The organism is Kribbella sp. NPDC050459 (genome assembly GCF_040655315.1).
Taxonomy (GTDB): domain Bacteria; phylum Actinomycetota; class Actinomycetes; order Propionibacteriales; family Kribbellaceae; genus Kribbella.
This window is the reverse complement of the sequence record NZ_JBFAJQ010000001.1, coordinates 792,645-850,315: the sequence shown is the minus strand read 5'-3', so window position 1 is coordinate 850,315 and position 57,671 is coordinate 792,645. Positions and strand designations below refer to the sequence as shown.

The following is a 57,671-nucleotide window of genomic DNA, read 5'->3' as shown; positions in this document are numbered from 1 at the left end:
AGGCAGGGCGTCCGGCGGTGCCGTGCATCCAGGCAGGGCGTCCGGCGGTGCCGTGCATCCAGGCAGGGCGTCCGGCGGTGCCGTGCATCCAGGCAGGGCGTCCGGCGGTGCCGTGCATCCAGGCAGGGCATCCGGGGGTGCCGTAGGTCGTGGCTGAGTGTCCGGTGGCGCCGTACTGAGTGGCTGGGCGTCCGGCGGTCCCGATCGTCGTGCGGCGGCGGCCGGTGGGGCCGTGGCCCAGCTCGGGCGGGTGACGTGGACGACGCCGCTGGTGATGCGGATATGCCAGTGACCGCGGTGGACGTCGGTGTGGTGACGACGGCATAGCAGAGCCAGGTTCGAGACTTTGGTGTCGCCGCCGTCGATCCAGGAGATCAGGTGGTGGGCGTCGCACATGACCGGCGGGGCGCCGCAGACCACGCAGCCGCGGTCGCGGGCCTCCAGGGCGCGGCGCATCGCCTTGGTGACCAGGCGTTCGAGGCGGCCGACGTCGAGCGGTTCGGAGTTCGAGCCGAGCACCAGCGGGATGATGTTCGCGTCGCACGCCAGCCGCCGGATCGTGGCCGCTGACAGCCCGCCGCTGTAGACGGTACGCCCGATCGCGTCCGCGGTCGCGGCCTTCAAGTCTTCGAAGTCGATCGTGACCGTGATGGTCGCCTTCGCGCCATACCCGGCCACCCGACGATCCTTCCCCACCCTCCCAGCACCCCCCGCGATGCCCGCGATGCCAGCACTGCCCGCACTGCCCGCACTGCCAGCACTGCCCGCGTTGCCGGCGCTGCTCGCGTTGCCGGCGCTGCCCGCGGCGGCCGTGGTCGCCGCTGCAGGTCCGGTAGGTCCGGTGGGCGCGGTGGGTCCCGCGGTGTCCCACGCGGCGGCGGCGATGCCCAGGGCGCCGGACAAGGCGTCGGCCTGGCGCTTGTCACGGGGGCGCGGGTCGTGTTCGCCGTCGACGGTCTTGTGCGGGCGGGCCCCGGCATGCACGACCGCGCGCAGGAGTTCGGCGTTCTCGTTGGCCAAGAACCCCTTGAACTTCACGCCATTGTCCGCGGCCGACAGCGTCAGGGACTCGCGTTCATACGCCTTCAGCTCCTCGGGCTCGGGGCCGTCGGAGTCCAGCAGGTCGGCGATCTCCTTCGCGGCGGTGCGCAGCTCGCCGGGCGACAGGTGACCGGCCAGCCCGACCAGCTGCTCCGCGGCCGCGTCCAAGTGCTCCACCGGCACCCGCGACCGGACCCGCTCGAGCGGGGACACGATCGCGGCCGCCTGCGCCGGCCGCAGCAGCCAGCCGTCACCACCACCGTCCCCGGATCCGCTGTCGTCGGACCCGCTCTCGTCGGGTGCGTCGGTGGGTGCGGAGGAGGCGGTGCGGTCGAGGGCGGCCGACACGGCCGGGTAGTGCGGGGCGGTCTGGGCGAGGCGGAGGGTGCGGCGGGCGGCCGGTGGGTCCAGGCGGTACCGGAAACGCAGCAGCTCTGCGGTGTCGCGGGCGCCGAGCTCCTGCGCGTACCCGGTGGACTCGATCGCGGCGACCACGCTCAGCCGGTAGGCCTCCAGGCGGGCGAGCTCGGCTTCCAGCGTGTCGAGGGTGGACAGCAGTTCGCTGCCACTCATCGACCACGCCGGTCGCTCGCCTAGAAGTTCCATGCCACTGACTCTAGACGGTCCCACCGACAGTTTCCGAGCCGGAATCCCCTTATTTTGTGGGCAATTCGGGGGCCCACACCAGCAAACACCCCCGCGCCCTGGGAGCCGGGCGTCATCCTCCGTGGGCACCAGCACCTGCTCCGTACGCTGCACGGTTCACACCATCGGCACAGCTCCACACCTGCGCCTAGTCCAAGCCGCTCGCCGCTGGCCACCGGGCCGCAGGGTTGAGTGGCAGGATGATTCGGCAGCTGACGACATCCCTCAGGGTCACCCGGTCTGGAGCCGCCTCAATGGAGGTGGCACCCGGAGGCGGTCCAAACGGCGGTGGACGCGCGGTTTCGGCTGGCATGCCAGGATATGAAGGCATCCGGACGATCAACTCGGCGATCTTCGCGCGATCCAGTACAACAGGAATCGAGACTGCGTCGACCCAGACGACCGAGGTGCTGGTCTGCAGATAGCAGGCACCGGTCAGGCCGCGCCTGACCGGTTGAGCCGGCAGACCGCGGTGGGATTTGGTACCCAAAGAGCCGACGCGTCAGAAGTCGCGTCGGCCCACATTTCACGACAGCGAGCACCAAACGGTGCTTCAAGCCGAGTTAATGCTCCTGGCATGCTTCTTCAGGTGAGTGGTTGGCTCGCCTGCAGCCCGCGGTGGGATGAGTGCCAATAGCCGAGGTGTCAGGGGTCGTGTCGGCTCACGCTTTGTGAGGGCGAGCACGAGGCAGGTGCTTCAAGGCGAGCTCACGCTCCCGCATGCTGTTTCGAACCCAGCCAGGCGAGTGATTCACACCTCGAACTGGGTGCCTGACGCACCGGCTGATCAGCTGAGGTGTGGTCGGCCCGTACGCAGAAAGCAGATGGGTCGTCGCCCTCGGACCTCCGGGTGGTGCAGCATGCCGACATCTGAGTCCGCGAGCGTCAGCGGGTTGTGCTGGTCCGGCAGGGCAGGCCCGAACCAGATGGTTCCTCGAAGGTCGCCAGCCTGCTTCCGTAGTCCTGGAGCACCGCCGACTGCAGCCGACCCCAGGCAGGCACCCCAACGTCCGCTCTGTCGCCCTTGCTTTGGTGCCTGTCGAAGAGTCACCAGACCGCCAGCCAAGTTCCTAGTGCTGGAGCGTCAGCGGTAGGCGCGGGCCTGGAGTTCGAAGAGTTCGGCGTAGCGGGCGTTGGCGGCCAGGAGGTCCTCGTGGGTGCCGAACTCTTCGATGCGGCCGTTGTGCATGACAACGATCAGGTCGGCCATGCGGACGGTGGAGAAGCGGTGGGAGACGAGGACGGTGATGCCGCCGGTTTCGGCGGCGGCTATCTTGGCGGCTGCGGCGTACTGCTCGTAGAGGCGGTGCTCGGCTTCAGGGTCGAGGGCCGCGGTGGGCTCGTCCAGCAGGAGCAGCAGCGGGCGTTCACGCATGAACGCCCGCGCCAGCGCCAGCCGCTGCCACTGCCCGCCGGAGAGTTCGACGCCGTCGGTGAACTTCTTGCCCAGCTGGGAATCCAGCCCGCGCGGCAGCCCGGCGACCACAGACGCCGCGTCGCCGCGGAGCACGGCGGCCCGGACGGCGTCGTCGTCGCCGGCCCGCTGTACGTCGCCGATGCCGACGACCTCGCGCGCGGTGAGCTCGAACTTCACGAAGTCCTGGAACCCGGCCGACAGCTGCGACCGCCACGCGTCCGGCTGGATCGTCGCGAGGTCCGCGCCGTCGACCAGGATCCGCCCGGTCGTCGGGTCGTACATCCGGGCGAGCAGCTTGACCAGTGTCGTCTTGCCGGCGCCGTTCTCCCCCACCAGCGCGACCGCCGACCCGGCCGGCACACTCAGGTTGATCCCGCTCAGCACGGCGGATTCCGAACCGGGATAGGAGAATCCGACGTCCCGCAACTCGATTCCGCTGGTCAGCCGCTCGGGCGCGGGGGTCGTGCTCGAGCGCCATGAGTTCTGCTTCGCGTACTCACGCAGCCAGTCGTAGCGGCTGAAGCTCCGCACGACCTCGCCGACCCAGTACACGTTCTGCGCGATGCCGCCGGTCATCTGGTCGACCTGCGGCGCGAGCAGCAGCACAAGGGTGACGTCACCCGCGTCGGACTGCCCGTTCCGCGCGCGGACGACCACCCAGACGATCGCCGCGGCGTACGCGAGCCCGAAGACCAACCGCACCGAGCCGTCGACCTTCCCACCCCACCGGGCGGCCGCGACGCGGCGCTCGAAACGCTCGGTCTGCAGCGCGAAGATCCTGTCCAGCAGCACCTTCCCGAGGCCGAACACCCGCAGCTCCAGCGCGGTCCGCGGATCCTTCGCGACCTCGATCAGCTTGTCCACCAGGCGCTCCTGCGGCAGCGAATCCTCCCACGCCTTCTGCTGCCGCGTGCTGCTCAGGTACGCCGACCAGATCCGCGCGCCGCCCAGCAACGGGAGCACGAGCAACAGCGGATGCACCGACCCGAGCAGCGTGAGCACGGTCGCGGTGTTCGTGACGGTGGCGAACGCCCAGAGCAGCACCTCGGCGCCGACGCCCATCCGCCACGCCCGCTCCCGCACCAGCTCGAGGCGGTCGGCGACGTCCGGCCGCTCGTGATGCGACAGGCCCGGGATGCCCGCGGTCACGTCCAGCAGGTCGGCGTGCACGCGACCGGCCATCCGCTCCTGCGCGGTGTCCTGCAGCGGCCAGCCGAGTCCGTCCGCCAGGAACGACACCGCGAGACCGCCGATGATGATGCCGACGCCGAGCGCGATCGTGCTCGACTGGTCCGACGCGATCCCGTCGACGAGCCGGCTCACGCCGTACGTCTGGGCCGGTGCGGTGATCGCGCGCGCCGCGACCAGGACGGTCGAGATCGCCATCAGCGCCGGCGCTGCCCGGAACGACGTGCTCAGCCACAGCCACAGGATCCGTGCCGTGCGTCCCCGCTCAGACATCGATCGCCTCCGGTCCGGTCACGTAGCGCTCCGCTTGCAGCCGGAACATCCCGGCGTACTCACCGTCGCGGTCGAGCAACTCCTCATGCGTCCCGTCCTCGACGATCCGCCCGTCGGACAGCACGCAGATCCGGTCGGCGTTGCGCACCACCGAGAACCGGTGCGAGATGATCAGCGACGCCACCCCCGAGGTGAGCTCGAGGTACCGCTCGACCAGCTCGGCCTCGGCCCGGACGTCGAGCGCCGCCGCCGGCTCGTCGAGCACCAGCACGCCCGCGCCCGCGTGCACCGCAAACAGCGCCCGGGCCAGCGCGACCCGCTGCCACTCGCCGCCGGACAGGTCGACGCCGCCGTCGAACGTCTTGTCCAGCACGGTGTCCCAGCCCTTCGGCAGACCCCGGACGACCTCGGCGATACCGGACTCGCGCGCGACCCTGACCAGCGTGAGCTCATCGCCCGCGCGCTCCACCCCGCCGAACACCACGTTGTCGGTCACCGGCAACGGGAACCGCAGGAAGTCCTGGACGATCGCGGCCACCCGCCGCTGCCACGCCGCGAGGTCGAGATCGGCGAGATCGACGCCGTCGACCAGGATTCGGCCGCTCGTCGGCTGGTACGCACCGCCGAGGAGTTTGACCAGCGTGGACTTGCCGGCCCCGTTGACGCCGACCAGCGCGAGCGCCTCGTGCGCGCGGATCGTCAGGTCGAGCTCGCGCAGCACGTCGGTCTCCGAGCCCGGATAGCGGAAACTGACCTTCTCGAAGCGGATCTCGCGCGCCGGCATCGTCTCGATCCGGTGCTTCGTCGTGACGGCCGGCTCCGGGTGCCGCTCGGCGATCGTGTCCGGCAGGTCGCGCATCGCCCGGTACGCCGACAGTCCGCGGCGGACCTGCACCACACCGAACCCGTTGTTCGCCTGCCCGATGACGAGGATCGCGGGCAACGTCGTCGCGACCTGGGTGAGCGGCAGCGAACCGTTCATGGCGGCGCGGCCGACCGCGAGGATCGCGACGCCGTTCGCCAGCAGGTGCACGCCGCCGATCAGCATCGACCATTTCGCGTTCTGGCGACGACGGGCCCACACCGGGCGGTAGCCCGCGGTCCAGTCGCGCACATAGCGCTCGACGAGCCAGCGGTGCAGGCCGAAGACCCGCAGCTCCTTCGGGGCGTCGCGCATGCCGAGGTTGAACAGGTACTGCGCCCGGCGCTGTTCCTCGGTGTTGCCCCACCAGACGTCGATCTCACGCTCGACCAGGCGACCGCCGTACCACTCCAGGAGCAGGGTGACCACGACCAGCATCGCGGCCACCCACCACCGGAACATTGCCCCGACGATGACCGCGGACCCGATCAGCGTGACCCGGCTGGCCAGCAGCCATGGCAGCTGGCTCATGCCCTGGGCGAGATGGAACCCGCCCTTGCCCTTCGCCCGCTCCTGCACGTCCAGCACCTCGGCGTCCTCGAGGTGCGCGATCCGGCGCGGCCGGAGCAGCGGCTCGGTGATCCGGTTGCCGATCGCGCGGACCAGGCCGGCGTCCATCGTCAACGAGGCGACGTGCTGGAGCGCCGGCAACAGGCTGTCGATGACGAAGACCGCCAGCAGGGCGCCGAGCAGCAAGCTGAACTCGCCGAGCGGCATCGCGCCGGGGCGTCCCTCGACGACACCCGGCACCGCCCCCACGACCTGGCCGGTCAGCAGCGTGACCGCCATCCCCAGCAACGAGCCGAGAACGGCCAGACCCATCGTCAGAAGGGTGCTTCCAGGCGCAACACGAATCCCGTACCGCAGCAACGTCAGCACTTGACCGACCGTAACCGGCCGCACCGACAAAACGCATCCGAGTTTCCGGCCGGGCCCGGAAAACGTCAGAGGATGCCGCGAGCCGCGAAGGCCTTCTGTACGGCGGAAGCCTGGCTCGGACCGTACAGCGACCGCGCGGTCGCGACCGTCTTCGCGGCAGCGGCGGCGAAACTCGTGTCCGGGTCGAAGCCGAACTGCGCGTCGATGATGATCCGGTCCGCCACCGTCGGCCCCAGGGCCAGACGGATGTCGTAGAGCGCCTGCGACCAGATCTCGCCGTCCGCGTGCACCTCGCCGACGACGTTCTCCGGGTAGTGCTTGCCGGCATCGAGACGGCGCAGGCAGTGCGGGACGGTCGACGTGTAGGAAGTGGAGTCCCAGTCCATCACGCACGCCAGATCCGCCTGGATCGGTACGCCGTACTTCTTCGCCACCCAGTAGCCGACGCTGACCGCGAAGTAGTCGCCGAACGCCTCGCCGATCGACCCGGCCTCGAGCGACGTGCCGAAGCCCGGCACCTGCGCATCGTGCACGGCGTGACCGGTCTCGTGCACGATCACCTCACCGTCCTCGGCGTCGTCCACGCCGCCCTTGCCGAGCGTGATGGTGTCGTGCTTGTCCCACGAGAACGAGTTGTCCACGCCGTACTGGTCGACCTTGTAGTCCTGGCTCTCCGCGTTCACCGCGGGCAGGGTGCTGCCGAAGCCGAGCGACTGCAGGTACTTCTGCGCCTCGGTCCCCCAGAAGTACGACATCACCTGCTCGAACTGGTCGTCGTGCCGGTCGTAGAAGTAGGTGCCGTTCGTGGTGTACGCCGGGGTGCCGGTCGTACTGCGCACGTTCGCCCAGGCGCCGCTCAGGTACCCCGAGCCGTCCAGGTCGGTCAGCGTCACCTCGTAGTAGGCGCCCCGCGGCACGGCCGTCGCCGAGTCCTTCTGGTCGGTGAGCGACTCGTCGCCGCTCGACTGCACCGGGTTCGGGATGAAGACGAGCGCCTTGGCCGTCGTGGCGCCCGTCGGCGGTTTCGCCTCCGCGGCGGGGGCCGCCAGCGCCGCCAGGGTCAGCACGGCGGCAGACGTCAGGGCTACGGATGTTCTCCAGGTCTTCGACCGCATGGCTCGCTCCGGATCGTTCGCAGGGAAATGCCCCCACAAGGTAGATGCCCGGGCCCGGCGGCGGAAGATCTCGTCAGCCGACGATCGGCTCCGCGTGGGCCTCGGGGTAGCCGGCGGCGGCGAGGCGGTCGAGGGTGCGTTGCAGGACGGCCGTGTCCTCGAGGGTGCGGACCTCGGTGATCTTTCCCCACCTGATCCGCAGGAACTGGTGCACGACGTTCTCGTACGTCGACCCGTCCACGACGTTGACGTGGACGGTGACCGCGGTTGCGACCTGCGTGTTCCACGGCCACCCGCTGACGATCACGTCCTGTACGTCGAACTGCGTCCCCGGCAGCAGCCGGAAGCACCGCTCCCACCAGCGTCGCAGCGCCTCGTGGGTCCGCCGCTCGCCGCCGAGCGCATGGTCTCCGTAGAACCGGTACGTGAACGACGGCGCCATCCCGGCCACCATCGCCTCCCAGTTGCCCTCGCTGATCTGTGCGAACGCGTGCCGCACCTGTCGCGCCACTATCCGGTGGTAGATCCCCATGCACCCACCGTAGGGCTAGTGAGTTCAATAACGCAACTGACTACACTCGAGGCATGCGGAACACCAGCTTCGCCTCGATGCACTGCTCGCTCGCCCAGTCCCTGGAGCTGATCGGCGACTGGTGGACGCCGCTCGTCCTGCGCGATCTGTACCTCGGCCTGAACCGCTTCGACCAGTTCGTCGCCGACCTCGGCATCTCCCGCAACCTGCTCACCGACCGCCTCGCCACACTCGTCGACGGCGGCCTGGTCCGACGTACGCCGTACCAGCAGAACCCGGTGCGCTACAGCTACGAGCTGACCGAGGCGGGCCGGGAGCTCGTGCCGATCCTGATGGCCCTCACCGCCTGGGGCGACCGCTGGGCGACTCCCCCGGCGGGTCAGCCGATCCGGTTCACGCACTCGACCTGCGGCAAGCTGACGACCCCGACGGTCTGCTGCTCGGAGTGCGGCGAGGCGCTGGACATGGGCGATGTCGAGCCGTCGCCGGGACCGGGCGGCCGGACAGCGCCCGGCACGGCGTTGATCGCGAGCGTGCTAGGTACCAGACAGGACCTAAGACTCGAGCCGGAGGCGTAGCAGCTCGGCGAGCGGCATCGACTCGCCGTCGCGGGCGCCCTGACCGACGACGAGCGGCGGGTCGGACGGCCGGACCCGCACCCCGGCGACGCGGGCCTTCAGGCTGGCGGGTACGCCGAGGATGTAGAAGTTGCCGTCGACGTCCACGGCGAGCGAGCGGTTGCGGCGCAGATACCACCCGGTCAGATCCGTGCGGTAGCTGGCGTTCGACCCGACGACCTGGGCCCGCAGCGGCTCGGGCGGCACGCCGCGCTCGTTCATCGTCGCGACGAAGCCGGCCAGCAGCTCACGCGCCTGCGCGGCCTCGGCGGCCCGCTTGCGTTCCAGCGCGGCGCCGTGCTCGGCGGCCGCCTGCCGTCGTTCCTCCCGCCAGCTCGTCACCCTCTCAATCTATACAGAGGCAGAACGGATGACCGGCCGGGTCCAGGAAGACGCGGAACGACGTGCCGGGCTGGTGGTCGGGCTTGGTGGCGCCGATTGCGAGGACTTCCGGTTCGGCCTCGTCGAGGTCGCGGACCATGACGTCGAGGTGCAGCTGCTGCGGGACGTCCTGCGTCGGCCAGGTCGGCGGTTTGAAGTCCGCCACCTGCTGGAAGGAGATGCAGTTGCTGCCGTCCTCCGGGCGGATCTCCGCCCAGCCCTCGCGGGACTCGACCTTCCAGCCGAGCAGCTCGCCGTAGAACTGCGCGAGCCGCGCCGAGTCAGGACAATCCAGGACGAACGCTGGATACATTGCGATAGCCATGGCTCGCACCCTAGCCGCGGTTCCGGACGGTCTGCGTCCGGTTAGGCGGCCGAGTTTCCGACCAGCGTCTGCCACGCCCGGTCGACGCCGGCAGCGAGACAGCCCGCCACCACGGTCTCGGTGCCGAGCACGCTCGCCTTCACCTCGGGCATCACCGGCGCGAGCTGGCGCAACTGCTTGGTGACAGCCTCCAGGAACCCTGGCGCCTGCCCGATACCGCCGCCGAGCACGACCAGGTCCGGATCGACGACGGTGATCACCGTGCAGACCGCCTTCGCGACCAGCAAGGCCTCCTCCGCGACGACCGCAGCGGCCAGTACGTCGCCCCGCGCGGCGGCCGCGAACACCTTCTCCGCCGTCGCGGCGCCGCGGACACCGGCCCGGCGCGCTGCGCGGACGACGGCTGCCGCCGACGCGGAGGCGTCGAACCCGCCCCGCTTGCGCGCATCGCGGGGGTCGCTGCCGCTTCCTTCGATGAACGGCAGGTACCCGATCTCCCCTGCCACTCCGTGCGACCCGTGCCGGAGCTTGCCGTCGAGCACCAGGCCCATGCCGATACCGGTGCCGACGCTCACGAACGCGAAACTCTCGACGTCCCTGCCGTGGCCGTGCACCCGTTCCGCGATCGCGGCCGCGTCGACGTCGTTCTCGACCATCAGCGAGGGACCGAAGCGTTCGCGCAGCGCGGCCAGCGTCGCCGGCGAATCCCAGCCCGACAGCCTGCCGGTCAGGGTCAACGCGTCGAGCCGCGGGTCGTAGACACCGGGACTGCCGAGCACGGTCTGCGTGAGTTGCCCGACCTCGATCCCCGCCTCGGCAGCCAGCGTCGCGGTCAGATCGACGAGCTCCTGAATGCGCGCCATCGCGTCGCCGGCCTTCGTCCGCACGCTCAGCCTGCTGCGCACGGTGCCGGCGAGATCCGCGATGCCGCCGCGCAGGTACTCGCGCCCGACATCGAGTCCGAGCACGAACCCGGCCTCGGGCCGCACCTCGTACAGACTGGCGGCCGGCCCGGGCACGCCGGTGCGCTGGCCGGTGACGTGCACGAGACCGGTCCGTTCCAGCGAACCCAGCGCGGCGGACACCGTCGGTTTCGAGAGACCGGTGAGCCCGGCGAGCTCGGTGCGCGAGATCGGGCCGGACCGCCTGATGTGGTCGAGCAGCACCTGCTCGTTGATCTCGCGAATCAGCTGTGGTCGCGCCCCGCCGGCGACAACTGTCACGTCGACCCCCTCGCTCGCTAACAACTCGGCCACCAAGTCGGAGTTAAGGCTTGTGGTCCGCTGGTTGTTAAGTTAGTTTCCTATCGATTCTATTGGTCGGCGCGAGGAGGTGCCACCCTGTGGTTTCGACACCGGTCGTCCTCGGGCTGGACTTCGGCGGGACGAAGATCGCACTCGCCGTCGGCGACCTCACCGGCCGCCGGCTGAGCGGGACGGTCATCGACAGCCGGGACGGATCCGGTGACGCCGCCGAGGCGCTCACCCGAAGCCTCGCCGCGGCGCACGAGCTGCTCACCCCCGGCCAGCAACTGGCGGGGGTCGGCGCCGCCACGCTGGGCATCCCGTACGACGACCGCGTCGAGCTGGCTCCCACCTTCCCGGGCTGGGGCGAGCTGCCCTTCGGGCGGCTGGTGCGGAACGCGTTTCCCGGCGTACCGGTCCGGCTGGCCACCGATGTGAAGGCAGCCGCGGAGGCCGAGCTGCGGTGGGGCGCGCTGGCGGGTTGCGACCCCGCGCTGTACGTCAATCTCGGCACCGGTCTGGCGGTCGCGATCGTTGCCGGCGGCACCGTGATCACCGGCGCGCACGGCGCGTCCGGCGAGATCGGCTACAACCTGCGCTCCGCCGCGGACGTGTACGCCGGCGGCGACGGGCGCACGATCCTGGAACACGTCGTCAGCGGCCAGGCACTCGAGACCACCGGCAGCGCCCGGCTCGGGCGACCGGTCACGGCCGCCGACGTCTTCACGATGGCGCGCAGCCAGCCGGCGGCCGCCGTCCTCACCGACGAGTTCGTCCGGGAGCTGGCCCTGCATCTGGCCAACCTGGCCATCGCGGTCGACCCGTCCCGGATCGTCGTCGGCGGCGGGCTGGTCCGGTCCTGGGACCAGCTCGAACCCGGCCTGCGTCGCGCCCTCGACGCAGCCGTCCCGTTTCCGCCGGAGCTTTCGGTGGCACGGTTCCCGACGGAGGCGCCGCTGATCGGGGCGCTCGCCCTGGGCGTCGAGGCAGCAGGCGCCGTCCTCGGCGCGGAAGCATTCGCATGAGCAGGATTCCAGTAGCGAAAGGCAGAAGACGATGAGGGGCATCACACGCATCGCCGTCGCCGCCGTGGCGGTCGGCGCACTGACCGCCGGATGCGGCGGCGGCGACAAGCCGATCGGGAACGCGGCGTCGTCCAACCCGTCGTCGTCGAGCAGCAGCGGCGGCGGGTCCACCGGCGAGCACAAGAAGGGCGGCACCGTCACGATCGCGAACGTCGGCGGGCAGACCTGGCCGTGCCAGTTCAACCCGTTCAACCCGGCGGTCAACCAGGTCGCGCTCGGCTTCGTCTACGAGCCGTTGACGTTCGTCAACGTGCTGAAGGCCGGCGCCACCACGCCGATGCTGGCCACCGCGTTCACCTGGTCGCCGAAGAAGGACTCGATCGACTTCACGATCCGCGACGGCGTGAAGTGGAGCGACGGCCAGCCGTTCAGCGCCGATGACGTCGTCTACACCTTCAACCGGATGAAGGAGCAGCCCGCGCTCGACCTCTACTCGCTGTGGACCGGCGCCGGCCTGACCAGCGTCACCGCCGCCGGCAACAAGGTCACGCTGAAGTTCAAGTCCGCGGCCGAGCCGTACTTCTTCAACTTCGCCGGCCAGGTCGGCATCGTGCCGAAGCACATCTGGTCGACCGGCGAGGCCGCCTCGAAGCCGGCCACCTGGACGAACACCAAGCCGATCGGCACCGGGCCGTTCACCGTCGAGTCGTGCAGCCCCAACAACATCTCGTACGTCGCCAACGGCAGCTACTGGCAGCCGGGCAAGCCGTACGTCGAGAAGGTGCAGTACCCGGCGTACCTGGACAACAACCCGGCCAACCTCGACCTGGCCAGCGGCAAGGCCCAGTGGGGCGGCCAGTACATCCCGAACATCGACAACTTCTACAAGGCGAAGTCGCCGGAGAACAACTACTGGTTCCCGCCGACCGCGAACGTCGCGCTCGTCCCGAACAACGACCCGTCCCGGCCGGCGACCAGCAAGCTCGAGGTCCGGCAGGCGATCGCGTACGCGCTCGACCGCGAGCAGATCTCGAAGATCGGTGAGAGCGGGTACCAGCCGGCCGCGAACCAGACCGGCGTGGTGACGCCGACGTTCGACAAGTACTTCGACAAGGACGCGCTGGCCGCGGCCGGGTACGACAAGCCGAACCCGGACAAGGCGAAGCAGCTGCTGCAGACCGCCGGGTACTCGGAGTCGAACCCGCTGAAGCTGAGCGTCATCACGGTCACCGGCTACACCGACTGGGACGCGTCGCTGGCGGTCGTGAAGCAGCAGCTCGCGAAGGTCGGGATCGAGCTGACGATCCAGGACCTGCAGCAGCAGTCGTACAACCAGAAGCTGTACACCGGTGACTACGACCTCGCGTACTCCAGCCTGTCCGGCGGCCCGACGCCGTACTACGAGCTGCGGCAGCTGCTGTACTCGAAGAACTCGGCGCCGATCGGCAAGCAGGCGAACAGCAACTACTCGCGCTACATGAAGCCCGAGGTCGACAAGCTGTTCGACCAGTACGCCGCCGCGGACCCGGACACGCAGGTCAAGCTGATCAAGCAGATCTCGTCGTACATGATCAAGGACGTGCCGCTCATTCCGACGACCGAGTCGGTCGACTGGTACCAGTACAACACCAAGGACCTGGACGGCTGGCCGACCCAGGACAACCCGTACGCGCAGCCCGCGCCGTACAACATCCCCGACGTCGGCCAGGTGCTGACCAACCTGTACTCGAAGTCCGCCCAGAAGTAAGGAACCGGGAAGCGTGAGCACGAGGAGCTGGTGGGAGTGCGATACCTGATACGACGCCTCGGGTTCTTCGTGCTCACGCTGTGGGCGGCGATGACGCTGAACTTCTTCATCCCGCGGATGATGCCGGGCAGCCCCGAGGAAGCACTACGGCAACGGCTGAGCAAGGGCGGCGCGGTGGTGACGCCCGAGCAGTTGCGGACGGTCCTGGCCGAGTTCGGTTTCGACCCGGACAAGAACATCATCTTGCAGTACGGCGAGTACCTGAGGTCGATGGTCACCGGGCATTGGGGCGTGTCGATCGGCAGCAGTCTCGGCGTCCCGGTGACGACGCTGATCGGCGACGCGCTGCCGTGGACGCTCGGCCTGGTCGGTATCGCGACCGTGCTGGCGTTCGTCATCGGCACGCTGATAGGCACCGTGGCCGGCTGGCGGCGCGGCGGCCTGATCGACGGGATCGTCCCGCCGGTGTTCATCGTCACCTCGGCGCTGCCGTACTTCTGGGTCGCGCTGCTGCTGATCTCGCTGTTCGCGATCGGCAGCAACCCGATCCTGCCGAACGACTTCAACTACGACCAGGGCCTGACGCCGGCGTTCACCGGGGAGTTCGCCTGGAGCGTGATCAAGCACGGCATCCTGCCGGCCGCGACGATCCTGATCACCGCGGTCGGCGGCTGGATCCTCACCATGCGGAACAACATGGTGACCACCCTGGCCGAGGACTACGTCCGGATGGCCCGCGCGAAGGGCATCCCGAACCGCAGGATCATGTTCGGGTACGCCGGGCGGAACGCGTTCCTGCCCAACCTGTCCGGGTTCGCGATGTCGCTCGGCTTCGTGATCTCCGGAACGATCCTGGTCGAGTACGTCTTCAACTACCCCGGGCTCGGCTACATGTTCTACAACGCGACGGTGAGCACCGACTACCCGTTGCTGCAGGCCCTTTTCCTCCTGGTCACGCTGGCGGTGCTGATCTGTGTCCTGCTCTGCGACTTCGCGGTCTTCCTGCTCGATCCCCGAGCCCGGACGAAGGGATAGCCGATGAGCGCAGTTGTTGCCGGCGCGTCGGCCCCGGTGTCGGGTGCGGCCCGCCGCCCGCGTGGTGGTCTGTTCCGCGCCATCCTGCACAACCGCAAGGCCATGGTGGGGGCGGGTCTGCTGCTCCTCTTCATCCTGCTCGCCGCCTTCCCGGCGCTGTTCGTGCCGGGGGCGCACCACGATCCACAGGCGATCGGCGACCTGCCGCTGCAGAAGCCGTCCGCCGAGCATTGGCTCGGTACGACGGGACTCGGGCAGGACGTGTACGCCCAACTGATCTACAGCACCCGGGAATCGCTGGTGATCGCAGTGGTCGCCGGCCTCGGCGCCACGATTCTGTCGGTGCTGATCGGCGTCTCCGCGGCATACCTGGGCGGGTTCGCGGACGACGGGCTGTCGATGCTGACCGACATCTTCCTGGTGCTGCCGACGTTCCCGCTGATCATCGTGCTGGCGACCTACGCCGGCAAGGGCAACTTGACCGTCATCATCATCGTGCTGATCCTGACCGGGTGGTCGTACGGCGCCCGGCAGATGCGGGCACAGGCGCTGTCGCTGCGGAACCGGGACTTCCTGGAATCGGCGCGGGTCCGCGGCGAGCGGCGCTCGTACATCATCGTGGTCGAGGTGCTGCCGACGATGATCTCGCTGATCGTCGCGAACTTCCTCGGCGCCGCGCTGTACGCGGTGCTGACCGCCGCCGGCCTGCAGTTCCTCGGGCTCGGCGATCCCAACTCGCTGAGCTGGGGCACGATGCTCTACTGGGCGCAGAACCAGGGCGCCCTGGTGAACGGCCTGCCCGCGTGGGCGCTCTCGCCGGGCCTGGCGGTCGCCCTGCTCGGTGTGTCCTTCGCCCTGCTCAACTACGCGTTCGACGAGATCAGCAACCCCGCGCTGCGGCCGGTTCGGAGGCGACGTGCACGGCAACACTGAGAGCAGGCAGCTTCTTGAGGTCCGGGACCTGACCGTCTCGTACGACACCGGGGACCGCCCGGTCGTCGCGGTCGATCAGGTCGACCTCGACGTCCATGCCGGCGAGTTCGTCGGCATCGTCGGCGAGTCCGGCTGCGGCAAGTCGACGCTGCTGTTCGCGATCGCGCAACTGCTGTCGTCGCCGGCCGCGATCACCGGCGGCAGCGTGACCTTCCAGGGGCAGAACCTGGTGACGATGACCGAGAAGCAGCTGTCCGCGTTGCGGTGGCGCGACTTCTCGGTCGTGATGCAGAGCGCGATGAACGCCCTGAACCCGGTGAAGAGCATCGGGGCGCAGTTCCACGACGCGATCATGGCGCACGACGAGACGGTCGGCGACAACCGCCCGGCCGAGGTCCTGCGGCTCGTCGGCATCGACCCGATCCACCTGCGCAGCTACCCGCATCAGCTGAGCGGCGGGATGCGGCAGCGGGCGATGATCGCGATGGCGCTGCTGTTCACGCCCGATCTGATCATCATGGACGAGCCGACGTCCGCGCTCGACGTGGTCGCGCAGCGGTCGCTGATGGTGCAGATCAAGGAGTTGCAGAAGCAGCTCGGGTTCGCGGTCGTCTTCGTCACGCACGACATGTCGCTGGTCAGCCACTTCTCGGACAAGCTGGTCGTGATGTACGCCGGGCAGGTCGTCGAGTTCGGCGACACGCGCGCGGTGTTCGACGCGCCGCAGCACCCGTACAGCGCCGGGCTGCTCGACGCCTTCCCGTCGATCCGCGGGCCGAAGGTGCCGCTGACAGGCATCCCGGGCAGCCCGCCGAACCTGGCCGATCCGCCGCCGGGCTGCCGCTTCCAGCCGCGCTGCCCGAAGGCGTTCGAGGACTGCCCGAAGATCGCCCCGGAGCTGTACAACGTGGGCGGTGGGCAGGCTCGTTGCCTGTTGCACGTCCCTGATCTCGTTCGGGAGGCGCAGTGACCACCGCCGGCATCTCCCAGGTGGAGACCGAGTCCACGGCCGCCGCACCGCTGCTCGAGGCCAAGGGGTTGACGCGGCACTTCCGCGTCGGCCGTGGGTTCTCGCGGCAGCTGCTGCACGCGGTCGACGACGTGAACTTCTCGATCGGGCGGCAGGAGATCGTCGCGCTCGCCGGCGAGAGCGGGAGCGGCAAGAGCACGATCGCGCGGCTGCTGGCCGGGGTGTACCGGCCGACGGGCGGCGAGATCTTCTACCAGGGGCGGGCGATGTCGACGTACCGCTCCCGGAAGGACCAGCTGTCGTACCGCGGCGACGTACCGATGGTGTTCCAGGACCCGTTCAGCTCGCTGAACCCGGCGTTCCGGGTGTCGCACGGAGTCCTGCGGTCGCTCAAGCTGCATCGTCCGTCGTTGTCGCGGGCGCAGCGGTTCGAGGAGGCGGAGCGGGTCATCGAGGCGGTCGGGTTGTCGCCGGCCGGTGACATCATGCAGCGGTACCCGTACGAGCTGAGTGGTGGCCAACGGCAACGGATCGGGTTCGCGCAGGCGCTGGCGCACAAGCCGAAGCTGATCCTCGCCGATGAGCCGGTGTCGATGCTCGACGTGTCGATCCGGATCGGGCTGCTGAACCTGATGGCGGAACTGCGCAGCTCCGAAGGCGTCTCGTTCCTCTACATCACCCACGACATCGCGAGCGCCCGGTACGTCGCCGACCGGTTGATGATCATGTACGCCGGGCACGTCGTCGAGACCGGCCCGACGGAGTCGGTCCTGCAGAACCCGAAGCACCCGTACACGGATCTCCTGCTGGGCGCCGTACCGGATCCGCGGGCACCGTTGACCACCGGCATCGAGGGCGACACCGGCGAACCTCCCAAGGTCATCGACCCCACCCCCGGCTGCCGCTTCCGCTGGCGCTGTCCGCTGGCCGTCGATCGCTGCCACGTGGAAACCCCGGTCCTCCGCACCCTGGGCAAGAACCACCAAGCCGCCTGCCACGTCGCCACGCCTGACACCTGATGCAGATCCTCTCCTCGCTGCCCCCTCAGCTGACGATCACCTCCAGCGCCTCGCCCGGTGCGACGACCACCGACCGTCCGAGTGTGACGACCGCCCGGTTGCTGTCAGCAACTACCCGCGCGGGCAGCCGGTCGCGCCCCAGCCTGACCTCGACGTGGTGGGCCGGCTTGGTGGTGTCGAAGGAGAGGGTCTTGAGGGTCAGCCGGCCGTAGCGGACCTCGACCGACGCGGAGAGGTTGCCCGGCGTACGGCGTTGGCTGTACGAGCCCCAGCCCTCCGCGGCGGTGAACGCGCAGCGGAAGTTCTCCGGGTGGATGCGTGGTGCGAAGCCGAGGTGGCCGCGGGGGCCGTGGTACTCGTAGCCGCAGGCGGCCAGATAGACGCCGTAGCCCATCATCGCGCGGGCGTAGTGGTCGCTGGCCTCGATCTCGTTGTAGGGATTGCGTTTCCGGGCCGAGTACCGCTCGTACATCGCCCGGGTGACGGCGAGGGCCTCCTCAGTCATGCCCTCGGCGAACAGTTGCGCGGCGAACTGGTACTCCTGCCCGGTCCAGACCTCGTTGAAGTACATCAGCCCGCGCGTCTCGGACGACCCGCCGTGCGGCCAGGTCGCCATGATGACGCCGCTCTCGCCTTCGGTCGTGTAGACCCGCCCGACCCCGATGCCCGGCGGCCGGTACGTCCCCGGATCCGCCCGGAAGTTGGACTCGTACAGGCGCCGCAGCGCCGTCCGCGCCTGCTCGGCCGGGAACACCCGCGGCAGGCCGAGCTGTGCCGCGTACGTCTGCCCGTACATCTGGTCGACGAACAACCCCCGGTTGCTGTTCTCCGCCGTCGGATGCGCCGGGTCGACCTTCTGCACGTAGTACCCGTACTCGTCGTTCCACAGTGTCGTGGCCAGGTACGCCGACCCGCGCTCGGCGATCGCCGTGTACCGGGCAGCGCTCGCCGCGTCACCGACCTCGCCGGCCATCGCGGCGGCCGCCCGGAGCGCGGCGACGTACAGCCCGCTGATCCACGGCACCTCGCCGAACCACTCGGTGTCGAGCGTGTTCCACTGGCTGCCGCGGAAGATGCCGTCCTCGTCCGGCCCGTCCCGGTGCGTCACCAGGAACTCGACCGCCGTCCGCACCCGCGGCCAGACCCGGCGCAGGAACGCCGAGTCCTTGCTCATCTGGTGCTCGCGGTAGATCCGCAGGATCGTCCCGGTCTGCCCGTCCGCGAACGACGTCGACGCGTCGCCGGCCTCGCCGCGGTTGCCGATCTCGCCGGTCGGCCGGAACGCGATCCCGAGGTCGACCCGTTCCCGGGTGTCGCGCTCGAGCGCAGGGAACAGCCGTGCGATCGCCTGCGCGTAGTTCCACACGTGCTCGCACGTCCCGGCGCAGCAGTACGTCCCCTCCCACGCGTAGAAGCGTCCGTCGTCCCAGCGGTAACAGGTGCTCGTCGCGAGCGTGGACGCGGTCGCGAGGGTCCGTTCGAGGAACCAGTGCGGCAGCGTCGAATCGTCGTACCAGGTCTGCACCCAGAGCTTGGTGTCGCGTTCGAGGCGCTCGGCGTGGGCAGCCAGGTACGACAGCACGTCGCGCGCGGAGGTGAACCGGGTCGCGTAGTGCCGGCGGAACGTCGAGGCGCCGACGAGCTCGGCGAACAACTCGCGCTCGGGGTTCGGGAAGAACCACCCGTACGCGAACCGGATCGTCCGCGACTCCCCTGGTTTCAGCGTCACGGTCACGGCAACGGTCCCGGCCTGCGGCCCGTCCGATTCCGCCGGCGCCGCGCCCGAGTCGAAGAGCGCGTCGACGGAGGACCAGTCGGCGATCGACGGCCGGACCACCCCGCCCGGCGTCAGCGCCGCAAGGGCGAACGTGCCGCCGTCGGGACGCTCCGCCACCGGCTGCCGGCGGATCGGTCGGTCGCTGAACAGGATCCGGTCCACGTTCACGTGACCCCAGCCGCCGGTGTTGGCGTCGACGATCTCCAGGTGCGCCGTCTTCCCGGCGTACGCGCCCACATCCATCGACACCGCGGTCAGCGGCTCGATGTCCGTCCCCGCTGTCGAGGCCACGACCTGCCCGTCGACCACGACATTGAGACACGTCTCGCCCTGGTGGTGGCCGCCGCCGACCCAGGCCGTGACGAACCGCCGCTCGATCACGAAGTCGCGGCTGGTGAGCGAGCCCGTGTATCGGTCCGGGTCGCCGGTGCCGCGGAAGTTGTACGACGTGACGAACCGCCCGCTGACGTTCAGCTCGGTCCGCACCCCGAACGGCCGCCGGAAACCGTCGGGCGTCTCGGCCGCGGTCACCGGGCCCGCTCCGAACGCCTCACCGGCCACGGCCCACCCGTCGTACGTCGGCTGGTCCCAGGTCTCGAACACGATGTCCGGCCGGTCCGTGAACACGATCGCGTCACAGCTGAGGTGACCCCACGCGCCAGTCGATGCGTCGACGATCTCGATCCGCGCCGTCCGTCCCGCGTATGCTGCGACGTCCAGCATCTGCGCCACCAACGGCTCGCTCTCGGCACCCGTCGCGGTGGCCACGACCTGCCCGTCGACGACCACGTTCACGCACGTCTCGCCGGGATGACTTCCGCCGCTGACGCCGACCGCGACGTACCGGCGTTCGATCGTGAACTCGCGGCTCGTCAGCTTCCCGACCGGGCCGTCGTATCCGCCGCCGCGGAAGTCGTACGACGTGACGAAGCGCGTCCCCGACACGTTCAGATCGCCGAAGCGCTTCATCAGATTCGGTACGTCGAGGGGCCGCACCGGGCCGGCGCCGAACGCGTCGCCGGTGACGGTCCACCCGTCGTAGGTGTCTTTCTCCCACTCCTCGAAGAGGATGTCGTCCTGCACCGAGTCGTCGTCGACAGCGTCGAACTCGAGACCGCCCCGGAAGCCGCTCGCCCGCAGCCTGGTGGGCTGGCGGAAGCGGCTCTCGATGCAGACCGGGTTCTCGGCATACCCGAGCAGCGTCGCGCGGACCGGATCCGGCGACGTGTTCCGCAGGGTGAACGCCGTGATCGTTGCCGGCAGCGTCGAGTCCGCCGTGGACAGCGGGACGAACGGCGAGAAGGCCTCCAGCCGTACGGACACCGCGCTGTCCGCGTCGCCGTACGCGACCCGGCCGATCGGGTACGAACCGGTGAACTCGACATCGGCGAACCCGGTCGCGTCGACGCGGCGGGTCGTGGTCCGGCCGCGCGTGGTCGTCCGGAGGGCGAACCCCTGGCCGAACCGCTCGGCGCCGGGCTGGTCGGCGGACAGCGGATCGGCGTAGTTGTGCCCGGAGAAGTCCGCGCCGCCGAGCGGGAACGACGTCGGGTTGAAGATGTCCCAAGCCCACAACCGCCCGTCGCCGGCCAGATAGACCTGTCCCGTCGTCCCGCCGCCGACCGGCATCCCGATCCTCGGCAGCGCGGCACCGGTGTACGACGTCGGCGTACCGCGGTCGAACAGCACCGCCGGATCACGGCGCGGCGGCGCGGCCAGGGCGGCGAGCGCCTGACCGGGAACGGCGAGCGCACCGACCGTGCCGGCGCCGAGAGCGATGAACGTCCGGCGACTCAGCTGGGCCCGGGGACAGTCACCGGCACATGATCTGCTGGCACAGCCGGGCGGAAGTTCCTGCGTGGCCATTCGGTTCTCCTTCACGGGCGGAGGCGGGAGAAATCGATTTCCGACACCGTAGCCAGCGGCTTGGTCGAGGTCAACGGGTCCCGGCCGGCGGAATACTGTTCGACGTCTATCGAACAAAGTCGTAGGGTGGCCGTATGCCCCTGGAGCACCGCCGGTCGGTCGTCGCGCTCGCGCTGATCGCCTCGTTCATGGTCTTCGTCGACAGCACGATCGTGAACGTCACCCTCGCCCAGCTCGCCACCCACCTGCACGCGTCCCGCGCCGAGCTCGAGTGGTCGCTGAATGCCTACACCTTGTCGTTCGCGGCGCTGATGCTCGGCGCCGGAGCGATCGCGGACACCCTCGGCGCGAAGCGGGCGTTCCTCGCCGGGCTGCTCGTGTTCACGCTGTCGTCGGCTGTCTGCGCAGCCGCCGGCTCGATGCTGATGCTGAACCTCGCCCGGCTGGTCCAGGGCGCGGGATCCGCGCTGCTGCTGCCGAGCGCGCTGGTCCTCGCGACCGCGTCGGCGACCGACGAGCACGCCCGCCACCGCCTGGTCAGCTGGTGGGCCGCGGCCGGGGGCGCCGGGATGGCGGCCGGGCCGTTGCTCGGCGGCGGCCTGGTCGCACTCGCGGACTGGCGCGCCGTCTTCGCGGTCAACGTCGTGATCGGCATCCCCGCCGCGCTCTGGGCCTGGCGTTCGATGCCGGCCGTCGAGCGGCGGTTCCGGCGGCCGGATGTCGGCGGGATGGCCACCGCGACCGCGTTCATCGGCGGCCTGGTGTTCGCGCTGATCGAAGCTCCCGCGCGCGGCTGGCTGGACCCGGCCGTCATCGGTGCGGTCGCGATCACCCTCGCGGGTCTGGCGGGGTTCGTCTTGGTCGAGCGATCCGTCCGGTCGCCGCTGCTGCCGTTGAAGCTGTACGCCGAGCGCGGCTTCGCGACCGCGGCGCTGCAGGGCACCTTGCTCAACTTCGCCTTCTACGGCGTGCTGTTCACGATGAGCCTGCTGCTCCAGCAAGGGCGGCACCTCAGCGCCCTCGTCACCGGGCTGCTCTTCCTGCCGCTGACCGGCCTGATCTCGATCGCCAACCTGTGCTCCGCGCCGCTCACCCGCCGCCTCGGCAGACCGGCCGTGCTCGCGATCGGCCAAGCGGTGCTCACCGTCGCGCTGCTCGCCCTGGCCTGGGCGAGTACGTCGCCGGCAGTGTGGCCGATGGTGCTCGCACTGGTCCCGATCGGGTTCAGTTCCGGCCTGCTCGTACCGACCATGACCGCACAGTCGATCGCCGCGGTCGAGCCCGGCCTGCACGGCGCCGCGTCGGCTGCGTTCAACACGTCCCGGCAGATCGGCGGGGCGATCGGTGTGGCGACGTTCGGCCCACTGCTGGGCACCGCACACGATCTCGCCCGCGGCTTCGTCACCTGCGCGCTGGTCGCCGCCGCCGCGAGCATCGCCGGCCTGGGCGTCACCGCGTTCGGCCGCCGGACCCCCGTTCTCGTACCCTCGACGGCAGCCGATTCGTGATCGGCGACTCGCTGGAGGAAACTGCTCGCCGGGACACGAATCGGACAGACCGGGGGCCGGGCGCAACCAATCGGCGGGCACCGAGCGTCTAGCAGGTGGAGAGGGGGGCGAGTGGCGCAGCCGAAGAGGCGGTTGGGTACGACCGTCGCGCTGACGCTTGCCTGCGTGCTGGTCTGCGGCGTCGCCTTCGCCGGCGCGGTCTTCGTGCTGATGCCGGGCGCCCGCAACCGCCCCACCGCCGCGTCCGCCGACGGATCGCCGACCCCGGGCAGCCCGCCGCCCAGCCCGACAGCCAGTCCACGGCCGTCCGTCCCCGACACGACCTCGAGCGAGGAGCCGCTGCCCGGTGTCGACACACCGGCCACTCCCCCGCCGTCGACCCCGGTCGCGAACACCGGCACCTACGAGTGCCCGGGTTTCAGCGGGATCCAGTCCGGCGTTCCGCTGCCGATGCTGCTGCAGGACACGTTCGCGTGGGGCGACGACCCGCCGTACAAGGTCGGCAACGGGAGCGGCGACGTCAACTGGCGCTCGAACCCGTACCAGAAGCCGAGCTGGTACATGTGGCTGCATTCGCTGCGCTGGCTGGGCAACGGCATCGAGGCCGGGCAGCGCGGTGACCGCAAAGCGCTGCGGCATGTGCTGGCGATCATCCACGACTGGGTGCAGGACAACCCGTACTCGTGGAAGGGCGACGTCGGCGCGTGGGAGGCCACGATGCACCGCACCAACGTGTTGCTGTGCGCCCGGCAGGCCGTGCTCACCGGGATGCGCGTCAGCTCGCTGCCGACGCAGTACGCCTGGCTCGACAAGGCGCTCGTGGACCATGCGCAGTTCATGATCGTGAACTGGAGCGGGTCGTCCAACCACGGGACGGACGAGAGCATCGCGCTGTTCGGCGTGGGCTGCACGCTGAAACGTCCGGAGCTGAAGAAGCTCGCCGTGGACCGGCTGACCCAGGCGATCACGACGGCGATCGACCCGCAGGGGTCGACCAACGAGCAGTCGGTCGGGTACGCGATGTTCAACTACCTGCTGTGGGGCCGGGCGACGACGACCCTGCAGCGCTGCGGCGCCAACCCCGGGCAGGTGATCGCCCAGCGGCGCGCCGCGTTGTCGGAGTGGCTGGCGCTCGCGACCAAGTCGACGGGCGAGCTGCAACAGGTCGGTGACGCCGTCCGGCAGAAGCCGACCGGCGCGGCGGGGACCGCGCTCGACTATGTGGCCTCGCTCGGCAAGCGCGGGACGAAGCCGTCCAAGCGGGTCGCGGTCTACGACGCCGGGTACATCTTCGGCCGGACAGGATGGGGCGAGACCCGGCCGTTCGGGCAGGAGTCGACGTACAGCATCCGGTACGGCGTCGCGCGGACACTGCACGGTCACGACGACCACATGTCGATCACCTACTCGTCGCACGGCCACGACGTCCTGATCGATCCGGGACATTCCGGGTACAAGCTCGACAAGTGGCAGGCGTGGTCGAAGAGCCAGGCCGCGCACAACGTCATGACGATCCCGTCGGCGGAGACCGTGAGTGTGCCGACGCAGCTGGTCCGCGCGTCGATCACGCCGACCTGGGAGTCGTACTCGCTCGCCGACTCGCCCGCGCCGGGCGTAACCCGCAAGCGCGACGTCCTCGTCCTCAAAGATCCGGACCTGGTCATCACGCTCGACCGCGGCCAGGCGACGAGCACCCAGCGGTACGAGACGCTCTGGCATCTCGCGCCGGACCAGAAGGTGACGGTCCAGTCGCCGACCATCGCGGTCGCCACCGGCGGCAAGTCGAAGACCTACCTGCTGCAGATCCCGTACCAGCAGCAGCCGCCCGCCGACGGCATCACCGTCGTCCAAGGCCGGCAGGATCCGGTCGAGGGCTGGTACTACCCCGACATCTTCCACCGCGAGCCGGCGCCCGTGGTCAAGTTCAACCGCAACGGCAACGCCGCGACCGTCCTCTCCGCGATCGTCCCGGCCGGCTCCACCGAGACCGTCACGTACAAGACCCGCACGGTCAGCGGCATGTTCTTCGTCGACCTGACCGTCGGGACCCGCAAAGCCACCATCCGCATCCAGCAGGACGGCCGCCTCACCCGCATCAGCTGACCGCGGTCACAATCGGAGTGGTTGTGCTGTCTCTCCAGTGGATTCGAATCCTTGGGAGGTAGTGCATGAGCAGGCATCCGGCGGCGCGGGACCACTGTCTGAGTCTCGTACGCAGCGTGGATCGGCCGACTGGTGGAGCGCGGTACGGGCGGATGTTCCCGGGGCTGGAGCCGCTCGGCGCCGACCCGCAGGTGCTGATGCGGGCGGGCGCGGACGGCGGGATCTGTGACGCCGCCGCGGTGCTCGATCCCGGCAGCGGCGGGGACGACGCGGAGCAGGCGGCCGGGTGGCCGTTCTTCGGGCAACTGCTGGCCCACGACACGACCGCGGACCGCTCGCCGATCGCTGGGCGGCGTCGAGACCGACGCGTTGCGGAACGCGCGCTCGCCGCGGCTGAACCTGGAGATGCTGTACGCCGACGGCCCGATCGGCTCGCCGTACCTGTTCGACCTGCACGACCCGGCGAAGTTCCTGCTGAACGGGGACGACGTACCGCGGAACCCGCAGGGCGTGGCGCTGATCGGCGACCCGCGCAACGACGTGCACCTGTTCTCGCTGACGCTGCACGTGGCGTTGCTGCGGGCACACAACCGGATCGTCGACCGGCTACGGGCGAGCGGCATTCCCGAGGACGAGGTGTTCGAGCGGGCGCGGATCACGCTCACCTGGCACTACCAGTGGGTGGTGGTCCACGACTTCCTGCCGCGGCTGGTCGGGCAGCCGCTGGTGGACGAGGTGCTGACCGGCGGCGGGAAGTGGTTCACGCCGGAACCGCTGCAGGCGTTCATCCCGTTGGAGTTCGCGGATGCGGCGTACCGCTACGGTCACGGCCAGATCCGGCATACGTACCGCCTGACCGCGGGTGGACCCGAGGTGCCGCTGTTCCCCGATCTGGTCGGCTTCGGGCCGCCTCGGCAGCGGCTCGATCTCACGCAGGTCTTCGACGTCCCCGGTCGTCCGCCGGCGCAACGCGCGAAGCGGCTCGACGGGCGGCTCCCCGCGAGCCTGATCGGCCTGCCGGAACAGGTCACCGGCGCCGTCGACGAGACGGCGTACAAGTCCCTCGCCGTCCGGGATCTGCTCCGCGGCGACACCACCGGTCTGCCGAGCGGTGAGCAGGTTGCCGAGCTGCTCGGCGTACCGCCGCTGACCGAGGGCACCTGGCCGGGCGGTACGCCGTTGTGGTTCTACGTCCTGAAGGAGTCCGAGGCCTTCGGCGACAGCGACCGCCTCGGGCCTGTCGGCGGGCGCATCGTCGCCGAAGTGCTGCTCGGGCTGTTGCGGGCCGACCGGGCCGGCTACCTCAGTCTCGAGCCCGGCTGGCAGCCGACACTGCCTGCCAACGGCGAGACGTTCGGGCTGACCGACTTGCTCATCCCGGACGGCTCGCGCTGAGGCTGCGGGCCTTGGCCTCGGTCTGGAACGCCTCGCGCGGACTCTGGACCGAGGCCAGCGACACGATGTCGCGGCCGTAGAAGAACGACACCAGCCAGATCGACAGCACGCGCATTTTCCGGTCCCAGGTCGGGACCGCCAGCACGTGGTACCCGCGGTGCATCAGCCACGCCGGCAGGCCCTTGATGACGAGCCGCTTGTACTGGAAGATCCCGTGCCCGAGGCCGAGCGTCGCGATCACGCCGAGGCTGTTGTGCACATAGTTCTTCGGCGCCCGCCCGCGCAGCGACCGCAGCAGGTTCTTCGCCAGCAACTTCCCCTGCCGTACGGCGTTCTGCGCGTTCGGGACCGTGTACGCGCCCTCGACCGGCGACGTCAGGTCGGGCACCGCCGCGTCGTCACCGGCGGCCCAGGCGTCGGTGACCACCTCGGCGTCGGTGCCGATCCGCAGGTCCGCCCGGACCTGCACCATGCCGCGCTCGTTGTGCGGCAGGTCGGTGTGGTTGCGCAGCAGCCGGGTCGCGGCGTTGCCCGCGGTCCAGACGATCAGCTCCGAGTCGAACTCGGACCCGTCCGACAGCACCACGTGACCGTCGTCGGCCGACTGCATCGTGGTGTTCAGGTGCACGACCGCACCACGCTTCTCGAGCATCTTCACGACCCAGTCGCCCGGCCGGTCGGTCACCTCCGGCAGGATCCGCGGCGTCGCCTCGACCAGGTGGAACCCGAGCTCGTCCGCGGACAGCTCGGGGTACTTCTTCAGCAGCGCCCGCGCCAGCGACAGCAGCTCCGCGAAACCTTCCACACCGGAGAACCCGCCGCCGACGAACGTGACCGTCAGCAGCTTGCGCCGCGCCGGGCCCGGCTCCAGCCCGGCCGCCTCGTCGAACGCGGTGAACAGCCGGTCCCGGATCGCCACGGCCTCCTCGACGTGCTTCATCCCGATCGCCCGTTCGGCCACGCCAGGGACGTCGAACGTCCGCGTCACCGCTCCGGCGGTCACCGCGATCACGTCGTACGTCAGCTGGTAGTCCGGTCCGTCCGCGGGGTGAATCGTCACGGTCCTGTCCGCGTGCGAGATGTTCGTGACCATGCCGGCCACCAGCTTGGTGTGCCGCAGGTTGCGCCGCAGCGACACGGCCGCGTGCCGGGCCTCGACGGACCCGGCGACCACCTCGGGCAGGAACGGCTGGTACGTCATGTACGGCCGCGGGTCGACCACGACCACCTCGGCCTCGCCGCGCCGCAGCTTCTTCTCCAGCCGCCACGCCGTGTAGAACCCGGCATATCCGCCGCCCACCACCAGGATCCTGCGCACCGCACTCTCCGTCCGTCGAACTTCCCACAAGTAAGACACCCGGCCGCGGCCGGTTGTGACATCTACGGGCGGAGCTGCTTGCGGGACGTGATGCCCAGCTTCGCGAAGACCTTGCGCAGGTGCCACTCGACAGTGTGCTGGCTGAGGAACATCTGCGCGCCGATCTCGGCGTTCGTCAGCCCCGCGCCGGCCAGATCGGCGATCCGCGCCTCCTGCGGCGTCAACGAGTCCCGGCCCGTGGTGTCCGCCGTACGGCGTTCGTCCAGCACCTCACCGGTGGCCGCGAGCTCCCGCGCCGCCCGCTCGGCGAACGCACCGGCACCGGCCTCCGAGAACAGCTTGTACGCCATCCGCAGCTGTCCGCGCGCGTCCTGCCGGCGGCCCTCCCGCCGCAGCCACTCGCCGTACACCAGGTGCGTTCGCGCCAGGTCCATCCGCATCCGCGTGCGGCTCAGCCGCTCGATCCCTTCCTGGTAGGCCGCCTCGGCCGCGCGACCGTCCGCCCGCAGCCCGGTCGCCCGCGCCAGGACCCCGAGGCCCCAGTCCGTTCCGGTGGCCTCGGCCTGCTCTTTCAGCCGGCCGTACCCTTCCGCCGCGGCCTCGGGACGTCCCGCCCGTGACGCCGCCTCGATCAGCTCCGGCAGCGCCCAACTCGACGCGCCGAGCTCGGCCGGATACGCCGTCGCCGCGAGACCCGAGGTCAGCGCGGTCTGATACTGCGCCTGGGCGTTGTGCAGCAAGGCGTTGGCCATGTGCGCGAAGGACACGGCACCGCCCTCGCCGCGCGCCGCCGAGTCGTCCAGGCTGGCGGCGATCAGCGCCGCGGCGTCGGTCTGTCCACGCCAGGCCGCCAGGCAGATCTCGCCGTACGACGCCAGGTCCGCGCCGGTCGCGTCGTGGATGGTCTTCACCTCGGCGAGCAGCGCAGCGCCCGCCGTGAGCTCGCCACCGAACAGGCTCAGCATCACGCGGTGGTGCAGGACGAGCGGCAGCTGGTTGAGATCGCCGACCTCGCGCGCGATCCGGAGATGCCGCGCGGTGAGCAGATCCCAGCTCCGGTCGTCCCACAGGTTGACGGCCAGCACCGCGGTCAGCCACATCCAGGTCAGGTCGTCCGTCTCCGGCGTCCCGTTCTCCGCCTCGAACGCGGTCATCGCGTCCCGCGCCGGCGCGACCATCGCCGGATAACCGTCCGCGAACAAGGTCGCGACCGCGTCGTACAGCAGGTCGCGTTTGCGTGGTTCCGCCAGCCGGGGCACGGCCTTGGCGGCGCCGGCGACGTACGCGATGCCCCTGTCCTTGCCGAAGCGGCCGGCGAACTGGGCCGCGGCCAGGGCGTTCAGGTAGGTGTCCCGCGCCAGGCCGAGGTCGAGCGGTTCGAGCCGCCGGGCCGCGTCGAGCAGCAGCGGCGGAGCTTCCAGGCTGTGCCCGGAGGCGAACGTCACCTGCGCGCGCATCAGGTTCACGCGCGCCTGGTGCAAGTCGTCGACCGGCCCCTGGCCGGCGGTGTTCAGGAGTCGTAGCGCGGTCTCGAAGGCGCCTGCCGCCAGGCTTGCCTGCGCCGCGGCGAGGGCCCGGACCGACCGCGTCGCCGGATCCGGCGTCAGCTCGGTCGCGCGCTGGAGGAACGCGGACGAGGCCGCCATACCGCCACGCCGTTGCGCCCGGTCGGCCGAGCTCACCAACTCGGCCGCGACGTCCTCGTCCGGGCCGTCGGCGCCCTGGGCGCGATGCCAGGCGCGGCGATCGGGATCGAGCTCCGGGTCGATCGCCTCCGCGAGGGCCTGGTGCGCGGCACGCCGGTCCGCCGGGTCCGCGGCGCGGTACGTCGCCGACCTGACCAGCGGATGCCGGAACCGCACCCGGGCCGCGATATCGATCAACCCGGCGGCCTCGGCCGGGGCCACCGCGTTCATCGGCACGCCGAGCAGCACGAGAGCGCGGACGAGCAGCGGTACGTCGCCGACCGGCTCGGCAGCCGCGGTCAGCAGCAGCCGCTGTGTGTCCTGCGGCAGCGCCTGGACGCGGAGCGCGAAGTTCTGCTCGATCTGGCTCGCCAGCGGCCGGGTGTCCGGTCGCTCGAACCCGCCGGCCAGCTGGGCCGCGGTCAGCCCGCGCGGCAGCTCCATCAGCGCCAGCGGGTTGCCCCGGGTCTCGGCCACGATCCGGTCGCGGACCGGCGCGTCGAGCCGCCCGGGCACGACCGAGTCGAGCAGCGAGCCGGCGTGCTCGTCGGCGAGACCGCCGACCGGCAGCTCCGGGAACCCGCTCCACTCCGGTGCGGTCACCGGCTCGCGCAGCGCGAAGACCAGTCCGATCCGGTCCGCGAACAGCCGGCGCCCCACGAAGGTCAGCGTCTGGACCGAGGCCTGATCGAGCCACTGCGCGTCGTCGACGACACACAGCAGCGGCTCCCGATCGGAAGCCGCCGACAACAGACTGAGCGTCGCCGCACCGATCAGGAAGCGATCGGGCGGTCCCCCGCCGCTCAGCCCGAACGCGATCTCCAGGGCGCCGCGCTGCGGACCCGGCAGGCGATCGCTGAGACCGAGGAGCGGGAGGCACAGCTGGTGCAGGCCGGCGAACGGAACCTCCATCTCCGACTCGACCCCGGACGCGCGCGCGACCCGGCAGCCGTCGGCCCGTCCGGCGACGTACTCGAGCAGCGCCGACTTGCCGATGCCGGCCTCGCCGCGCATGACCAGCACCTGTCCGTCCCCGGAGCGCACCCCGGCGACCACGTGGTCGAGGCGTGCGGACTCCGCTCGTCGCCCGCGCAATCGCTGCCAGCCCACCCGTCAGAGGCTACGTGCGAACAGCGATACGGGTACAGAACCCGCCAGTACCGTAAGCGCCGATCAGACAGCTTCCTGCGCCAAGCGGTCGCGGGCGCGCTTGACGAGCTGGCGCGCGTTCGGCGCGCCGATCCGGAGCGTCTCGGCGATGTCACGGTACGGGTAGTCGAAGCCTTCCCGCAGCACGTACGTAGCCCGCTCGGCCGGCGACAGCCGGTCCTTCAACAGCTGGACGGCGGTCGCGAACGCCTCCCGGTTCTCGGCGTACGCGTGCGGATCGGGCCCGGCCGCCACGCGCTCGTCCGGAAGCCAGGGCCCGACCGTCGTCTCGTGCCGGCGCCGCGCCGACTGCACCAGGTTGATCGCCAGCCGCGACACCGCGGTGGCGAGGAACGCCTGCGGGTCGGCCACCGCGGACCGGTCCGTCCGCTGCCAGCGCACCCAGACGTCCTGCACGAGCTCCTCGGCCTCGTGCGGGTTGCCGACGATCCGGCGCGCGATCCGGAACAACCGCGGCCGAGCCTGCAGGAACTCGTCCAAACCCGCTGTACTCACGATCCGGCCTCCTGACGCTGGGGAACACCTCCAGCGTCGGCCGCCGGCCACGGGGTTCGCGCCCTGGAGACCCCATGGTCGACTGCGTGGCCGATTACGTGGTCGAGTGCGTGGTCGAGTGTGTGGCCAAGTGCGTGGTCAGGCCTCGAGGGCGTTCAGGATCGTGGCTGTGACGGCCTCCGGTTCGGAGACGCTCAGGGCGTGCGAGGCGCCGGCGATCTCGCGGGTGTCCTTCGCACCGGCGCGGTCGGCGAGGAACCGGTGCAGGGCCACCGGGATGTTCATGTCCTGGTCGCTGAACACGAACCAGGACGGGATCGTCTGCCAGGCCGGCGTGGACGTCGGCAGCGGGCCGGTCAGGGCGGCCTCGGTGGCCGGCCGCTGGGTCGCGGCCATCAGCGCGGCCTGCTCGGCCGGTACGTCGGCGCAGAACTGCTGACGGAACACGTCCGGGCGGATCGCGAGCTCGTTGCCGCCGGTGGCCACCGGGTAGGCGTTCAGCGCGTCGCCGAGCGTGCTGCCCGGGAACATCAACGACAGCTGGAACGCGGTCTCGCCGTGGTCGGGTGCGAACGCGCAGACGTACACGAGCGCCTTGACCGCGTCGTTCCCGGCGGCGGCCTGGGTGATCACCATGCCGCCGTACGAGTGCCCGACCAGGACCACCGGCTTGCCGATCCCGGCGATGACGTCGCGGACGTACTGCGCGTCGCCGTCGAGGCTGCGCAACGGGTTGGCCACCGCGACCGTCTCGATCGAGCGCTCCCGCAGCCGCTCGACGACGCCGTTCCAGCTGGCCGACTCGGCGAACGCGCCGTGGACCAGGACGACGACCGGATTCTCACTCATGGGGTTCTCCTCTTCCCTCGGGTACTGGGTGAGACCGGACAGACAGCCGGGTTGTGACCGGGGCGACAGTCACAGAACGCCACTCTGCGCTGTCCTGGTGGGTGAAGACATCCGCAGCGCACGAAGGAGAACAGATGAGCATCACCGAACAGCAGATCGCCACGTCGGTCCTGGTGATCGGAACCGGTGGTGCCGGCCTCCGGGCGGCGATCGAACTGGCCGAGCAGGGCGTCGAGGTTCTTGCCCTCGGCAAACGCTCGCGCTCCGACGCGCACACCTCGCTGGCGGCCGGCGGCATCAACGCGGCGCTCGCAACCATGGACCCGGACGACAGCTGGCAGCAGCACGCGGCCGACACCCTCCAGGAGAGCTACCTGCTCGCGAACCCGGTCACCGTGCAGGTCGTCGCCCAGGGCGCGGCCCGCGGGATCGAGGACCTCGAACGCTGGGGGATGCCGTTCGCGCGCGAGGCCGACGGGCGGATCTCGCAGCGGTTCTTCGGCGCGCACACCTACCGCCGGACCGCGTTCGCCGGCGACTACACCGGGCTGGAGATCCAGCGCACGCTGATCAACCGCGCGGTGCAGCTCGGCGTACCGATCCTGGACACCGTCTACGTGACCCGCATCCTGGTGAAGGACAACACGGTCTTCGGCGCCTACGGTTTCGACCTGACGACCGGTCGACGGTACGTGATCCACGCCGACGCGGTGATCCTGGCCGCGGGCGGTCACACCCGGATCTGGCGGCGGACGTCGTCGCGGCGCGACGAGAACACCGGCGATGCGTTCCGGCTGGCGGTGCTCGCGGGCGGGCGGCTGCGCGATCCCGAGCTGGTGCAGTTCCACCCGTCGGGGCTGATCGAGCCCGAGAACGCGGCGGGCACGCTCGTCTCCGAGGCGGCCCGCGGCGAGGGCGGCCAGCTGCGCAACGCGCTCGGCGAGCGGTTCATGGCCCGCTACGACGCGGAGCGGATGGAGCTGTCGACGCGGGACCGGGTCGCGCTGGCGGAGTACACCGAGATCAAGGAGGGCCGCGGGACGCAGAACGGCGGCGTCTGGCTGGACGTGTCGCACCTGCCCCGCGAGACGATCATGCGGCGGCTGCCGCGGGTCTACCAGACGTTGCTCGAGCTGCAGATGCTCGACATCACCAAGCAGCCGATCGAGATCGCGCCGACCGCGCACTACTCGATGGGCGGCGTCTGGGTCCGGCCCGAGGACCACGGCACCGGCGTCGACGGGTTGTGGGCGATCGGCGAGGCCGCGAGCGGGCTGCACGGCGCGAACCGGCTCGGCGGCAACTCGCTGATCGAGCTGCTCGTCTTCGGGCGGATCGTCGCCGAGGAAGCGGCGAAGTACTCGATCCGCCGGCAGGCCCAGCTGCGGTCCGCGGACGCCGTCGCCGAGGCCCGCGCCGAGGTCGACCGGTTGCTGACCAACGACGGGCCGGAGAACGTCCGCGCCCTGCAGCGCGCGCTGCGCGACACGATGACGGCGCGGGCCGGCGTCGTCCGCGACGAGGCGGGCCTGCAGGCCGGCCTCGCGGAGCTGACGGACGTCGAGGAGCGGATCGCGCAGATCGGCGTCCATCCGGACATCGCCGGTTTCCAGGACCTGGCGCACGCGTTCGACCTGAAGGCGTCGGCGCTGGCCGCGCGGGCCACCCTGGACGCGGCGCTGGTACGGCGCGAGACCCGCGGCTGCCACAACCGCTCGGACTACCCGGACCTCGACGAATCCCTCCAGGTCAACCTCGTCTGGTCCGGCCCCGGCGCGATCGAGCAGGAGCCGATCCCCCCGATCCCCGCCGAGCTGCGGCAGCTCATGCGCCACGTCTCGTCCGACGGCAAGCTCGTCGAATGACCGCGCCGGCGATGGTCGCCGAGTTCGACGACGTTGCCGCCTGGACCGCGGAGGCCGTCGAGCAGCTCGGTGACCAGCACGCGATCCCGGCGGCCTGCCGCGGCAGTTCGAGCCCGGCCGCGCTCGCGTGGCTCGCCGAGGCCTGCGAGCTGTCGCCGGGCGACCAGTTCCTCGACGTCGGCGCAGGCTCCGGCGGTCCTGCGGCGTGGGCCGCCCGGCGCTTCGGCGTACGACCGATCCTGCTGGAGCCGATGCCGTCCGCGGGCCGCGCCGCCGCACGCCTCTTCGGCCTGCCGGTCGTCACCGCCGACGGCCGGCAATCCCTCGGCCTGCTCGTCGTGGTCGCGAACCGTCCCGTCCCGGAGCCGCCCGACGGCAACCACTTCCCCACCCAGTCCGAACTCGCCGACGTCCTCGACCACACCGGCTTCGACCTCGTCGAACAAACCGAACGCCCCGCCGCCGTCCCGCTGTCCTGGACCCGCCGCGCCGCCGAGGTCACCGCCCACATCACGGCCCGCTACCGAACCCACCCCGCCTACACCCTCGCCACCAGCCAGGACACCCGCCTCGGCCGCCTCTTCACCGACGGTGACCTGACCCTCCAGCTCCTGCATGCCGTGAAGCGCTGAGCAGGCCGACGAGGAGTGCCAGTGGCGCCCAGCCGCCGCGGCCACGGCGGGTCAGGACATGGGCTCGCATGCGGGGTTCGGGATCGCGGAGGCGGCGCAGGGACAGGCCGGTGGCCCTGGGGTAGGTGGCGGGCATCAGAGCGACGCCGAGGCCGGCGGTGATCATCTCCTCGACGAGTTGGAGGCTGTCGGCGCGCTGCGTGACGCGGGGCTCGAAACCGGCCAGAGCGGCGATGGTGCGGACGACCTGCTCGTCGGCGGTGTGCCGCGAGTTCACGATCCAGTCGCTGTCGGCGAACGCGGCGATGACGTCGACCGCCGTACCGGATGTACGCCGGGACCGTGACGGTACGGCGAGGCTCCAGGTGTTCTCCCACAACGGTGCGGCCTGCAGCGCGGCGTGCTGCGGCGCGGGCGCGAGGTTGTAGTCGTAGGTGAGTGCGAGGTCGACCTGGTCGCGCTCGAGCAACGCGATCGCCTCGGGTGGTTCCTGTTCCTGGATCGCCACCCGGACGGCGGGCGGCAGCTGCGGTACGACGGGGAGCAGCGTGTCGCGGATCGCGGTGTGGAAGGCGGCCACGCGGACGGTTCCGGCCGGGTCGGCGGACGGGTCGAGGTCGGCCCGGGCGGCCTCGTGGGCGGCCAGGATGTGGACGGCGTGGTCGGCCAGCCGGCGGCCTGCCGGGGTGAGGCGCACGCGGCGGCCGTCGGGCTCCAGCAGGGGTGTGCCGACCTCGTGGGCGAGCGCCGCGATCTGCTGCGAGACGGTCGAGGTGGTGACGCCGAGAACGTCGGAGACGGCACGCATCGAGCCCAGTCGGGACAGGGCGAGCAGGAGTTCGAGCCGGCGGACGTCCATTCATCGATCATGAACGATATGTCCAGGATTCTCACGTGGACGCGAACGAAATCCCGAGCTTGACTGGACGGTATGCGCACACGTGAGACCGGTATCGCCTTCGCGGTGCTGTCGATGACGATGGTCCAGCTCGGACTGGCCGCCTCCGTCGGGCTGTTCGACCGGGTCGGGCCCGAGGGTGCGGCCTGGCTGCGTCTGGTGTGTGCCGGGCTGATCGTCCTCGTGCTGTTCCGTCCCCGGCCGAGTTCGTTCGACCGGAACGCGTTCCTGGCCGCGGTCGGCCTCGGCGTCGCCACGGCCGGCGTGACTCTTTTGTTCATGGCCGCCGCGGCACGTCTCCCGCTCGGTACGGCGAGTGCGCTCGAGTTCCTCGGCCCGCTGTCGGTCGCCGTACTCCGGAGCCGCGGGCGACTGGTCTGGCCGGCGCTGGCCTTCGCCGGCGTGCTGCTGCTGACCCAGCCGTGGCACGGGTCGGTCGACGGCCCCGGCGTACTGTTCGCGCTCGGCGCGGCCGTGTGCTGGGCGGCGTACATCGTGCTCACCCAACACGTGGGCAGCAACGTCGCCGGCCTTCAAGGCATGGGCGTCTCGCTGCCCGTCGCCGCGATCGTGGCGACGGCCGTGGCAGGACCGGCCACGATCCCGGTCATGACCTGGCAGCTGGTCGTCATCGGCTTCGGCCTGGCGCTTCTGCTCCCGGTGATCCCGTTCAGCCTGGAGTACTTGGCGCTGCGGCGCCTGGACGCCGGTGTCTTCGGCACACTGATGAGCCTCGAACCGGCCCTGGCGCTGCTGATCGGCTGGCTACTGCTCGGCCAGTCCCCCTCGCTCCTGCAGGCGTTCGGCATCGGCTGCGTGATCGCGGCCGGCGTCGGCGCGGAGAGAGCCGTGGGCCAGCGCCGCGAGCAGACCGAGCATGACCAGACCGGCGACGCCGTGGTACCACTGCCAGCCGATGCCTAGCCCGACGAATCCGTCGAGCACCATCACCACGGCTCCGGCGCCGACGCCGATCGCCAGCAGCAGAACGCCGGCCAGCAACAGCTTCCGCGGCACCCGGCGGCCGAACGGGCTCACCGTGGCCAGCGCCAGGGCCGCGCCGGCCAGGCCGGAGATCGCGGCGAAGGCCTGGGCCAGCGTGGGGTTCAGAAAGTACGCCTCCGCGGCGTCGGGCGGGACGATCGGGCCGGACGGGAATCCCAGCCGGCCCTCGACCGCGAACACCGCCTTCCCGACGGCGTAGCCGATCATCACCACTGCAACGCCGTACGCCGGTATCCTCCGCATGCCTCCACCGTAGGAGTTCGTCCGCCGCGCGAACTCCCTCCTGCGGGTGATCCTTGCTAGGCGGCCGCGCGGGCCCGGGCCACTTCCTGGCCCCGGACGGTTTCGGGGTAGCGGGCGAGCATGGCGCGGAGTTCCTCCGCATCGACGTTGGCGCCGAAGAGTTCCGTGCCGGGCTCCAGACGCTTGCCCTCGGCAAGCGGTCCGGCGAGCACCGGGTCGAAGCCGAGCGCGTCGACGATCCTCGCGACCTCCTCGGCGTCGGCCTGCTCCCCCGCGACGGCGATCGCCTTGCGGTGCGCTGCGTGGGCGCCTTCGTCGAGGTCGTGGTAGCCCATGTGGTTGAACGCCTTCACCACGCGGGACTCCGGCAGGAACCGCTGGACGATCTCCGACGACGACGTCCGCGGGTCGGTGAGGTCGTCGCGGATGCCGTCGACCTCCCACCAGTAGTTCATCGCGTCGACGACCAGCTTGCCGCGGAGCGCTTCGACCGGGATCGTCTGGTGCTTGCCCAGCGGCAGCGCCAGGATCACCACGTCCGCCTCGGCCGCGGCCTCGGCGGCGGTGGTGGCGACGGCGCCGGGCGTGACGACCTCGACGATCAACGCAATCCTCTCGACGTCACCCGAGCCGGCGACCAGCACGCGATACCCGGCCGCGATGGCCAGCCGTGCGAGCACGGTCCCGACCTTGCCCGCGCCCAGGATCCCGATCGTCGTCATTCGGACTCCGCCAGGATCTCGCGCACCAGCGGGATCACCTTCGTGCCGTACAGCTCGACGGCCTTCAGCCGCGCACTCGACGGCAGCGGACCGCCCGAGTAGATGAGGTCGAACCGCTCGACGCCGAGCGCCTTGACCGCGCCCGCGATCCGGCGCGCGACGGTCTCCGGCGAACCGACGTACATCGATCCGTGCAGCACCTCGGACTCGAACTCCGCACGCTTCAGCGGCGGCCAGCCGCGCAACGCGCCGATCCTGTCCCGCATCACCTTGTACGGCGCGTAGTAGATCTCCTTGGCCTGCTCGTCGGTCTCCGCGACGAACCCCGGCGAGTGCATGCCGACCGGATGCGCGACGGTCCCGAACTGCTGGGCGGCCCGCTTGTACAGGTCGATGTACGGCGCGAACCGGTCCGGCGACCCGCCGATGATCGCGAGCATCAGCGGCAACCCATAGTACGCCGTACGCACCACGGACTGCGGCGACCCGCCGACCCCGACCCACGTCGTCAGCCGGCCGGACTCGGTCTTCGGGTAGACCTCGATGTTGTCCAGCGCCGCCCGCACGGTGCCTTCCCAGGTCACCGGCTTCTCGTCGAGCAACCGCACGAACAACTGCAGCTTCTCCTCGAAGAGCTTGTCGTAGTCGGCCAGGTCGTAGCCGAACAGCGGGAACGACTCGGTGAACGAGCCGCGCCCGAGGATCACCTCGGCGCGCCCGTTCGACAGCGCGTCGACGGTCGAGAACCGCTGGAAGACGCGCACCGGGTCGTCCGAGCTCAGCACCGTCACACCCGACCCGAGCCGGATGTTCGAGGTCTGGGTGGCGATCCCGGCCAGCACCGTCTCCGGCGTCGAGATCGAGAACTCCGGGCGGTGGTGCTCACCGAGCGCGATCGCGTCCACGCCGATCTGGTCGGCCAGCACCGCCTCGTCCACCACCTGCCGGATCGCCGCGGCGGCCGTCACCGGCGCACCGCTGTCGTCCACCGGGATGTCACCGAAAGTATCGAGTCCGAAGGCCAGTTCGGCCATCTCCGCACGCTCCTGTCCACTCACGCACCAAGTCTAGGTTGACATGTCAACACCAGACCGGCCGGGGTTCATTCCCCGGTGCGCCAGTGCCGGAGTTTGTCCGGGTTCAGCACGATCCAGACGTCGGTCACCTTCGCGCCGGTCACCCGCAGGCTGAGCACGGCGACCACCGGCCCGGCGGGCCGCCCCGTGTCCCGCAGCACGACGCCCGGCTGGCCGTTCACCGCCTCGACCGTCAAGGCCAGGTCCGGCCGCAGCAGGGCGGTCAGGCAGCGCACGACCTGCGCGGGCCCGCGGACCGGCTCCAGCGCGGCCGGCACCCGGCCGCCGCCGTCGCTGACCGCCACCACCTCGGCCGCGAGCAGGCTGCGGATCGCGGCGCTGCTCCCGACTCGGCAGGCCGCGGCGAACCGGTGGACGACGGCATGATCACGCCGTCTGAACACTGGCACCTCCCCGCTCACGCGACCGCGGTCAGCTTGGCGCTGTTCAGCTGCCACAGCACCTCGACGATCCCGTCGGCCGACGTGGTCACCGCGCAGACCGCGAACATCCTGCCGTCCCGCGACAGGAACGCGGCCGGACCGCCGTTGGCCGTACCGAACTCCACCTCGACGCCCGCCCAGAAGTGCGACGCGAACGCCCGGTGGAACTTCGCGACCCGCTCCCGGCCGACGACCGGGAACTTCGACACCTGCCGCGCGCCGTTGCCGTCGGAGTAGCTGATCGCGTCCTTCGCCAGCAACTCCTGCAACGCGACGACATCGCCCTCGCGGGCCGCACTGATGAAGGCCGTCAGCAACGTCTTCTGCTGGTCTCCGCTGACCTCGGTCCGGCGTTCGGCCCGGATCCGCTTGCGGGCGCGACTGACGAGCTGCCGGACCGCGGCCTCGGACGTCTGCAGCATCGCGGCCAACTCGTCGTACGGGTAGTCGAACGCCTCCCGGAGGATGTACGCCGCGCGCTCGGTCGGCGACAGCCGTTCGAGCACGAGGAGGACCGCGAAGCTCAGCGCCTCCCCGTGCTCGGCGCCGAGGTACGGGTCGGCGCTGGTGTCGACCGGTTCGGGCAGCCACGGCCCGACGTACGTCTCCCGGCGCGCCCGCGCGGACTGGCTCGCGTTGATCGCGAGCCGGGTCACCCGCCGTCGACAGATACGCGACCGGGCTCTGGACCGCGCTGCGGTCCGCGGCCTGCCAGCGCAGCCACACCTCCTGGACCAGGTCCTCGGCCTCGGCGTGGCTGCCCAGCATGCGGTACGCGATCCCCATCAGGCGCGGCCGCACCTGGTGGAAGACCGCGACCGCGTCGTCCAGATCCTCAGTCATCCGCTGGATGATACGGCCCGGGCTCGCCTTCCAGCGCCTCGATCGCGCTGTGCAGGCTGTTCAGGTCGGCCGCCTCGGCCTGCACCTCGAAGGGATCCATCAGCCACTCCTCGGGTGACTCGTCCTCGGGCGGCGTCCCGGCCGCGTTCAGCCGGATGTCCGCCTCCACCTCGACGTCGAGCTCGCGCAGGAACTCGGACTCCGGCACGCCGGTCATTGCGCCGCGTACCAGTCCGCGTAGTGCAGCTCGCCCAGCGTGGCCTCGCCGAGCGGGACCAGGCTGCGCTCGGTGAGCTCGGAGCCGAAGTACCGCGCGTGCACGTCGGAGACGACCTCGCGGGTGTCACCGCGCTCGGCCAGCGCCTTGCGGATGAACTCGTCCATCCGCACCTCGTCCGGCCCGGCGATGTCGATCCGCGTGTTCAGCGGCTCGCCGACCGCGGTCCGTCCGAGGATCTTCGCGACGTCCTCGGCGGCGATCGGCTGCCAGGCGACCGGCGCGATGTGCACCTTGCCGTCGTCCCAGGTGGCTTCGTCCGCGGTCGGCCCGACGAACTCGAAGAACTGGGTCGCGTGCACCAGCGAGTACGGGATCCCGGAGGCCTTGATCAGCTCCTCCTGGGCGATCTTCGCGGCGAAGTAGGCGTTGTCCGGCAGCCGCTCGGTGCCGACGATCGAGATGCCGACGTGGTGCCGGACGCCGGCGGCGTCCTCGGCCTGCAGCACGTTCGAGGTGGACGTCTGGAAGAACTCCATCACCGGCCCGGCCTCGAACGACGGCGAGTTGGCGACGTCCACGACCACGTCGGCGCCCTTCAGCACATCGGCCAGGCCCTCGCCGGTGATCGTGTTGACCCCGGTGCTCGGTGCGGCCGGGACCGCCTCGTGGCCGTGCTCGGTGAGCTTCGCCACCAGCTTCGTGCCGATCAGGCCGGTGCCGCCGATCACGACGATCTTCATCGCAGATCCCTTTCGATTGTCTTGAGCTGTCATCAGGTAAGACAGGGCACCCCCGGAGCTTGTGACAGTCACATCCGGGACTGCTGCCCTGTCTTGTCTGTGACGTCAGCCGAGAGGAGAGGCAGTTGCCCAACGCCACGGTCCGGATCCGGGTGCGGATGACGGCGCGGCCGATCGACGAGCCGCACCGGGTCGCCAGCCAGCTCGAGCTGCTCTTCGACCTGACCTTCGTGGTCGCGGTCGCCGCGGTCACCGAGCAGTTCGCCCACACCATCGCCGAGGGCCACGCCGGCGACGGTGTGCTGCCGTTCCTGCAGGTGTTCTTCGCGATCTGGTGGGCGTGGATGAACTTCACCTGGTTCGCGTCGTCGTACGACACCGACGACGTCACCTACCGGATCCTGACCATGGTGCAGATGGCCGGCGTGCTGCTGCTCGCCGCCGGCGTCCCGGCCGCGGCGGACCACGGCGACTACCTGATGATCACCTCGGGCTACCTGGTGATGCGGCTCGGGCTCGTCTCGCTCTGGCTGCGCGCGGGCCTCGAGGACCCGGCGTCGCGGCGGACGGCGTTCCGCTACGCGATCGGGATCGGGGCACTGCAGATCGGCTGGTTCGGCCGGCTGTACCTCGCGAACACCGGCGCCTCCGACGGGGTACTGCTCGCCGCCTTCGTCGCCCTGGCGATCCTGGAGCTGTCCGTACCGCTGTGGGCCGAGCGCCCGCGGGCGACGCACTGGCATCCGCACCACATCGCGGAGCGGTACGGGCTCTTCACGATCATCCTGCTCGGCGAGGCGGTGCTGGCCTCGTCCAACGCCGTACGCCGGGCCGTCGCCGAGACCGACGTGAACGCCGAGCTGATCGCGGTCGCGGGCTGCGGCCTGGTGATCCTGTTCGCCTTGTGGTGGCTGTACTTCCTGCATCCGGCCGGTCCGCGGCTGGAGGACCGACGGAATCGCTCGTACCGCTGGGGCTACGGCCACTACGGCCTGTTCGCCTCGCTGGCCGCGCTCGGCGCCGGCCTCGAGGTCGCGGTCGAGCAGACCGGTCATGAGCTGCACCTGTCCCCCACGGGCGCGAGCTACGCGGTCGCCGTACCGGCCGCTTCCTTCATCGCCTTGCTGTGGGGCGTGCACCGAGCCATCGCCGACGTCTCCCGGGTCCACCTCGGTACGGCGGTGGCGGGCATCGCCGTACTGCTCGTGCTGCCGCTCGCGACACCGGCGATCGGACCGGTCGCCGACCTCGCGCTGATGGCCTTGACCTGCGTCGGCGTCGTTGCCGTCGCCTCGTGGGACGCTAGGCGGTGAGCGCGGACAGCGTCTTCAGCGTCGACCGGATGACATCGGCGATCGGTACGTCGTCCGGCGCGGCGATCCAGCGCTCGAACGACACCCGGAACACGGCGACCCCGGTCTCGGCTGCCAGCGCGGCCACGTCCGGGTCGACGCCGCGCGCGAGCAAGCCGTCGGTGAGCGACGTCGTCATCGACGCCATCTTGATCAGCTCACGTTCGCGCAGCTCCGGCGTCGACGCGATCACGGCGGCCCGGCGGCGCGAGTAGTCCCGGCGGAGGTCGTCGAAGAACTCGGCCGAGGCCAGGACGGCGGCCGTCACGGCCTCCATCGGGGATGCGTCCGCGGGCGCCGCGGCGAGCGCCGCGGCCATGTCCTGCCCGAGCAGCTCGGATCCGGCGAACAGCACCTCGCGCTTGTCCGCGAAGTGCCGGAAGAAGGTGCGCGCGGTGACCCCGGCCCGGTCGGCGATCTCGGCGACGGTCGTGCCGTCGTACCCGCGCTCGGCGTACAGCGCCATCGCCGCCTCGCGCAGCCGCCCGGCCGCATCCGGTTCCCACCGTCCCATGACGTCGATCCTAGCCGATGTCATCGAGTGACATCAGGGTGTAGCATCACTGATGTCAGTCAGTGACATCACCGGAAGGAACCTTCTATGCGCGTCTTCATCACCGGCGCCTCCGGCCACCTCGGCTCGGCGGTGGTCCCGGAACTCCTGCACAACGGTCACCAGGTCCTCGGCCTGGCCCGCTCCGACGAGTCGGCGAAACGGCTCACCGACCGGGGCGCCGAGGTCGTCCGCGGCGACCTGGCCGACCTCGACCGGCTGCGCGCGGCAGCGGCGGCAGCCGACGGCGTCGTACACCTCGCGTTCCGCCACGACCTGATGGTCGCCGGCGATCTGGCCGGCGCCGCCGAAGCCGACCTCGCGGCGCTGCGCGCACTGGCCGACGCACTGGACGGCACGAACAAGCCGCTCGTCAGCACGTCGGGCACCGGCATGCTCACCAGGTTCGTCCAGGGCCGTCCGGGGACCGAGGCCGACTTCTCCCCCGCCGGCGGATACCGCATCGACGCGGAGAACCTCGTCGTCGCACTGGCCGATCGGGGCATCCGCTCGTCGATCGTCCGGCTTCCCCAGGTGCACAGCGAACTCGACCACAACGGCTTCGTCCCGGCGCTGATCCAGTTCGCCCGGCGCAACGGCTTCGCGGCGTACGTCGGCGACGGCGCGAACCGCTGGCCGGCCGTCCACACCCTCGACGCCGCGAGGCTCTACCGCCTGGCACTCGAGTCGGCGCCCGCCGGTTCCCGCCTGCACGCCGTCCACGACGAGGGCATCGCCTTCCGCACCATCGCCGAGGCGATCGGTCGCGGCCTCCACGTCCCGGCCCGCTCGATCACCGCCGAGCAGGCACCGCAGTACCTCGGCTTCCTCGCCGGCTTCGCCGCCATGGACAACCCGTCCACGGCGACCCTGACTGGCGAGCTCCTCGACTGGCACCCGGCCCAGCCGACCCTGCTCGACGACCTCGCCAAGCCGTTCTACTTCCAGGACACCTCCCGGTGACCTTGGCCAAGTCACGACCTGTCCAAGGTCCCGGCGAGGTGTGGCTGGTTACACCTTGAGGACCGGCGCGACGGTCTTGGACTTCGAGCCTTCGTACGCCGCGAGCAGGATGCCGAGGACGGCGATACCCTCCTCCTCGGTGTGCAGCGGGCGCTGCTTGCCGAGCAGCGAGTCGGCGAAGTGGCCGATCTCGGCGACGAACGTGTCGACCGGCTCGAACTCGAAGGTCTCGGTCTCACCCGACCGGAGGCTGTAGGACAGCGACGTACCGTCACTGGTCAGCGAGCCGAGCTCGCCGACGGCCGAGAACCGCTCGGTGCCGGCGGCCGGCTGGTACGCCCAGCTGGTCACCAACTGGCCGACGACGCCGTTGTCGAACCGGATCAGGACCTGGGCGGAGTCCTCGCCCTCCATGAACTTCAACCGGTGCGTGGAGAGCATCGCGGTCACCTCGACCGGCAGCCCGCCGGCGAGGTGCAGCATCAGATAGGTGGGGTGGTACCCGGTGTCAATGAGCTCGCCACCACCGCTCGTCTTGCTGCTCGCCCGCCAGCCCATCGACGTCGGGTCGAAGTCGTTGTAGAAGCTGTCCGTCGTGCGGACCTCGTACACCGTGCCGATCGTCCCGGCCTGCAGCAGCTCCCGGGCCTTCGCGACGGCCGGCATGAACAACTGGTTGTGCGCACACATCAGCGTCACGCCGTTCTCGGTCACCGCCTTGCGGACGTCGGCCGCCTCCTCGGCGGACAGGCACAGCGGCTTCTCGCACAGGATGTGCTTGCCCGCCTCGGCCGCCGCGACGATCGCATCCCGGTGCAGATGGTGCGGCAGGCAGATGTCGACCGCGTCCAGATCCTCGCCGGCGAGCATCTCGCGATAGTCCGTGTACGCCGCGGCGTCCAGCTCCTCGCCACGCTTCTTCGCCGTCTCCTCGACCGCGTCCGCGACCGCGGTGACCGCGATCCGGTCCGCGTGCGCCCGGTACCCCTTGATGTGCGCCGAAGCGATGCCCCCGGCGCCGATCAGCCCGACCTTGATCATGCCGTCGTCCTTTCAGCTGTAGGAGATCACTCGGTTGGACTCGGCCGCCGCGTTCGCCGCCACCACCAGGCGGGTCAGCTCGACGGCGCGCTCGATGTTCTCGTCGGCACGGGTGTCGTTGACGATGTGGTCGACCCACTGCGCGAACGGATCCGGCGAGTGCTCAGGCACCTCGACCTGCTCGCCGTTCACCAGGAGAACGTTCCCGCGGTCGGTGTAGGTGAGTGTGCCCTCGGTCCCGAACAGCTCGATCGTGAACGGGTTGTTGCTGGCGAAACCGGCCTCGATCACCCCGATCGTCTGGTCGCCGTACCCGGCCACGACGACCGCGTTGTCCTCCAGCCCGCGACCGGCCACCGAGCGGTACGTCGCGCTCACGGTCTCCGGCGTCGCGCCGAGGAACAGCTGGGTCAGGTACACCGGGTGGCAGCCGAGGTCGGTGAGCGCGCCGCCGATCGCGGCCTTCGGCTCGAAGAACCGCTGCGGCAGCCAGCCCTCCTTGCCGTCCCGCCCGATCGCGCCGTCGTGCGAGAGCCGGACCCGGCCGTAGGTCACCCGGCCGAGTGTCCCCTGGTCGAGCACCTCCCGGATCGCGGTCGTGTAGCCGTGCGCGAGCCGCGGCAGCGAGACCGTCAGCTTCACGCCGGCGGCGTCGGTGGCGGCGACGATCTCCTCGGCCTCGGCGACCGTCGGCGCGAGCACCTTCTCGGTGTAGATGTGCTTACCGGCCTGAGCGGCCTTGACCATGATGTCGCGGTGCACGTCGGTCGGCGTCGTGATCACCACGCCGTCCAGGTCCTCGCGCGCCAGCAGCGCGTCGAGATCGCCGGTGAACTCCACACCGAACTGGTCGGCCCCGGCCCGGCCGCGCTCGGCGTCGTCGTCCCAGACGGCCACCAGCTCCGTCCCCGGGTGCGCCTGGGCCTGCCTGGAGTAGTCGCCGGCATGGACGTGCCAGAAGCTGAGCGTCGCGATCTTCAGCGGATTGGACACGCGGGTCCTCCTCAGTGGAAACCTTCGGAAACGTTTCGGATCGAGCGTCGGCAGATCACGGTACAACGTTGTCATCGGTGCGCAACAGACCCCCGGCGCGCCCGTTCACACGGTGAGACCCGCGCGCAATCGGGATGCTTATAGTTATCCAGGACTCCCGGAGAACTGAGGTGGCTGATGAGCGAGGAACCGGTCGGCGGTGACCTCTCGCGGCTGCGCCAACTCAACGCCGCCGCCGTGCTGCGGGAACTGCGCGGCGACCAGCCCCTGACGCTCACCGAGTTGTCGAAGCGAACAGGCCTGTCGCGCGCTTCGACCGAGGACGTGGCCCGGGACCTGCTCGGCCGCGGCTGGCTGACCGAGGTGGCACCGGCGTCCGGCTCGGTCGGGCGGCCCGCGCGGCGGTACCGGTTCAACGCGGGCGCCGGGCGGTTGCTCGGGATCGACATCGGCGGCCACAAGGCGCTCGCCCTGGTCACCGACCTCGACGGCGAGGTGATCAGCCAGAGCCGGATCGAGATCGCCGCGGAGGCCGGGCGACGGCAGCGGCTCGCGGCGCTGGACCGGTGCGTGACGAAGGCGCTGGCGGGCGCCGGCGACGGGCAGATCTGGGCGACCGGGGTGGCGACCACCGGCCTGGTCGACGGGACCGGGAAAGTGATGCTCTCGGACTCGTTGCCGGAGTGGAGCGGGGTCGACCTGGCCGCGCAGGTCCGGCGCCTGGTCCCCGGCCCGGTCCGCGTGGAGAACGACTGCAAGCTCGCCGCACTCGCCGAGACCTGGCGCGGCGTCGCCCGGTTCGCGAAGGACGTGGTCTTCCTGCTGGCCGGCCTGCGCACCGGCGCCGGACTGATCATCGACGGCAAGCTCCACCGCGGCTTCGCCAACTGGTCCGGCGAGATCGGCGCCCTCCCCGCCGCCGGCTGGCAACAAGCCCCGCACCACCTGCACGACTGGCTGGAGAACAGTCCCGCAACCGAAACGAGCGGCGGGTTCGAGCGGGTGTTCGTGGCCGCTCGCGCGGGCGACGCGGCGGCCCTGGCGGCCGTCGACGCGTACGTGCGGGATCTGGCGGTGGGGGCCTCCGCCCTGGTGCTGACGCTGGACCCGCAGCTGGTCGTGATCGGGGGCGGGTTCTCGCGGTCGGCGGACGTGATGGTGGCGCCGTTGCGGCGCGAGCTGGACCGGTGGTGCCTGCGGACGCCGGAGATCCGGGTGTCCGCGTTCGCCGACGAGGGCGTCGCACTGGGCGCCGTCCGGCTGGCACTCGACGAGGTCGAGTCGACCATCACGACCGGGCTCAGGCCTTGACATAATTTTCCTGGACTCCATGATTATCCCCATCGCCACGCCCAGCGAGAGGAAGCATCATGATGCGTCCGTTCCGTCTGCTCACCGTCGTCGCCACCGCGGGTGCCCTGCTCGCCGCGGTCCTCGCCTCCCCCGCCCAGGCCACCATCAGCGGCGCGACCGCGACCAACACCGCGACCACGGTCACGTACCGCTTCTCCTACACCGGCGCCCCGCAGTTCCTCCGGGTGTACGTCGACACCGACCGCAACCCGTCGACCGGATTCGCCCAGGGCGGCACCGGCGCCGACTACCTGCTCGAGAACGGCAGCCTCTACCAGCACACCGGCACCGGCTGGAGCTGGACGCTCGTCCGCTCTGTCACCTTCGGCAACACCGGCGGAGTCGCGCAGTGGATGGTCGGACGCGCTGACCTGGGTGAGACCGCCACGCCGAACGACGCCGACCTGATCTTCCAGGCGGAGGCCCCGCTAGAGACGTCCGCGAAGTACACGCAGGTCTACACCGGCGGCAGCGGCGGAGTGACCTACACGCCGTCGACCGAGAACTTCGCCAACCCCGAGCGCGGCTTCTACCACCACACCGGCGACTGCGACACAGCGGACTTCTCCCAGTCCACCCTGCAGGGCTACCGCACCGGTCAGGGCATCTCGCTGGTGATGTGCGTCTTCTACCTGGCCGAGTACAAGAACGGCCCGATCGCCCAGGCGGCCCTCGACCAGCTGCAGCAGCAGCTCGACACCGTCCGCGCGGCCGGCCTCAAGATGGTGCTGCGTCTCGCGTACACCACGTCCACCACAGGCGACGACGCGACGAAGGACCGCGTCCTGGCGCATCTCGACCAGTTGGCGCCGTACCTTTCGGCCGGCAAGGACGTGATCGCCGTCGTCCAGGCCGGGCTGATCGGCGCCTGGGGCGAGTGGTACTACACGCAGAACTTCGGCAACGCCGGTGTCGTGTCGGCGACGGACTGGGCGAACCGCAAGGCGGTCACCGACAAGCTGCTCAGCGTCGTGCCGTCGACCCGGATGATCCAGCTGCGGACCCCCAAGTTCAAGCGCACCCTGTACTCGACCACCCCGGTCCAGCCCGGCGACGCGTACACCGGCTCGACGCTGTCCCGCGTGGGTCACCACAACGACTGCTTCCTCGCCAGCGCCGACGACTTCGGCACGTACGAGAACCCGTCCGTCGAGTACCCGTACCTGCAGTCCGACACGACGTACGTCGCGATGGGCGGCGAGACCTGCGGCGTGAACGCGCCGCGCTCGCAGTGCCCCACGGCGACCAGCGAGCTCGCGCAGTTCCACTGGTCGTTCCTCAACACCGACTACGAGCCCAACGTCCTGAGCTCGTGGAACTCCGGCGGCTGCCTGGCGACCGTCAGCAAGAACCTCGGGTACCGCTTCCGTCTCGAGTCCGGCACCTACCCGTCGACCGCCGCACCCGGCGGCAGCCTGCCGGTGTCCTTCACCGTCCACAACGACGGCTACGCGACGCCGTTCAACCCGCGCAACCTCGAGCTGGTCCTGCGGAACACCTCCACCGGCAGCGCCTACCAGCTCCCGATGACGTCGGACCCGCGCCGCTGGACCGCGGGGACGTCGACCACGGTGTCGCAGACCCTCACCGTGCCCGCCAGTCTTCCCGCAGGTTCGTACGCCCTGCTGCTCAACCTGCCGGATCCGCTTCTGTTCACTCGCCCCGAGTACTCGATCCGCCTCGCGAACCAGAGCACCTGGGACGCGGCGACCGGGATGAACTCGCTCCTGCACACCGTCAGCATCAGCTAGGAGACGACATGAGACGAAGGCTCGCTGCCGCCATGTGCGCGATCGGACTGCTGCTGCCTGCCCAGCAGGCGCTCGCGGCACCGTCCACGACGCGCACCTACTCCACCAGCGACGAGGTGATCGCCAACCCCGAACGCGGCTTCTACCACCACACCGAGACGCATTACCGAGCCGACGGCAGCGGGTACGCGCCGCTCGACCTCACCACCCTGCGCACCTTCCGGACCCAGGAGAACATCACGCAGATCCTGCGCGTGTTCTACCTGGAGAAGTTCGCGAGCCAGGACGCGATCGACAAGCAGTACCTCGACCTGGTCCGTGCCGACTTCCGCACCGCCCGCGCGGCCGGCGTCAAGGTGATCGTGCGGTTCGCGTACGCGCTGCCGGGCGCGGGCTGGCCGCCGCCCACGCCGTACGGCGACGCGCCGGTCGCCCGCGTACTCAAGCACATCCAGCAACTCACGCCGGTCCTGCGCGACAACGCCGACGTGATCGAACTCGTGCAGTCCGGCTTCGTCGGCCTGTGGGGCGAGGGCTACTACACCGACCATTTCAGCGACCCGCAGGACCCGAGCCAGGTCTCGGACCAGAACTGGGCCGATCGCAAGGCGGTCACTGACGCGCTGCTGAAGGCGCTCCCGAAGGACCGGATGATCCAGGTGCGCACGCCGTACATGAAGCAACGGATGTACGGCGTACCGACCGGGACCGCGGGCGGGCTGACCGCCGAGCAGGCGTACGACGGTTCGCCGGTGGCCCGGATCGGGCACCACAACGACTGCTTCCTGGCCAGCCCGGACGATTTCGGCACCTATCTCAGCGACCCGATCGAGCTGGACAAGGACTTCGTTGCCCAGGACACCAACTATGTGCCCCAAGGCGGTGAGACCTGCGCCGTGAACCCGCCGCGCTCGGAGTGGGACTCGGCCGCCGCGGAGATGACCCGGCTGCACGTGTCGTTCCTGAACACCGACTACAACAAGGACGTGCTCGGCAGCTGGGGTGACAACCTCGAGGTCGCGAAGCAGAAGCTCGGCTACCGGTTCGCTCTCGACGAGAGCACGGTCACGACCCGGCGCGGGACGGTCCAGGTCGACCTGCAGGTGCGCAACGACGGTTGGGCTGCCCCGTACAACCCGCGTCGGGTCCAGCTGATCTTCCAGAGCGCGAAGCACACCTACAAGGTCGACGTACCCGCCGACCCGCGCCGCTGGGGCGCCGGTACGACGATCTCCGTCAGCTGGAAGGTCGCCGCACCGCCCGTGCCCGGCACGTACAAGCTGTTGCTGAACCTGCCGGACCCGCGCCTGTCCACACGTCCCGACTACTCGATCCGCCTTGCCAACAACGGGACCTGGCAGCCAAGTACCGGTTACAACGATCTCGGTCAGAGTGTGACTGTCGGTTAGCCGGCTGTCGCGCCGCCACGCACTTCGTCCTCCCCCTGGCCGACCAGTCAGTCAGTCGGGGTAGACCGCCGGATCCGCCGTCACAGTGGGCGGAGTCCGGTGTTCGAGGGTTCGGTCGGCGTGCGTGGCGGCGGCCAGATCGCGACAGCGGCTGAAGTGGACGTCGCCGTGAGCCTGGGCGGACTCGATGAATGCGCGCAGCGCCATCAATCGGCTCGGTCGGCCGGACAGGAACGGGTGCAGGCACAGATTGAACAGACAGCGATAGTGCCGCATCGCGTCGAGTTCGGTCCGCCACATCTCCAGCACCTTGAGCGGAGACTCGATGACCGATCCGATCTGCGGTGCGGGAAGGAAGGCGTACTGCTCCCAGTCGTCGAGCGACCAGTGCACCGGCAGTTCCACAACCGGCCGGCCGTCGACTCCCAGCACGTACGGCCGATCGTCGCCCATCAGCGACGAGTCGTACGTCAGCCCGTGTGCCGCGACCAGCTCGAGCGTCACCTGGGTGGCCTCCCACAACGCCGCCCGGTGGCCGGTGATCTCGATGCCCTGGGCATCGAAAACCTCCAGGGCGCGTTCGAAGTCCGCGCGCTCCTCGACCGCGTTCAGCGACGTCGGCGCACGATGGCTGTACGAGTGGTGAGCGACCTCGTGCCCGCGCTCGACGATCGTCGCCGCCAGTCCGGGGCGATGCTCGGCGACCCACCCCGGCACGAAGAACGTCGCCGGCACGCCGAGGTCGTCGAGCAGTTGGAGGATCCGGGGAACGCCGACGTCCGGCCCGTACGCCTGGTGCGACATCGTCATCAGGTGACCGGCATACCTGCGACCCGACGCGAGGATCGGTGTCTCGGCGTCGACGTCGAAAGTGAGCGTGACGACGGCCGCCGCCCCGCCGTGCCAGGTCGCGTCCGTCATGACCGACCAGTCTGCCACTGCTTCGCGTTCGCCAGCGTCACCGAGGGCTGCAACATCGTCCGATCGAACTCTTCCAGCGGCCGCCCGGCGGCCAGCCTGCGCGGCAGGTCCGGATTCGCCAGCGCGCCGTGACCGATCGACAGCACATCGGCGTGTCCGTCGGTCAGCACGCGATCGGCCTGCTCGGGGTCATGCATCCCGCCGTTGGCGATCACCGGCAGTCCGCCGACCCGGCGCGCCAGACCGGTGATGGTCTGCCCGCCCTGCAGGCGGGCGGTCTCCAGCCAGTTGCGGCCCTCGCTCGCGACGTGCAGGTAGTCGACGCCGGTCGCGGCGAGCGTCGAGAAGATGACCTCGGCGTCGTAGGCGCCGCCCGGCCACCGGTACTCGAAGTCGTTCACCTTCGTCTGCGACAGCCGTACGCCGACGACGAAGTCGTGCGGTGTCGCGGCCACCACGGCGTCGGCGATCTCGCCGGTCAGCCGGATCCGGTTCGCGACCGGTCCGCCGTAGTCGTCGGTGCGCTGGTTGGTGTACACGGTCAGGAACTGGTCGAGGAGATATCCGTTGGCGCCGTGGATCTCCACCCCGTCGAAGCCTGCCTCGTGCGCGCGCACCGCAGCGGCCGCGAAGCCGTCGACGATCTCCCTGATCTCCTCGATCGACAGCTCCCGCGGCACAGGCCAGGGGCCCTTGCCGCCGTACTCGGGCATCATCTGACCGAGCGGCTGTACGGCCGACGGCCCAGCCAGGTCGGGGCGATGCGGGTTGCCTTGCGACAGCGCGCCGGCGTGCATCAGCTGCGCGACGATCTTTCCGCCGGCCGCGTGGACCCGCTCCGTGACGGGGCGCCAGCCCTCGGCCTGTTCGGCCGTACTGAGCCCCGGCTGGTTGAAGTAGCCCTGGCTGTACGCCGCGTCCGGGTAGGTGCCCTCGGTGATCAGCAGCCCGAAGCCACCGGCCGCGAAGTCACCGTAGTAGTCGGCCATCTCGGCGGTCGGTAGGCCATCGGGCGAGGCGGAGACCCGGGTCATCGGCGCCACCGCGAGGCGGTTGGCGAGTTCGATGCCGCCGATCCGGGCCGGCTCCAGGGCGGGGTGAACACGAGTCGTTGTCAGATCCATGCCGACAACTTCAGCACTCCGCACCGCGCCAGGCGATGGACCCAGCTACAGCAATCGAATGAGAAGGTGGAGGATCCTCCACTGAACCGCGCGGGCAAACCTGGTTTGGTTACGGGTATGAACGACACCAGCCCGTGGCCGGCCGTGGTCAGCGCCACCGAGCTGTCCAACAGCTTCCTCGGCAACCTGCTCGAGATCTGCTTCGTCACCCGGGACCACAGGCGCACGATGGAGGGCCTGGTCCGCCTGGGCATCGGACCCTGGCGGATCTACACCTTCGACTCGCGGACGGTCACCGAGCGGACGTACGACGGCGCGGCGGCCGACTGGGCGATCAAGGTGTGCTTCGCCGACGTCGGCGACCTGGCCGTCGAGATCATGCAGCCGCTGTACGGACCGTCGATCTTCCAGAAACACCTCGACCGGCACGGTGAAGGAATCCAGCACATCGCCTTCGACGTGGGCGGGCGACCGTGGCTCGAGCGCCTCGCCGAGTTCGCCGGGCGGGGCTTCGAGCCCACGCAGTCCGGCCGGTTCATGGACCGCAACGCCTTCGCGTTCTTCGCGACCGAGGAGGCGACCGGCACCATCTTCGAGACCTACGACATTCCGTCCGGCTTCACCTGGCCCGAACCTGAGGAATGGTTCCCCGGGCCGCCGCCGGCGGGTCAGCAGCCACCGCTTCGCATCCAGGAAGGCGTCTCGTGACACCAATCTCCGTCCGTACTCTCGTCCCGGCGCGAACCGGACGGGCCGTCCAAGTCGACCAGGGCAGCCTGGTGCGGGTCGTCGACGTCGAGGGCCAGCAGGTCGGCGATCTCTTCGCGTACGTCCTGGGGGCGGCGGGCATGACCGGTGAGCACCTGAGCGCCTCGCACACCCGAACCTTCACCAGCCGGCTGTTCCCGGCGATCGGTGAATCCTTCGTGACGAACCGGCGCCGCCCGATCCTGACCCTGGTCGAGGACACCTCGCCCGGCCGTCACGACCTGCTCATCGCGGCCTGCGACGACGCCCGGTACGCCGCCCTCGGCGTACCGGACCACCCCTCCTGCGCCCGCAACCTGCGCACCGCGCTCGGAATCGACGTCGACGTCGTGCCGCAGCCGGTCAACGTCTTCATGCAGGTACCGGTCGGCGCCGACGACACCCTCGACTGGTTGCCTGCGACAACGGCGCCGGGTGACTCGATCACCTTCCGCGCCGAGCTCGACTGCGTCGTCGTGGTCTCCGCCTGCCCCCAGGACCTCACCGTCATCAACGGCAACGGTCCGACGGACCTGGCGATCGACGTACTGCGTCAGCGGGATCGGGACATGTCGTCCGCTTCGAGTGCCAGGTAGAGATCGACCCGGTCCTCGGTGCGGGCGACGTCCCGTCCGGTCAGCTCGGTGATCTTCGCCAACCGGTTACGCAACGTGTTCACGTGCACATGGAGCGCGGCGGCCGTCGCGCCGAACTGGCCGTCATGCGACAGGAACGCCCGCAACGTCGTCTCCAGCTCGGCGGCGCGCAGGCCGTCGTACTCCCGCAGCGGCCCGAGCATGCCGTCCGCGAACCCTCGCAGCGTCCCGGAATCCTGCAGACCGAGCAGCAGACGGTGCGTACCCAGCTGCCGGAACGACGCGACCGCCGTGCTTCCACGGCGCCGCAGGACCTGGCACGCCTCGCGCGACTGCACCAGCGGCCGCCGCAGCTCTCCGGCCGACGCGGCGACATCGCCGACTCCCACCACGGGAGAACGCTCCGGGAACCTCTTGCGCACCGCCGTACACAACTCGTCCGCCAAGCGCGCGACGTCCTGTCGCGGACGCTGCAGGACGGCGACCACGTCCTGACTGCCACCGGCGACGACGACCGCCAGGCTCTGCCGGAGGAAGAACTCGGTGACCGTCTCCGTCAGCCCCGGCAAGGTCGACTCCGTCCCGGCGGCGAAGGCGACGGTGAGTACGACCAGCTCCCCGGACGGGTCGACCCCGAACGCGCGGAGCCGATCGGGAACCTCCGCCGCCCGCTGCGCGCCGGACAGAATCATGTCGAGGAGCTCGCTGGCGAACCGCAGTTCGATCGCCTGGATCGCCTGCTGCTTCGCCACTTCCAGACTGAGGAACCGCGCCGCCTGATCGAGAGCATCCTGCTCCGCCCTGGTCAGGCCGCTCACCGGTCGCAGGCAGACCAGCGCTGCGTCCGTGTCACCGACCGCACCGACCAGGAAGATCGTCGCCCGCCCTTCCTGACCGCCGAGATCCACTTCGAGCGGTGGTGGATGCCTGGCCAGTCCGTCTGCCACGAGCCGGCGCTGCTGGGCCGTCAATGCGACACCTGCCGCCGCCAGCGGCCTCGCCATCCGGTCGACGACGGCCAGCGGCAGATCGTGTTCGCGCCGCAGAACAGCCAGGACGCCGGACGCTCCGGCACCGTGGGAGATCGCCGAGGCCAGCGCGTCACCGCGCCGAACCATGCCGACCAGCGCGTCACGGCGCTGGTCGGCATGGATCGCCGAGGCGGCCTCGGTCACCGCCGTGAACGGCACCTCGATCGAGATCTCCAGCAACGGCATGCCCTGGCGCTCACAGGCGGCGACCAGCTCCGGCGGTGTCGCCGGAGTCTCCTTGCGCAGGCCGAAGACGATGCCGGCGGCGCCGGCTCGCCGAACACTCGCCGCGAACTCCGCCGCGGTCGTCTCCTGCAGCCACAGGCCGTTGGTCAGGACGATCTCACCTGCGCGCACGTAGGGCGACGGGTCCGGCAACTCCGTGTTGTGCACCCACAACGCCTCGCGGCCGAGCGCGCCGGCAGGCCCGGGGACGAGGAGCCGCAGTTCGAGTGCGGGGTTGTCGAGCAACGTCGCCAGACTCAACATGGTGTGAAGTTATCCAATGAGATCCGAAATCGCTAGAGATCTACCTACTGCCTCCGGGAGGTGGCTGCTGGTTTTCTGAGCCAACTCGTTCCCCTGGGAGGCCGTCATCATGACCACACCGGCACCGTCCGAGGCAGTACCGTTCGACGCCCACGGCGTCGCTCCGATCCCGCCGGAGGCGCGGGACTCCACCCCTCGCGAGCAGTTCTGGATCTGGGCCGGCGCCAACCTGGCCCCGATCAACTGGGTGCTCGGCGCGCTCGGCATCACGCTCGGCCTGAGCCTGCTGGAGACCCTGCTCGTCGTTGCCATCGGCAATGTCTTCGGCTGTGCGCTGTTCGGTTTGCTCAACGTCATCGGGCACCGGACGGCGGTCAACCAGATGGTCCTCGGCCGGGCACCCTTCGGCCGGCGCGGAGCAGTCGTGCCGGGAGTGGTCCAGTGTCTGCTGACCATGGCCTGGGTCGGCGTGAACACCTGGGTCGTGCTCGACCTCGTGCTCGCCGTGCTCGCCAAGATCGGGATCACCGGCGGGGCCGGACTGGAGTACCTGGTCGCCGCGGTGATCATGCTCGCCCAGCTCGGACTCGCGCTCTACGGTTTCTACGCGATTCGGACCTTCGAGAAGTGGACCGTCCCGCTCACAGTGCTCGTGATGGCCGCGATGACGGTCCTGGCCTTGAGCAGGACCGAGCTGCACTGGACGGCGGCCACCGCGGCGAGCCCGGCCGAGAAGTTCACGGCGATGACGCAGTTGATGACGGCGATCGGCGTCGGCTGGGGCATCACCTGGCTCCCGTACTCCGCCGACTACAGCCGCTTCGTCCGTCCGGACGTGTCCAGCCGCTCGGTCTTCTTGTCGTCCGCGTTGGGCATGTACGTCCCGACGGTATGGCTGGCCGCGCTCGGCGCCTGTCTGGCCAGCGCGGGGACGGGCAGCGATCCGTCGTCCCTGGTGATCAACGCGTTCGGCGTCATGGCCGTGCCGGTCCTTCTGCTCATCATGCACGGACCGGTGGCGACGAACATCCTCAATCTCTACTCCTGCTCGCTGGCCGCACTGTCGATCGGCATCGACATCGCGCGCTGGAAGCTCACGTTGTTCGCGGGTGCGGTCGCGTCCGCAGTGCTGGTGGTCTTCGTCCGCGCGGACAGCTTCGGGCACGCGTTCGACAACTGGATGGTGTCGATCCTGGTCTGGATCAGCCCGTGGAGTGCCATCGTCGTGGTCGACTACCTGGTGCTGCGGCGCGGCCGGCTGGACATTTCCGGCCTGTACGCCCGCGCCGGCAGGTCGCCGTACGGGCAGTGGAACGCGCGGGCCCTGATCAGCCTCGGCCTCGGGCTGGTCGCCGGGTGGAGCTGGCAGTACGGACTCGTGCCGGTCATGCAGGGCCCGGTGGCGATCGCCATGAACAACACCGACTTCTCCTGGCTCTCCGGCGCGTTGGTTGCCGGAGGCACGTACTACCTGACCGCCCGCCGAGTCGTCGTCCGGTCCCCCCGACTGAGGCTGGAGAGCCAGTAGCCGTTGGGGCCACCTCCCCCACACGGCACGACGCTCGAACGGGCCAAGGGCCGGTCATCGATTGCGATGACCGGCCCTTGCTCGTTCTCCGCCGGCTGCGGTGCCGGCGGCTAGGCCATGGTGTCGATATGGGCCACCGCTGTGAGGACGTGGCGATCTTCGCCCGAGGCGGCCGACAGTTGCAGGCTGGCGGCCGGCCTGCCCGCCGCGCGGACGGGGAGGACGGCACTCGGGCTGTCGAGATAGCTCAGCGCCATGGTGAGACGCAGTGCTCTGCCGTTCAGCTCGTCCTCCGTCTCCGGCGAGGATCTGACCTGCGCCAGGCTCGGCGCGTCGATCTCCACGGGCGGGCTGACCAGGATCGCGCCGCCGAGTTCACGGCGGTACTGCGCCCGCAAGGCGCGCATCGCCTGCCGCAGCGGCGCCGCGGAGCGTTCCCGCGCCCGCGAGCGGGCACGCGCGAGCCGCCGGCGGACCGGTGCTCCGAAGAGATCGGGAACTCGCTCGAAGTGCCGCCCGTACGCCGCCAGCGCCTCCTCCTCGACGATCGCCAGGTGCTTCGCGTGGATCGCCCGGGTCACCTCGAGCGACTCGATCCGACGGCGCACGAACCGGATGCCGAACGTTTGCAGACGCTCGACCGTGCGGTGGAACCGCTCGAGAACGACCCTGTCGCAGCTCTCGAGGTACTCGTCGTGCGGCAGCAGGAACGTCGCCGGACCACCCGGCTCCGGCACCCGCGGTTCGTCGGCAAGCACCGCGTCCGTCGTCAGCAGCGTCGCCGCGTCGACGGCCAGCACCCCGACCGTGTCGAGTGTGGGTGCCAACGGCACCAGTCCCGCGGCCGGATAACGCCCCAGACTCGGCCGGAACCCGAAGATGCCCGTCCAAGCCGCCGGAATACGGGCGGAGCCGGACGTGTCGCTTCCGAGCGCGACCGGCACGACGCCCGCGCGGACGGCGGCCGCCGAGCCGGACGACGATCCGCCGACGATGTGATCGACCCCGGCGCGGCGCACGAGCGGCGTACCGAAGCGGTCGTTGACGCCGAGCCCCGAATAGGCGAGTTCGCTCAGCGTCGTCTTCCCGATGCAGACACCGCCGGCCTCGGCGAGGCGACGCACTGCCTCGGCGTCGCGCTCGGCGGGCGGCCGGCGATCGAAGAACTGCGAGGCTCCGGAGGTCCGGGTCCCGGCGACGTCGAACACGTCCTTCACGGCGTACGGCACACCGGCCAGCGGTCCGCCGGACGCCGTGGCGTGCGCGCAGTCCCGCGCGGCCCGGGCGGGGGTGAGCCGAAGGAAGATGTCCCGGGTGTCACGGGCCGACGCGAGTGCCTGCGCCGCGCGATCGGTCCCGTCGGCGCCCCGGTCGTCGTCCATCCGGCGTCCCTTCCCACGGTGCTACCCAAACGTTTGGGCAATCGGTGTTCAGGACGGTACGCAAACGATTGGGTAGTGTCAATGGTCGAGGCTCGGCACTCCGCCGGGCACGAGGGAGACACCGACCCGATGACCAGGCAGCAGGCGCCGACGTTGCGTACCGTGGCCACGGCCGCGGGAGTGGACGTGTCGACGGTGTCGCGGGTACTGAACAGCGGTGTCCGGGAACGCGAACGCTGGGCGGGCCCGGAGACCGTCGAGCGGATCCTGCGGGCAG

Annotated in this window: 49 protein-coding genes and 1 pseudogene (2 of these 50 cut by a window edge); 22 read left to right on the top strand and 28 right to left on the bottom strand. The window is 70.3% G+C overall.

What is annotated here, in order from left to right; genetic code table 11:
• The 5 genes from AB0I12_RS03965 to AB0I12_RS03945 all read right to left on the bottom strand — a co-directional run.
• On the bottom strand, positions 1-1,647 hold the 5' portion of the coding sequence (locus tag AB0I12_RS03965; RefSeq protein WP_359924173.1) for a DUF222 domain-containing protein. The gene continues 183 nt to the left of window position 1, outside the view; only the first 1,647 of its 1,830 coding nucleotides appear in the window; its start codon is at positions 1,645-1,647; the stop codon falls past the left edge of the window.
• 1,123 nt (positions 1,648-2,770) lie between these two features.
• Positions 2,771-4,564 (bottom strand): ABC transporter ATP-binding protein, encoded by a 1,794-nt coding sequence (locus AB0I12_RS03960; RefSeq protein ID WP_359924170.1) that lies wholly within the window; start codon positions 4,562-4,564, stop codon positions 2,771-2,773.
• Positions 4,557-6,308 (bottom strand): ABC transporter ATP-binding protein, encoded by a 1,752-nt coding sequence (locus AB0I12_RS03955; protein ID WP_359924167.1) that lies wholly within the window; start codon positions 6,306-6,308, stop codon positions 4,557-4,559. The genes AB0I12_RS03960 and AB0I12_RS03955 overlap by 8 nt, the downstream gene beginning before the upstream one ends.
• A 122-nt stretch (positions 6,309-6,430) precedes the next feature.
• Positions 6,431-7,480, bottom strand: coding sequence for a M4 family metallopeptidase (locus AB0I12_RS03950; RefSeq protein WP_359924164.1), 1,050 nt, complete (start codon positions 7,478-7,480; stop codon positions 6,431-6,433).
• Between the two features lie 73 nt (positions 7,481-7,553).
• Positions 7,554-8,012, bottom strand: a complete 459-nt coding sequence (locus AB0I12_RS03945) for a nuclear transport factor 2 family protein (protein ID WP_359924162.1) — start codon at positions 8,010-8,012, stop codon at positions 7,554-7,556.
• A gap of 53 nt (positions 8,013-8,065) precedes the next feature.
• Here AB0I12_RS03945 and AB0I12_RS03940 point away from each other — a divergent pair, with 53 nt between their 5' ends.
• Entirely contained in the window at positions 8,066-8,590 is a 525-nt protein-coding gene (locus AB0I12_RS03940) for a helix-turn-helix domain-containing protein (RefSeq protein WP_359924159.1), read from the top strand.
• Here the strand turns inward: AB0I12_RS03940 and AB0I12_RS03935 are convergent.
• From AB0I12_RS03935 to AB0I12_RS03925, 3 genes are read right to left on the bottom strand one after another with little or no spacing between them, the layout of a single operon-like run.
• A complete protein-coding gene (locus AB0I12_RS03935; protein WP_359924156.1) occupies positions 8,567-8,971 on the bottom strand; it encodes a hypothetical protein in 405 nt (134 codons plus the stop codon). The two genes, AB0I12_RS03940 and AB0I12_RS03935, sit on opposite strands and share 24 nt — an antisense overlap.
• A gap of 4 nt (positions 8,972-8,975) precedes the next feature.
• Complete coding sequence (locus tag AB0I12_RS03930) at positions 8,976-9,335, bottom strand: VOC family protein (RefSeq protein ID WP_359924153.1); 360 nt, start codon at positions 9,333-9,335, stop codon at positions 8,976-8,978.
• A 41-nt stretch (positions 9,336-9,376) separates the two neighbouring features.
• Positions 9,377-10,558, bottom strand: coding sequence for an ROK family transcriptional regulator (locus tag AB0I12_RS03925; RefSeq protein WP_359924151.1), 1,182 nt, complete (start codon positions 10,556-10,558; stop codon positions 9,377-9,379).
• Between the two features lie 119 nt (positions 10,559-10,677).
• On the opposite strand from AB0I12_RS03925, the gene AB0I12_RS03920 reads away from it, so the two are divergent.
• Genes AB0I12_RS03920 through AB0I12_RS03895 form a run of 6 tightly spaced genes read left to right on the top strand, consistent with a single transcriptional unit; the run spans position 10,678 to position 17,308 of the window.
• Entirely contained in the window at positions 10,678-11,604 is a 927-nt protein-coding gene (locus tag AB0I12_RS03920; RefSeq protein WP_359924148.1) for an ROK family protein, read from the top strand.
• A gap of 31 nt (positions 11,605-11,635) precedes the next feature.
• Positions 11,636-13,351 (top strand): ABC transporter substrate-binding protein, encoded by a 1,716-nt coding sequence (locus AB0I12_RS03915; RefSeq protein ID WP_359924145.1) that lies wholly within the window; start codon positions 11,636-11,638, stop codon positions 13,349-13,351.
• Positions 13,352-13,381: 30 nt separating this feature from the next.
• Positions 13,382-14,386: an ABC transporter permease gene (locus tag AB0I12_RS03910; protein ID WP_355692103.1), complete on the top strand. Its 1,005-nt coding sequence runs from the start codon at positions 13,382-13,384 to the stop codon at positions 14,384-14,386.
• Between the two features lie 3 nt (positions 14,387-14,389).
• Entirely contained in the window at positions 14,390-15,319 is a 930-nt protein-coding gene (locus tag AB0I12_RS03905; protein WP_359924142.1) for an ABC transporter permease, read from the top strand.
• On the top strand, positions 15,303-16,289 hold the full coding sequence (locus tag AB0I12_RS03900) for an ABC transporter ATP-binding protein (RefSeq protein WP_359924139.1): 987 nt from the start codon (positions 15,303-15,305) through the stop codon (positions 16,287-16,289). The genes AB0I12_RS03905 and AB0I12_RS03900 overlap by 17 nt, the downstream gene beginning before the upstream one ends.
• Positions 16,286-17,308: an ABC transporter ATP-binding protein gene (locus tag AB0I12_RS03895; RefSeq protein WP_359924136.1), complete on the top strand. Its 1,023-nt coding sequence runs from the start codon at positions 16,286-16,288 to the stop codon at positions 17,306-17,308. Before AB0I12_RS03900 ends, AB0I12_RS03895 begins: the two co-directional genes overlap by 4 nt.
• Before the next feature lie 25 nt (positions 17,309-17,333).
• Here AB0I12_RS03895 and AB0I12_RS03890 read toward each other — a convergent pair whose 3' ends face one another.
• On the bottom strand, positions 17,334-20,951 hold the full coding sequence (locus AB0I12_RS03890; protein ID WP_359924133.1) for a GH116 family glycosyl hydrolase: 3,618 nt from the start codon (positions 20,949-20,951) through the stop codon (positions 17,334-17,336).
• A gap of 134 nt (positions 20,952-21,085) precedes the next feature.
• On the opposite strand from AB0I12_RS03890, the gene AB0I12_RS03885 reads away from it, so the two are divergent.
• From AB0I12_RS03885 to AB0I12_RS03875, 3 genes are all read left to right on the top strand, one after another.
• Entirely contained in the window at positions 21,086-22,459 is a 1,374-nt protein-coding gene (locus tag AB0I12_RS03885; RefSeq protein ID WP_359924131.1) for an MFS transporter, read from the top strand.
• A gap of 111 nt (positions 22,460-22,570) precedes the next feature.
• Positions 22,571-24,562 (top strand): heparinase II/III family protein, encoded by a 1,992-nt coding sequence (locus tag AB0I12_RS03880; protein ID WP_359924128.1) that lies wholly within the window; start codon positions 22,571-22,573, stop codon positions 24,560-24,562.
• A gap of 369 nt (positions 24,563-24,931) precedes the next feature.
• Positions 24,932-25,957 (top strand): peroxidase family protein, encoded by a 1,026-nt coding sequence (locus AB0I12_RS03875; protein ID WP_359924126.1) that lies wholly within the window; start codon positions 24,932-24,934, stop codon positions 25,955-25,957.
• Here AB0I12_RS03875 and AB0I12_RS03870 read toward each other — a convergent pair.
• The 4 genes from AB0I12_RS03870 to AB0I12_RS03855 all read right to left on the bottom strand — a co-directional run bounded on the left by AB0I12_RS03870 (position 25,935) and on the right by AB0I12_RS03855 (position 31,474).
• Positions 25,935-27,275 carry an FAD-dependent oxidoreductase gene (locus AB0I12_RS03870; protein ID WP_359924123.1) on the bottom strand — a complete coding sequence of 447 codons (1,341 nt, stop codon included), beginning with the start codon at positions 27,273-27,275 and terminating at the stop codon, positions 25,935-25,937. The genes AB0I12_RS03875 and AB0I12_RS03870 overlap by 23 nt on opposite strands.
• A 62-nt stretch (positions 27,276-27,337) precedes the next feature.
• Positions 27,338-30,070 (bottom strand): AAA family ATPase, encoded by a 2,733-nt coding sequence (locus AB0I12_RS03865; protein ID WP_359924120.1) that lies wholly within the window; start codon positions 30,068-30,070, stop codon positions 27,338-27,340.
• 63 nt (positions 30,071-30,133) lie between these two features.
• The gene (locus tag AB0I12_RS03860; protein ID WP_359924117.1) at positions 30,134-30,625 is read right to left on the bottom strand and encodes a sigma-70 family RNA polymerase sigma factor; all 492 of its coding nucleotides are present in this window, start codon (positions 30,623-30,625) and stop codon (positions 30,134-30,136) included.
• A gap of 138 nt (positions 30,626-30,763) precedes the next feature.
• Complete coding sequence (locus tag AB0I12_RS03855) at positions 30,764-31,474, bottom strand: alpha/beta hydrolase (RefSeq protein WP_359924114.1); 711 nt, start codon at positions 31,472-31,474, stop codon at positions 30,764-30,766.
• 134 nt (positions 31,475-31,608) lie between these two features.
• Here AB0I12_RS03855 and AB0I12_RS03850 point away from each other — a divergent pair, with 134 nt between their 5' ends.
• Both AB0I12_RS03850 and AB0I12_RS03845 read left to right on the top strand, forming a co-directional pair.
• Positions 31,609-33,339 carry an FAD-dependent oxidoreductase gene (locus AB0I12_RS03850; RefSeq protein ID WP_359924111.1) on the top strand — a complete coding sequence of 577 codons (1,731 nt, stop codon included), beginning with the start codon at positions 31,609-31,611 and terminating at the stop codon, positions 33,337-33,339.
• Positions 33,336-33,971, top strand: a complete 636-nt coding sequence (locus tag AB0I12_RS03845) for a hypothetical protein (protein WP_359924108.1) — start codon at positions 33,336-33,338, stop codon at positions 33,969-33,971. Before AB0I12_RS03850 ends, AB0I12_RS03845 begins: the two co-directional genes overlap by 4 nt.
• On the opposite strand, the gene AB0I12_RS03840 is transcribed toward AB0I12_RS03845, so the two are convergent.
• The gene (locus tag AB0I12_RS03840; protein WP_359924106.1) at positions 33,922-34,830 is read right to left on the bottom strand and encodes a LysR family transcriptional regulator; all 909 of its coding nucleotides are present in this window, start codon (positions 34,828-34,830) and stop codon (positions 33,922-33,924) included. The genes AB0I12_RS03845 and AB0I12_RS03840 overlap by 50 nt on opposite strands.
• 72 nt (positions 34,831-34,902) lie before the next feature.
• On the opposite strand from AB0I12_RS03840, the gene AB0I12_RS03835 reads away from it, so the two are divergent.
• Positions 34,903-35,793: an EamA family transporter gene (locus AB0I12_RS03835; protein ID WP_359924104.1), complete on the top strand. Its 891-nt coding sequence runs from the start codon at positions 34,903-34,905 to the stop codon at positions 35,791-35,793.
• A 380-nt stretch (positions 35,794-36,173) separates the two neighbouring features.
• On the opposite strand, the gene AB0I12_RS03830 is transcribed toward AB0I12_RS03835, so the two are convergent.
• The 7 genes and pseudogenes from AB0I12_RS03830 to AB0I12_RS03800 form a co-directional block, all read right to left on the bottom strand.
• Entirely contained in the window at positions 36,174-36,839 is a 666-nt protein-coding gene (locus AB0I12_RS03830; RefSeq protein WP_359924102.1) for an NAD(P)-binding domain-containing protein, read from the bottom strand.
• Complete coding sequence (locus AB0I12_RS03825) at positions 36,836-37,897, bottom strand: LLM class flavin-dependent oxidoreductase (protein ID WP_359924099.1); 1,062 nt, start codon at positions 37,895-37,897, stop codon at positions 36,836-36,838. Before AB0I12_RS03825 ends, AB0I12_RS03830 begins: the two co-directional genes overlap by 4 nt.
• A gap of 44 nt (positions 37,898-37,941) precedes the next feature.
• Positions 37,942-38,319 (bottom strand): hypothetical protein, encoded by a 378-nt coding sequence (locus AB0I12_RS03820; protein ID WP_359925137.1) that lies wholly within the window; start codon positions 38,317-38,319, stop codon positions 37,942-37,944.
• Between the two features lie 14 nt (positions 38,320-38,333).
• Positions 38,334-39,014: a sigma factor-like helix-turn-helix DNA-binding protein gene (locus AB0I12_RS03815; RefSeq protein ID WP_359924096.1), complete on the bottom strand. Its 681-nt coding sequence runs from the start codon at positions 39,012-39,014 to the stop codon at positions 38,334-38,336.
• 64 nt (positions 39,015-39,078) lie between these two features.
• Positions 39,079-39,126, bottom strand: a pseudogene (locus tag AB0I12_RS03810) (hypothetical protein); the annotation flags it as partial.
• Between the two features lie 67 nt (positions 39,127-39,193).
• Positions 39,194-39,409, bottom strand: coding sequence for a hypothetical protein (locus tag AB0I12_RS03805; RefSeq protein ID WP_359924093.1), 216 nt, complete (start codon positions 39,407-39,409; stop codon positions 39,194-39,196).
• A 5-nt stretch (positions 39,410-39,414) separates the two neighbouring features.
• Positions 39,415-40,161, bottom strand: coding sequence for an SDR family oxidoreductase (locus AB0I12_RS03800; protein WP_359924091.1), 747 nt, complete (start codon positions 40,159-40,161; stop codon positions 39,415-39,417).
• A 125-nt stretch (positions 40,162-40,286) separates the two neighbouring features.
• Here AB0I12_RS03800 and AB0I12_RS03795 point away from each other — a divergent pair, with 125 nt between their 5' ends.
• Entirely contained in the window at positions 40,287-41,474 is a 1,188-nt protein-coding gene (locus AB0I12_RS03795; protein ID WP_359924088.1) for a low temperature requirement protein A, read from the top strand.
• Here the strand turns inward: AB0I12_RS03795 and AB0I12_RS03790 are convergent.
• The gene (locus tag AB0I12_RS03790; protein WP_355692058.1) at positions 41,464-42,027 is read right to left on the bottom strand and encodes a TetR family transcriptional regulator; all 564 of its coding nucleotides are present in this window, start codon (positions 42,025-42,027) and stop codon (positions 41,464-41,466) included. The two genes, AB0I12_RS03795 and AB0I12_RS03790, sit on opposite strands and share 11 nt — an antisense overlap.
• A gap of 87 nt (positions 42,028-42,114) precedes the next feature.
• Between AB0I12_RS03790 and AB0I12_RS03785 the strand changes: the two genes are divergently transcribed.
• Positions 42,115-43,029, top strand: a complete 915-nt coding sequence (locus tag AB0I12_RS03785; protein WP_359924085.1) for an SDR family oxidoreductase — start codon at positions 42,115-42,117, stop codon at positions 43,027-43,029.
• 48 nt (positions 43,030-43,077) lie between these two features.
• On the opposite strand, the gene AB0I12_RS03780 is transcribed toward AB0I12_RS03785, so the two are convergent.
• On the bottom strand, positions 43,078-44,070 hold the full coding sequence (locus AB0I12_RS03780) for a Gfo/Idh/MocA family oxidoreductase (RefSeq protein WP_359924082.1): 993 nt from the start codon (positions 44,068-44,070) through the stop codon (positions 43,078-43,080).
• Positions 44,071-44,082: 12 nt separating this feature from the next.
• On the bottom strand, positions 44,083-45,063 hold the full coding sequence (locus AB0I12_RS03775; RefSeq protein ID WP_359924079.1) for a Gfo/Idh/MocA family oxidoreductase: 981 nt from the start codon (positions 45,061-45,063) through the stop codon (positions 44,083-44,085).
• A 177-nt stretch (positions 45,064-45,240) separates the two neighbouring features.
• Between AB0I12_RS03775 and AB0I12_RS03770 the strand changes: the two genes are divergently transcribed.
• Genes AB0I12_RS03770 through AB0I12_RS03760 form a run of 3 tightly spaced genes read left to right on the top strand, consistent with a single transcriptional unit; the run spans position 45,241 to position 49,576 of the window.
• On the top strand, positions 45,241-46,374 hold the full coding sequence (locus AB0I12_RS03770) for an ROK family protein (protein WP_359924076.1): 1,134 nt from the start codon (positions 45,241-45,243) through the stop codon (positions 46,372-46,374).
• Between the two features lie 59 nt (positions 46,375-46,433).
• The gene (locus AB0I12_RS03765) at positions 46,434-48,167 is read left to right on the top strand and encodes a DUF4832 domain-containing protein (protein ID WP_359924073.1); all 1,734 of its coding nucleotides are present in this window, start codon (positions 46,434-46,436) and stop codon (positions 48,165-48,167) included.
• 8 nt (positions 48,168-48,175) lie between these two features.
• Positions 48,176-49,576, top strand: a complete 1,401-nt coding sequence (locus tag AB0I12_RS03760; protein ID WP_359924070.1) for a DUF4832 domain-containing protein — start codon at positions 48,176-48,178, stop codon at positions 49,574-49,576.
• Positions 49,577-49,627: 51 nt separating this feature from the next.
• Here the strand turns inward: AB0I12_RS03760 and AB0I12_RS03755 are convergent, their stop codons facing one another.
• Positions 49,628-50,497, bottom strand: coding sequence for a polysaccharide deacetylase (locus AB0I12_RS03755; RefSeq protein ID WP_359924068.1), 870 nt, complete (start codon positions 50,495-50,497; stop codon positions 49,628-49,630).
• Positions 50,494-51,621: an NADH:flavin oxidoreductase gene (locus AB0I12_RS03750; protein WP_359924065.1), complete on the bottom strand. Its 1,128-nt coding sequence runs from the start codon at positions 51,619-51,621 to the stop codon at positions 50,494-50,496. Before AB0I12_RS03750 ends, AB0I12_RS03755 begins: the two co-directional genes overlap by 4 nt.
• Positions 51,622-51,738: 117 nt before the next feature.
• On the opposite strand from AB0I12_RS03750, the gene AB0I12_RS03745 reads away from it, so the two are divergent.
• Together AB0I12_RS03745 and AB0I12_RS03740 are read left to right on the top strand one after the other, a co-directional pair.
• Complete coding sequence (locus AB0I12_RS03745; RefSeq protein WP_359924062.1) at positions 51,739-52,329, top strand: VOC family protein; 591 nt, start codon at positions 51,739-51,741, stop codon at positions 52,327-52,329.
• Entirely contained in the window at positions 52,326-52,964 is a 639-nt protein-coding gene (locus AB0I12_RS03740; protein WP_359924060.1) for an urea carboxylase-associated family protein, read from the top strand. The genes AB0I12_RS03745 and AB0I12_RS03740 overlap by 4 nt, the downstream gene beginning before the upstream one ends.
• On the opposite strand, the gene AB0I12_RS03735 is transcribed toward AB0I12_RS03740, so the two are convergent.
• The gene (locus tag AB0I12_RS03735) at positions 52,922-54,484 is read right to left on the bottom strand and encodes a helix-turn-helix domain-containing protein (RefSeq protein ID WP_359924058.1); all 1,563 of its coding nucleotides are present in this window, start codon (positions 54,482-54,484) and stop codon (positions 52,922-52,924) included. The two genes, AB0I12_RS03740 and AB0I12_RS03735, sit on opposite strands and share 43 nt — an antisense overlap.
• A 109-nt stretch (positions 54,485-54,593) precedes the next feature.
• Here AB0I12_RS03735 and AB0I12_RS03730 point away from each other — a divergent pair, with 109 nt between their 5' ends.
• Positions 54,594-56,012, top strand: a complete 1,419-nt coding sequence (locus AB0I12_RS03730; protein WP_359924055.1) for a cytosine permease — start codon at positions 54,594-54,596, stop codon at positions 56,010-56,012.
• 110 nt (positions 56,013-56,122) lie between these two features.
• On the opposite strand, the gene AB0I12_RS03725 is transcribed toward AB0I12_RS03730, so the two are convergent.
• Complete coding sequence (locus tag AB0I12_RS03725) at positions 56,123-57,394, bottom strand: amidase family protein (protein ID WP_359924053.1); 1,272 nt, start codon at positions 57,392-57,394, stop codon at positions 56,123-56,125.
• Between the two features lie 129 nt (positions 57,395-57,523).
• Between AB0I12_RS03725 and AB0I12_RS03720 the strand changes: the two genes are divergently transcribed.
• A protein-coding gene (locus AB0I12_RS03720; protein WP_359924051.1) for a LacI family DNA-binding transcriptional regulator crosses the window boundary here: on the top strand, positions 57,524-57,671 show its 5' portion. The gene runs 875 nt beyond the window's last position; the window shows 148 of its 1,023 coding nt (coding positions 1-148); its start codon is at positions 57,524-57,526; the stop codon falls past the right edge of the window.

What these genes read in the sequence shown, in the direction of transcription:
- AB0I12_RS03840 (WP_359924106.1), bottom strand. Translation starts at nt 34,830, where the DNA reads ATGGACGTCCGCCGGCTCGAACTCCTGCTCGCCCTGTCCCGACTGGGC.
- AB0I12_RS03845 (WP_359924108.1), top strand. Translation starts at nt 33,336, where the DNA reads ATGACCGCGCCGGCGATGGTCGCCGAGTTCGACGACGTTGCCGCCTGG.
- AB0I12_RS03855 (WP_359924114.1), bottom strand. Translation starts at nt 31,474, where the DNA reads ATGAGTGAGAATCCGGTCGTCGTCCTGGTCCACGGCGCGTTCGCCGAG.
- AB0I12_RS03785 (WP_359924085.1), top strand. Translation starts at nt 42,115, where the DNA reads ATGCGCGTCTTCATCACCGGCGCCTCCGGCCACCTCGGCTCGGCGGTG.
- AB0I12_RS03950 (WP_359924164.1), bottom strand. Translation starts at nt 7,480, where the DNA reads ATGCGGTCGAAGACCTGGAGAACATCCGTAGCCCTGACGTCTGCCGCC.
- AB0I12_RS03745 (WP_359924062.1), top strand. Translation starts at nt 51,739, where the DNA reads ATGAACGACACCAGCCCGTGGCCGGCCGTGGTCAGCGCCACCGAGCTG.
- AB0I12_RS03885 (WP_359924131.1), top strand. Translation starts at nt 21,086, where the DNA reads ATGCCCCTGGAGCACCGCCGGTCGGTCGTCGCGCTCGCGCTGATCGCC.
- AB0I12_RS03735 (WP_359924058.1), bottom strand. Translation starts at nt 54,484, where the DNA reads ATGTTGAGTCTGGCGACGTTGCTCGACAACCCCGCACTCGAACTGCGG.
- AB0I12_RS03915 (WP_359924145.1), top strand. Translation starts at nt 11,636, where the DNA reads ATGAGGGGCATCACACGCATCGCCGTCGCCGCCGTGGCGGTCGGCGCA.
- AB0I12_RS03770 (WP_359924076.1), top strand. Translation starts at nt 45,241, where the DNA reads ATGAGCGAGGAACCGGTCGGCGGTGACCTCTCGCGGCTGCGCCAACTC.
- AB0I12_RS03905 (WP_359924142.1), top strand. Translation starts at nt 14,390, where the DNA reads ATGAGCGCAGTTGTTGCCGGCGCGTCGGCCCCGGTGTCGGGTGCGGCC.
- AB0I12_RS03780 (WP_359924082.1), bottom strand. Translation starts at nt 44,070, where the DNA reads ATGATCAAGGTCGGGCTGATCGGCGCCGGGGGCATCGCTTCGGCGCAC.
- AB0I12_RS03755 (WP_359924068.1), bottom strand. Translation starts at nt 50,497, where the DNA reads ATGACGGACGCGACCTGGCACGGCGGGGCGGCGGCCGTCGTCACGCTC.
- AB0I12_RS03750 (WP_359924065.1), bottom strand. Translation starts at nt 51,621, where the DNA reads ATGGATCTGACAACGACTCGTGTTCACCCCGCCCTGGAGCCGGCCCGG.
- AB0I12_RS03790 (WP_355692058.1), bottom strand. Translation starts at nt 42,027, where the DNA reads ATGGGACGGTGGGAACCGGATGCGGCCGGGCGGCTGCGCGAGGCGGCG.
- AB0I12_RS03955 (WP_359924167.1), bottom strand. Translation starts at nt 6,308, where the DNA reads ATGGGTCTGGCCGTTCTCGGCTCGTTGCTGGGGATGGCGGTCACGCTG.
- AB0I12_RS03835 (WP_359924104.1), top strand. Translation starts at nt 34,903, where the DNA reads ATGCGCACACGTGAGACCGGTATCGCCTTCGCGGTGCTGTCGATGACG.
- AB0I12_RS03890 (WP_359924133.1), bottom strand. Translation starts at nt 20,951, where the DNA reads ATGGCCACGCAGGAACTTCCGCCCGGCTGTGCCAGCAGATCATGTGCC.
- AB0I12_RS03850 (WP_359924111.1), top strand. Translation starts at nt 31,609, where the DNA reads ATGAGCATCACCGAACAGCAGATCGCCACGTCGGTCCTGGTGATCGGA.
- AB0I12_RS03760 (WP_359924070.1), top strand. Translation starts at nt 48,176, where the DNA reads ATGAGACGAAGGCTCGCTGCCGCCATGTGCGCGATCGGACTGCTGCTG.
- AB0I12_RS03765 (WP_359924073.1), top strand. Translation starts at nt 46,434, where the DNA reads ATGATGCGTCCGTTCCGTCTGCTCACCGTCGTCGCCACCGCGGGTGCC.
- AB0I12_RS03800 (WP_359924091.1), bottom strand. Translation starts at nt 40,161, where the DNA reads ATGAAGATCGTCGTGATCGGCGGCACCGGCCTGATCGGCACGAAGCTG.
- AB0I12_RS03930 (WP_359924153.1), bottom strand. Translation starts at nt 9,335, where the DNA reads ATGGCTATCGCAATGTATCCAGCGTTCGTCCTGGATTGTCCTGACTCG.
- AB0I12_RS03725 (WP_359924053.1), bottom strand. Translation starts at nt 57,394, where the DNA reads ATGGACGACGACCGGGGCGCCGACGGGACCGATCGCGCGGCGCAGGCA.
- AB0I12_RS03960 (WP_359924170.1), bottom strand. Translation starts at nt 4,564, where the DNA reads ATGTCTGAGCGGGGACGCACGGCACGGATCCTGTGGCTGTGGCTGAGC.
- AB0I12_RS03940 (WP_359924159.1), top strand. Translation starts at nt 8,066, where the DNA reads ATGCGGAACACCAGCTTCGCCTCGATGCACTGCTCGCTCGCCCAGTCC.
- AB0I12_RS03945 (WP_359924162.1), bottom strand. Translation starts at nt 8,012, where the DNA reads ATGGGGATCTACCACCGGATAGTGGCGCGACAGGTGCGGCACGCGTTC.
- AB0I12_RS03730 (WP_359924055.1), top strand. Translation starts at nt 54,594, where the DNA reads ATGACCACACCGGCACCGTCCGAGGCAGTACCGTTCGACGCCCACGGC.
- AB0I12_RS03830 (WP_359924102.1), bottom strand. Translation starts at nt 36,839, where the DNA reads ATGACGACGATCGGGATCCTGGGCGCGGGCAAGGTCGGGACCGTGCTC.